Source organism: Candidatus Anstonellales archaeon (assembly GCA_038869735.1).
Taxonomy (GTDB): domain Archaea; phylum Micrarchaeota; class Micrarchaeia; order Anstonellales; family CG1-02-47-40; genus JAWCQO01.
On sequence record JAWCQO010000003.1, the window covers coordinates 1 to 57,671 of the forward strand.

The 57,671-nt window shown below is 39.7% G+C and carries 53 protein-coding genes and 1 tRNA gene (1 of these 54 running past the window's edge); 34 read left to right on the forward strand and 20 right to left on the reverse strand.

The window, feature by feature from the left end; all coding sequences use genetic code 11:
- Positions 1-224: 224 nt before the first annotated feature.
- Positions 225-1,556, reverse strand: coding sequence for a hypothetical protein (locus tag QXF67_01560; protein MEM3060205.1), 1,332 nt, complete (start codon positions 1,554-1,556; stop codon positions 225-227).
- A 225-nt stretch (positions 1,557-1,781) separates the two neighbouring features.
- Here QXF67_01560 and QXF67_01565 point away from each other — a divergent pair, with 225 nt between their 5' ends.
- Both QXF67_01565 and QXF67_01570 read left to right on the forward strand, forming a co-directional pair.
- Positions 1,782-5,855, forward strand: a complete 4,074-nt coding sequence (locus tag QXF67_01565) for a hypothetical protein (GenBank protein ID MEM3060206.1) — start codon at positions 1,782-1,784, stop codon at positions 5,853-5,855.
- 107 nt (positions 5,856-5,962) lie between these two features.
- Positions 5,963-7,594, forward strand: a complete 1,632-nt coding sequence (locus QXF67_01570; GenBank protein MEM3060207.1) for a hypothetical protein — start codon at positions 5,963-5,965, stop codon at positions 7,592-7,594.
- A 513-nt stretch (positions 7,595-8,107) separates the two neighbouring features.
- Here the strand turns inward: QXF67_01570 and QXF67_01575 are convergent.
- The 3 genes from QXF67_01575 to QXF67_01585 all read right to left on the reverse strand — a co-directional run bounded on the left by QXF67_01575 (position 8,108) and on the right by QXF67_01585 (position 10,577).
- Complete coding sequence (locus tag QXF67_01575) at positions 8,108-8,404, reverse strand: hypothetical protein (protein MEM3060208.1); 297 nt, start codon at positions 8,402-8,404, stop codon at positions 8,108-8,110.
- Positions 8,405-8,521: 117 nt separating this feature from the next.
- Complete coding sequence (gene glmS, locus QXF67_01580) at positions 8,522-10,282, reverse strand: glutamine--fructose-6-phosphate transaminase (isomerizing) (protein MEM3060209.1); 1,761 nt, start codon at positions 10,280-10,282, stop codon at positions 8,522-8,524.
- Positions 10,283-10,376: 94 nt separating this feature from the next.
- Entirely contained in the window at positions 10,377-10,577 is a 201-nt protein-coding gene (locus QXF67_01585) for a TRAM domain-containing protein (protein MEM3060210.1), read from the reverse strand.
- Between the two features lie 82 nt (positions 10,578-10,659).
- Between QXF67_01585 and nrdR the strand changes: the two genes are divergently transcribed.
- Entirely contained in the window at positions 10,660-11,121 is a 462-nt protein-coding gene (gene nrdR / locus QXF67_01590) for a transcriptional regulator NrdR (protein ID MEM3060211.1), read from the forward strand.
- Between the two features lie 554 nt (positions 11,122-11,675).
- On the opposite strand, the gene QXF67_01595 is transcribed toward nrdR, so the two are convergent.
- From QXF67_01595 to QXF67_01610, 4 genes are all read right to left on the reverse strand, one after another.
- A complete protein-coding gene (locus QXF67_01595) occupies positions 11,676-12,248 on the reverse strand; it encodes a KEOPS complex kinase/ATPase Bud32 (protein ID MEM3060212.1) in 573 nt (190 codons plus the stop codon).
- Between the two features lie 10 nt (positions 12,249-12,258).
- Complete coding sequence (locus QXF67_01600; GenBank protein MEM3060213.1) at positions 12,259-12,843, reverse strand: site-2 protease family protein; 585 nt, start codon at positions 12,841-12,843, stop codon at positions 12,259-12,261.
- Positions 12,844-12,886: 43 nt separating this feature from the next.
- Positions 12,887-15,091, reverse strand: coding sequence for a CDC48 family AAA ATPase (locus QXF67_01605; protein ID MEM3060214.1), 2,205 nt, complete (start codon positions 15,089-15,091; stop codon positions 12,887-12,889).
- A gap of 199 nt (positions 15,092-15,290) precedes the next feature.
- Positions 15,291-16,379, reverse strand: a complete 1,089-nt coding sequence (locus QXF67_01610) for an AAA family ATPase (GenBank protein MEM3060215.1) — start codon at positions 16,377-16,379, stop codon at positions 15,291-15,293.
- Between the two features lie 55 nt (positions 16,380-16,434).
- Between QXF67_01610 and QXF67_01615 the strand changes: the two genes are divergently transcribed.
- The 17 genes from QXF67_01615 (at position 16,435) to QXF67_01695 (ending at position 30,580) form a co-directional block, all read left to right on the forward strand.
- Entirely contained in the window at positions 16,435-16,695 is a 261-nt protein-coding gene (locus QXF67_01615; protein ID MEM3060216.1) for a hypothetical protein, read from the forward strand.
- Positions 16,696-16,772: 77 nt separating this feature from the next.
- Complete coding sequence (locus tag QXF67_01620; GenBank protein ID MEM3060217.1) at positions 16,773-18,005, forward strand: endonuclease Q family protein; 1,233 nt, start codon at positions 16,773-16,775, stop codon at positions 18,003-18,005.
- A 2-nt stretch (positions 18,006-18,007) separates the two neighbouring features.
- Positions 18,008-18,886, forward strand: a complete 879-nt coding sequence (locus QXF67_01625) for a UbiA family prenyltransferase (GenBank protein ID MEM3060218.1) — start codon at positions 18,008-18,010, stop codon at positions 18,884-18,886.
- A gap of 184 nt (positions 18,887-19,070) precedes the next feature.
- Positions 19,071-19,952: a phosphoribosylaminoimidazolesuccinocarboxamide synthase gene (locus QXF67_01630; protein MEM3060219.1), complete on the forward strand. Its 882-nt coding sequence runs from the start codon at positions 19,071-19,073 to the stop codon at positions 19,950-19,952.
- Positions 19,953-20,402 carry a 5-(carboxyamino)imidazole ribonucleotide mutase gene (gene purE / locus QXF67_01635; protein MEM3060220.1) on the forward strand — a complete coding sequence of 150 codons (450 nt, stop codon included), beginning with the start codon at positions 19,953-19,955 and terminating at the stop codon, positions 20,400-20,402.
- A 94-nt stretch (positions 20,403-20,496) separates the two neighbouring features.
- A complete protein-coding gene (locus QXF67_01640) occupies positions 20,497-21,078 on the forward strand; it encodes a methyltransferase domain-containing protein (GenBank protein ID MEM3060221.1) in 582 nt (193 codons plus the stop codon).
- A gap of 88 nt (positions 21,079-21,166) precedes the next feature.
- Positions 21,167-21,778, forward strand: coding sequence for a superoxide dismutase (locus QXF67_01645; protein ID MEM3060222.1), 612 nt, complete (start codon positions 21,167-21,169; stop codon positions 21,776-21,778).
- Positions 21,779-21,801: 23 nt separating this feature from the next.
- Positions 21,802-22,302: a cupredoxin domain-containing protein gene (locus QXF67_01650; protein MEM3060223.1), complete on the forward strand. Its 501-nt coding sequence runs from the start codon at positions 21,802-21,804 to the stop codon at positions 22,300-22,302.
- Positions 22,303-22,377: 75 nt separating this feature from the next.
- Complete coding sequence (locus QXF67_01655) at positions 22,378-24,369, forward strand: hypothetical protein (protein MEM3060224.1); 1,992 nt, start codon at positions 22,378-22,380, stop codon at positions 24,367-24,369.
- Between the two features lie 9 nt (positions 24,370-24,378).
- A complete protein-coding gene (locus QXF67_01660) occupies positions 24,379-24,786 on the forward strand; it encodes a hypothetical protein (protein MEM3060225.1) in 408 nt (135 codons plus the stop codon).
- Positions 24,776-25,261: a hypothetical protein gene (locus QXF67_01665; protein ID MEM3060226.1), complete on the forward strand. Its 486-nt coding sequence runs from the start codon at positions 24,776-24,778 to the stop codon at positions 25,259-25,261. The genes QXF67_01660 and QXF67_01665 overlap by 11 nt, the downstream gene beginning before the upstream one ends.
- Positions 25,254-25,685 (forward strand): hypothetical protein, encoded by a 432-nt coding sequence (locus QXF67_01670; protein MEM3060227.1) that lies wholly within the window; start codon positions 25,254-25,256, stop codon positions 25,683-25,685. The genes QXF67_01665 and QXF67_01670 overlap by 8 nt, the downstream gene beginning before the upstream one ends.
- A complete protein-coding gene (locus QXF67_01675) occupies positions 25,664-26,494 on the forward strand; it encodes a hypothetical protein (GenBank protein ID MEM3060228.1) in 831 nt (276 codons plus the stop codon). Before QXF67_01670 ends, QXF67_01675 begins: the two co-directional genes overlap by 22 nt.
- Positions 26,484-27,146, forward strand: coding sequence for a CBS domain-containing protein (locus tag QXF67_01680; protein ID MEM3060229.1), 663 nt, complete (start codon positions 26,484-26,486; stop codon positions 27,144-27,146). Before QXF67_01675 ends, QXF67_01680 begins: the two co-directional genes overlap by 11 nt.
- On the forward strand, positions 27,143-28,678 hold the full coding sequence (locus QXF67_01685; protein MEM3060230.1) for an ATPase, T2SS/T4P/T4SS family: 1,536 nt from the start codon (positions 27,143-27,145) through the stop codon (positions 28,676-28,678). The genes QXF67_01680 and QXF67_01685 overlap by 4 nt, the downstream gene beginning before the upstream one ends.
- Before the next feature lie 22 nt (positions 28,679-28,700).
- On the forward strand, positions 28,701-29,624 hold the full coding sequence (locus QXF67_01690) for a type II secretion system F family protein (protein ID MEM3060231.1): 924 nt from the start codon (positions 28,701-28,703) through the stop codon (positions 29,622-29,624).
- Positions 29,621-30,580 (forward strand): type II secretion system F family protein, encoded by a 960-nt coding sequence (locus QXF67_01695; protein MEM3060232.1) that lies wholly within the window; start codon positions 29,621-29,623, stop codon positions 30,578-30,580. The genes QXF67_01690 and QXF67_01695 overlap by 4 nt, the downstream gene beginning before the upstream one ends.
- A 127-nt stretch (positions 30,581-30,707) precedes the next feature.
- Here the strand turns inward: QXF67_01695 and QXF67_01700 are convergent, their stop codons facing one another.
- A complete protein-coding gene (locus tag QXF67_01700) occupies positions 30,708-31,163 on the reverse strand; it encodes a hypothetical protein (protein MEM3060233.1) in 456 nt (151 codons plus the stop codon).
- 93 nt (positions 31,164-31,256) lie between these two features.
- Here QXF67_01700 and QXF67_01705 point away from each other — a divergent pair, with 93 nt between their 5' ends.
- The 3 genes from QXF67_01705 to QXF67_01715 are packed head-to-tail and all read left to right on the forward strand — an operon-like array spanning position 31,257 to position 32,446.
- Complete coding sequence (locus tag QXF67_01705) at positions 31,257-31,571, forward strand: hypothetical protein (GenBank protein MEM3060234.1); 315 nt, start codon at positions 31,257-31,259, stop codon at positions 31,569-31,571.
- Entirely contained in the window at positions 31,572-31,883 is a 312-nt protein-coding gene (locus tag QXF67_01710; protein MEM3060235.1) for a hypothetical protein, read from the forward strand. It begins immediately after the preceding gene.
- A 14-nt stretch (positions 31,884-31,897) separates the two neighbouring features.
- Positions 31,898-32,446 carry a hypothetical protein gene (locus QXF67_01715; protein ID MEM3060236.1) on the forward strand — a complete coding sequence of 183 codons (549 nt, stop codon included), beginning with the start codon at positions 31,898-31,900 and terminating at the stop codon, positions 32,444-32,446.
- A 17-nt stretch (positions 32,447-32,463) separates the two neighbouring features.
- On the opposite strand, the gene QXF67_01720 is transcribed toward QXF67_01715, so the two are convergent.
- Positions 32,464-33,243: an ATPase domain-containing protein gene (locus QXF67_01720; protein MEM3060237.1), complete on the reverse strand. Its 780-nt coding sequence runs from the start codon at positions 33,241-33,243 to the stop codon at positions 32,464-32,466.
- 40 nt (positions 33,244-33,283) lie between these two features.
- Here QXF67_01720 and QXF67_01725 point away from each other — a divergent pair, with 40 nt between their 5' ends.
- Positions 33,284-33,466: a hypothetical protein gene (locus tag QXF67_01725; GenBank protein MEM3060238.1), complete on the forward strand. Its 183-nt coding sequence runs from the start codon at positions 33,284-33,286 to the stop codon at positions 33,464-33,466.
- 13 nt (positions 33,467-33,479) lie between these two features.
- Here QXF67_01725 and QXF67_01730 read toward each other — a convergent pair.
- The 7 genes from QXF67_01730 to QXF67_01760 all read right to left on the reverse strand — a co-directional run bounded on the left by QXF67_01730 (position 33,480) and on the right by QXF67_01760 (position 39,696).
- A tRNA-Leu gene (locus QXF67_01730) sits at positions 33,480-33,597 on the reverse strand.
- Positions 33,598-33,691: 94 nt separating this feature from the next.
- A complete protein-coding gene (locus QXF67_01735; GenBank protein MEM3060239.1) occupies positions 33,692-34,444 on the reverse strand; it encodes a PAC2 family protein in 753 nt (250 codons plus the stop codon).
- Between the two features lie 23 nt (positions 34,445-34,467).
- Entirely contained in the window at positions 34,468-36,177 is a 1,710-nt protein-coding gene (locus QXF67_01740) for a type II secretion system F family protein (GenBank protein ID MEM3060240.1), read from the reverse strand.
- 2 nt (positions 36,178-36,179) lie between these two features.
- The gene (locus tag QXF67_01745) at positions 36,180-37,568 is read right to left on the reverse strand and encodes an ATPase, T2SS/T4P/T4SS family (protein MEM3060241.1); all 1,389 of its coding nucleotides are present in this window, start codon (positions 37,566-37,568) and stop codon (positions 36,180-36,182) included.
- On the reverse strand, positions 37,568-37,912 hold the full coding sequence (locus QXF67_01750; GenBank protein MEM3060242.1) for a DUF192 domain-containing protein: 345 nt from the start codon (positions 37,910-37,912) through the stop codon (positions 37,568-37,570). Before QXF67_01750 ends, QXF67_01745 begins: the two co-directional genes overlap by 1 nt.
- A gap of 17 nt (positions 37,913-37,929) precedes the next feature.
- Positions 37,930-38,607 carry a polyprenyl diphosphate synthase gene (gene uppS, locus QXF67_01755; GenBank protein ID MEM3060243.1) on the reverse strand — a complete coding sequence of 226 codons (678 nt, stop codon included), beginning with the start codon at positions 38,605-38,607 and terminating at the stop codon, positions 37,930-37,932.
- A 9-nt stretch (positions 38,608-38,616) separates the two neighbouring features.
- Positions 38,617-39,696, reverse strand: coding sequence for an NAD(P)/FAD-dependent oxidoreductase (locus QXF67_01760; protein MEM3060244.1), 1,080 nt, complete (start codon positions 39,694-39,696; stop codon positions 38,617-38,619).
- Between the two features lie 63 nt (positions 39,697-39,759).
- Here QXF67_01760 and QXF67_01765 point away from each other — a divergent pair, with 63 nt between their 5' ends.
- Genes QXF67_01765 through asnB form a run of 8 tightly spaced genes read left to right on the forward strand, consistent with a single transcriptional unit; the run spans position 39,760 to position 52,404 of the window.
- Positions 39,760-41,286 carry a glycosyltransferase family 39 protein gene (locus tag QXF67_01765; protein ID MEM3060245.1) on the forward strand — a complete coding sequence of 509 codons (1,527 nt, stop codon included), beginning with the start codon at positions 39,760-39,762 and terminating at the stop codon, positions 41,284-41,286.
- Positions 41,287-41,340: 54 nt separating this feature from the next.
- On the forward strand, positions 41,341-44,430 hold the full coding sequence (locus tag QXF67_01770; protein ID MEM3060246.1) for a hypothetical protein: 3,090 nt from the start codon (positions 41,341-41,343) through the stop codon (positions 44,428-44,430).
- A gap of 36 nt (positions 44,431-44,466) precedes the next feature.
- Positions 44,467-45,717, forward strand: coding sequence for an oligosaccharide flippase family protein (locus tag QXF67_01775; GenBank protein ID MEM3060247.1), 1,251 nt, complete (start codon positions 44,467-44,469; stop codon positions 45,715-45,717).
- Between the two features lie 45 nt (positions 45,718-45,762).
- Positions 45,763-46,758, forward strand: a complete 996-nt coding sequence (locus QXF67_01780) for a Gfo/Idh/MocA family oxidoreductase (protein MEM3060248.1) — start codon at positions 45,763-45,765, stop codon at positions 46,756-46,758.
- Positions 46,759-46,764: 6 nt separating this feature from the next.
- Positions 46,765-48,522 (forward strand): aminotransferase class I/II-fold pyridoxal phosphate-dependent enzyme, encoded by a 1,758-nt coding sequence (locus QXF67_01785; protein MEM3060249.1) that lies wholly within the window; start codon positions 46,765-46,767, stop codon positions 48,520-48,522.
- Positions 48,519-49,460: a glycosyltransferase family 2 protein gene (locus tag QXF67_01790; protein ID MEM3060250.1), complete on the forward strand. Its 942-nt coding sequence runs from the start codon at positions 48,519-48,521 to the stop codon at positions 49,458-49,460. Before QXF67_01785 ends, QXF67_01790 begins: the two co-directional genes overlap by 4 nt.
- Positions 49,461-49,465: 5 nt before the next feature.
- Complete coding sequence (gene wecB / locus QXF67_01795) at positions 49,466-50,518, forward strand: UDP-N-acetylglucosamine 2-epimerase (non-hydrolyzing) (protein ID MEM3060251.1); 1,053 nt, start codon at positions 49,466-49,468, stop codon at positions 50,516-50,518.
- Positions 50,519-50,523: 5 nt separating this feature from the next.
- Positions 50,524-52,404, forward strand: coding sequence for an asparagine synthase (glutamine-hydrolyzing) (gene asnB, locus QXF67_01800; protein MEM3060252.1), 1,881 nt, complete (start codon positions 50,524-50,526; stop codon positions 52,402-52,404).
- Here asnB and galU read toward each other — a convergent pair.
- Positions 52,396-53,274, reverse strand: coding sequence for a UTP--glucose-1-phosphate uridylyltransferase GalU (galU, locus tag QXF67_01805; protein MEM3060253.1), 879 nt, complete (start codon positions 53,272-53,274; stop codon positions 52,396-52,398). The genes asnB and galU overlap by 9 nt on opposite strands.
- A 79-nt stretch (positions 53,275-53,353) precedes the next feature.
- Between galU and QXF67_01810 the strand changes: the two genes are divergently transcribed.
- Positions 53,354-54,613 carry a UDP-glucose/GDP-mannose dehydrogenase family protein gene (locus QXF67_01810; protein ID MEM3060254.1) on the forward strand — a complete coding sequence of 420 codons (1,260 nt, stop codon included), beginning with the start codon at positions 53,354-53,356 and terminating at the stop codon, positions 54,611-54,613.
- Here the strand turns inward: QXF67_01810 and QXF67_01815 are convergent.
- The gene (locus QXF67_01815) at positions 54,592-56,094 is read right to left on the reverse strand and encodes a glycosyltransferase family 39 protein (protein MEM3060255.1); all 1,503 of its coding nucleotides are present in this window, start codon (positions 56,092-56,094) and stop codon (positions 54,592-54,594) included. The two genes, QXF67_01810 and QXF67_01815, sit on opposite strands and share 22 nt — an antisense overlap.
- An 82-nt stretch (positions 56,095-56,176) precedes the next feature.
- Here QXF67_01815 and QXF67_01820 point away from each other — a divergent pair, with 82 nt between their 5' ends.
- Complete coding sequence (locus QXF67_01820; GenBank protein MEM3060256.1) at positions 56,177-56,926, forward strand: glycosyltransferase family 2 protein; 750 nt, start codon at positions 56,177-56,179, stop codon at positions 56,924-56,926.
- On the opposite strand, the gene QXF67_01825 is transcribed toward QXF67_01820, so the two are convergent.
- A protein-coding gene (locus QXF67_01825) for a glycosyltransferase family 39 protein (protein MEM3060257.1) crosses the window boundary here: on the reverse strand, positions 56,913-57,671 show its 3' portion. 711 nt of this gene lie beyond the right edge of the window; the window shows 759 of its 1,470 coding nt (coding positions 712-1,470); the start codon falls outside the window, past its right edge — the gene reads right to left on this strand; it ends in the stop codon at positions 56,913-56,915. The genes QXF67_01820 and QXF67_01825 overlap by 14 nt on opposite strands.

Consider the following 57,671-nt stretch of genomic DNA (forward strand, 5'->3'; position numbering starts at 1 on the left):
AAAAAAAGAGAAGAAAGAATAAAAAAGCAAAAATAAAAAAGCACCGGTCTAGAGGCCTCTCTTTATTCCCCCCATCACTTCTTTTTCGCCGTTCCACTTCGTGTTCTTTCCGCCATTTTTCCATCATACCGCTACAATTGCCCCTAAAAATCACTTCTTTTTCGTCTCTTCACTCTCTTTAACAACAAACCAACCGAATAATCACACAACCAGATAGAACTCCATCACTTCTTTTTCGCCTTTTTATTTTTCATGTCTATAACTTCTCTTATAATTTCCTTCATTAAATCTAGTGTTCTGAGGCCTTCCACCGTCTCCCTCAAGTGGAAGGGGTCCAACCTACCGGCCTTTACAAGCTCATCAACCATTACAAGCGCCATCAGGTTGAGTTCCTCTGGTGTTTTGCCTATCAACATACTTTTGTTTTCCAGGCCCCAAACCCAAAACTTAAGCCGCAACAAATAAGCCTCTTTCATGCTTTCACCAGTTGCAAAAAATATGTTTTTGATATTAGGGTCAAACTCAATAAGACAATCGATGAGTTCTACATCCTTGTTGTTCTTTGTTATCTTACTCTTCTTTACAAGCTGATGATAAGCCCACACGACCTCATAATCATACCACCTATACAAAGCCTCCATCTTATGAAAATCAGTAGGCATACTCTCTATTTCATTTAGCCTTTTTTGCATTATATTGACATCAAGGAGCTCTTCAGGGGACTTAATGCTTAGTTGATAAGTGATGGGCGAATAATACTCGTGTATCTTTGCTTCAAGCTCTTTTTCAAACCACTCTGGTATTGCCTTCTTGCCTTTGTCCTTCTTGCCTTTGTCCCTCTCGCCTTTGCTTTCGATTCTGTGCCTGTTTTCACAAGCCCAGAGACAGACCTTCAACATTGCAGCCCTTTCCCTTCTCCAACTTGGCCAGTCAATCTTAAGGAACATAATCCTCTCAATTTCTTCAGCTGAGTAGAACTCCTTCGTCCGAGCCACATCTGAACAGAATCCTATCCTTTCATCCAGCTTTTGAAGTACAAGGTCAATGACAGGGTCCCTGCGTCTTATTGCAGATTGATATAGAGTGTAACCCCACCCCAAATCATAAAGGTCAAAACAATACAGCGCATAGTGTTCCTTTTTTCTAAAAAAATCACTCATCTCTTCAAAATACCAACTTATGGGCCAGTCCTTTTTCATTACATCTTTTATATAGCTTCCTGCCTTTTCAATTGAATCTGCTTCTGCTTCAAGACGGGCTATTTCTCTTTTAAGGCTATCCGGGCTGGTTAAGAATTTTAGAAGATAATCCTCTATCTTCTTTATTCCCTCCTTTTTGCTTTCATCCAAAAGATTTGAGATTACCTTAGCATCTGCATACTTCTTTGAACAGCCAACACTTCCAAAGATAATTAAAGAAGCAGCAATTCCAGCTACCGCAGTTTTTCCTGCGCTTCTGAGCACTTTTTCAAACTTTCTTTTAAAATAGCTTTTGTTTGATTGAAGGTTGGGATTGAACTGGCTTTTTCCATGTTGGAGATTTTGGAATGCCACCATAGCTCTATATTATAAGGATAACGTATTTTAAATCTTTCTATAACAGGTGATGAGAGCATAATGGAGATTTGGATGGAGTTATGCTTTTTGGGCCTTCAAATATCTTGCTCTTAGATTAAAGATAAAGGCAGAATCGAAATTGGCTTGGAGTGCCAGAAGATTAGAAGATTTATTATGTCCACTGACAGTAGGTTTTTTATTTCTAAATTTAAAAGCCATTATTGTATGAAGATAAAAAACCTTCTCTTTATCTCTCTTTTTCTTGTTTCTCTAATCTTTTCATTAAATCGTTCTGATCCATGTTTTGTGCCTGACGTTCCGACAAAGATAATTCCGATTCTTGATACGGACAACGGCAGGTTAAGCCTGCAAGTGGTAACTGAAAAACGGGATCAGCAGGGAAGGGTTTCTTATGAGTGGTTTTCTCCAAATGACAGCGTGAGGGCAACAATCTTTATCTACCACAACAAAATAAATTCCGCTGACGGAATTACGCAGGACGATTTGATTTGGAGAGTTGAAACTGATTATTATGGATTTGTTTCTCTTCCTCTTGGAGAAAGAATAAATTTTGACAGCTCAAAGGCGTCAACCTACACTTTCGTTTATTGCTATGGCTTTACAGAGCCAAAAAGGCTTGCAAAATGCCTCTATCTTCCAGACCGAAATAAAAACCCTATAGAGGAGATAAATTATGCGGATATAGCAATTATATACGGTTTTGACTCTTCAGGGAATCAGATGACTCAAGGTTCGCCTCCTTCCTGTGACTTGCCAGATTCTTGCGCTGGAAATCTTGATTCTCTTGCCTCTACATATGCAAAATGGAGTTATGAACCTCCGAGAAAGGAATTTAATCTTGGGGTTTGCATGATGGTTTCAATCCTACTCTCGCTTCTTTTAGGAGCTATGTTTATGAGAGGGGAAGACCCCCTTAGGTTCTGGGACATTACTACTACACGATTTTCAAGGGGAAGAGCCTATCAGATGAGATTGAGGTCAAAACTGGACCAGACTCAGGCGATTGTCGGAGCTGCTCTTCAGGTCAGCGGAGCAACCGAAATCGTGAAGGGCCACGCTGTTAAAGGATTGAAAAAGATGGTTGGCTCGTTTGGAGATATTTCTAAAATATCTGAGAAGGCTAGTAGGGTTTCTCAACGCGCACCGGGACAACAAACAAGTGGAGGCTCTGATGGAGGGGGTTCTCAACCCGAAGGGGAGGGACAAACAATAAATGGAGGCTCTAAGATAGGGGGTTCTAAACTCGAACAGCGACAATCAAGACCATTCACTGAATGGATGAGCAAGCCTTATTCAGGCTCAGGACAGTTGATTACTTTCTCTCTTCTTAGAGCCGGAGTTAATTTATTAAGAGGAGATAAGAAGAAGGCAAAAGATATCATTAAGGATGCATTTACCAGTAAAACGCCGACAGCAAAAGAGACACTAACTCTTGTTTTTGATAGATTATGGGGCAGAATTCAACCTGAGCTAAGTGCTTGGATTGCTATGAATACGACTGGAAAAGATAGCGGCATCGGATTTATGCTGAGCAATCTTGCTGCGGAGGTGGGCACAGGAGTCATCGATCGTGAAACTATAACGCTTGCAGCCAATATTGCTTTTCTAAGTGAAGAGAATATAAAAATAATGGAGATAAAGTCCGAAAACGCAAAAAACGAGTTAGAAAAGAAGGGCTTGGTAGGTGCATTTAATAAAGCTAAGGAGATGCTGACGGATCCTGCTAGGTCTTTTGATGTTGATGATGTAATCAATGAACTCGAAAAGGATGGTTTGAGTAAGGAGGATGCGATACTGGTGACGGCAATTGCTTTGGTAGATATCGTTCTAACAGCAATAGGAAATCAGGACGAAGGAATCAGGTATAAGAAAGAGAACCTTGAGAAGGTAGGAATAGCGCTTAAAAAAATTGATGACGAAGCTAAAAAGATTAGAGAAGAGATAAATAAGAGTCTAGATAATGTTAACTTCGATAGCATTTTGAAAAGTACGGAAGACCTCTTAAAGGCGACACGCGAAGTAGTCGGGGACAGGTATTTGGAGGTACTTAAATTAGTTAAGGTGCGCGACCAACAAAGCCTTGAAGTGACTGAAAAGAAAATCAAAAGTGAAGAAGAACAACAAAATGTAAGAGAGGAAAAGAAAGAAGAAGACACTATTCCTTACCTCATAAGGGCAATATCGATACTTAGAGAAAGGAGTGAGTTTATAAGGCAACACCATAAGGAAATAAAAAAGTGGATGGGCATAAATCTTGCAGATGAAGATACGCTAAGAGCTGTTGAGGGCATTGATGAGTATTTGCCGGAAGGAAGACAAGTCTTGCTTGGTAGTCTTCTGCTTGCTGATTATGCTAATCTTAAGGTGAATGAGGGCGATTGGAAAGCTCTTGAAGCGTCTTTTGCCTTGAATAGCGCATTAAAGCATCTTGTTGATGCTAAGAAATACAGGAAACGCAAGGAGTCAGAGGCATTTCAAAAAGAATTGCGTGGTTTACTAACTTCTCTTTTTATTTATTACCATAAGGGGGATAGCCTCGGAAAAGCAACGATAAGAACAGAGGTTCCTGGAGAGAAAATCACGCGGAGGATATATGATTTTCAATCATTATTTTCTACCCTTGATAGGATGCCTCTGATTCCATCAACCAGAAGTGGTTTAGAATCTCTTAAAATGACGCTTGAAAAATATACAACTGGAGCAATTTCTTCAGATGAGCTAAAAAAATCGATGGAAGAAAATAGGGTATTTGGCTCAACCACAAAAGCGCTAAGAAAATTAGGGTATTTGGACCGCCTTGACCTTGCAAATGACGTATATGACCAGTATTACTTTTCGCAATGTTCGCTAATAATAGCACGCTTTGGAGAGCCAATAGGAGAGAGAGTTGTGGAACTTATAACTGAGGAGCGGGACGGAAAGCTACAGATAAATCTATCAAAACTGGAAGCCCCACGCCTTAAACTAGGAAAGATGATGAAAGTTGAGGACTGGGAGGGGAAGCTAAAGGAGCAGGATTATGTCAGTACAAAAGAAATAATGGCTGACTTAAGTAAGTTGTCAAAGCCAAAAGAGATTAGTGAAGAAAAACCAAGTAAAGTAGAAAAGACGGAAAAGCGCGTATCGACTTTAAACCTGATTTCTGTCTATTTATCCTTGTTAAATGCATATAAAAGCCGGCTTGAAACAGAAAAACAAGTGAAAGCGCTGGAGAAAAGAATAATGCGATTGGAAAGGTTAGCGGGAACTGTTAGGCTTGAAAATCAGCCTAGTCTGCAGGAAAAGATATCTTCAGCAAAGAACACTTATAATATTATTAAGAGTGGTTTTGAAAAGGCAGGCGACTATGCTAAAATATTAGAGGTAAAGAAAGGAGAACTTCTTGGTTTCCTACATAGAGAGTTTAGTAGTGAAGAGGAGTACAATAAGAGCCTTGAGGATGTGGTTAAAACAACGCGCAACTCAGAACTTTATTGTTCTATCTATCAACAAATAATCGATATAATTGAGATTGCCAATGTAAGCTATAGAGATGGAAGATGCACAATAGATGGAAAAAACGCTATAAAATTGGTTGAGAATGGGATAATGCCTGCAAATATTGGGATTCTTAACACAAGCGAGGAAATAATTAAAGCCGAATCACTGTTGGGTCATCCCCCAAGACTAACTCTTCTTAGCTTTATTGATGAAGCAATCCTACGGTCCTTTTCTACTAGCCCTCCAACTACAGGAGATATATTTAGGAACATACTTGCATCGATAGAAGGAACAATGCCTGTAGCATGGGCAAAAGTACTACTAACTCGAAGGATGACAAAAGAGGAGGAGATGGAGTTGGGAAGCAGTTATTCGCTCTTTTTTAATGGACTCTTAAATCTAAAGGAGGGAATAGAAGATGGCAAATGGGATTATGAGTTGATGGATAATTACAAAAAAATGAGAAGTAAGATACTTTTTGCCAAGGAGCTTTACAGGGAGGGCATTGAACTTTCAAAAAGGTCTGGAATTAGCCAAGAGGCAATAAGAGATGCGTTTGGAAGTTTTGACAAAATGGCTATGTCTAACATAAATGTGGCAGATGAGGGAGTTAAGGAGGAGTTGAGGAAACTGATTTTGTCTTACAACATATATTACCCAAACCCCCCTGAAACTTTAGAAGGAGCAGAAGAGGAACTAAAGGAAAAGACTATTGAATATTTAAAAACAGGTAAGTCCGAAGAATATGCTAATTACATTAAAAGCTACGAGAACTACGAGAGTCTGTTGCCAAAATGAAGCTACGGCCTAAAAATGGGAGTGCGGAAATAAGCAAATGCCTTTAAGCTCTAATTGATAATTGTTATAGAAAGATTTAAAATACGTTATCCTTATAATATAGAGCTATGGTGGCATTCCAAAATCTCCAACATGGAAAAAGCCAGTTCAATCCCAACCTTCAATCAAACAAAAGCTATTTTAAAAGAAAGTTTAAAAGTCTCCTCTTAACAGCAATTGCTCCTGCGTGTTTGCTGTTGTCTACGCCTTCTTTTTCTCAAAATTCAGGAAAAAGCCAACAAGCCACAAATCAAACATCGGTAGAGAAATCATCAAATAAAGACATAACCAAGGCACACTCATTTGGTGAATCCATGGCCGAGCCTCTTTTGAAGATGTATCTTGAAAAGGCCATGGAATTAAGAAAGAAAATAAGAAAGGAAAAATCGATGAGTAAAGAAGATTATGCTGAATTTTTACAGTCGTTCAAAATGGCAGTTACTGGTTTTGAATTCATTACAGCGATGGGTGATTCTCTTCAAGCAAAGCTCAAAGAACACTTAACTACACCTCCTTCTAATACTGGCATACTCTCCCCCTATGGTTTTAAACTCCCCTATGCATATTCGGTTATCTGGCCAGGCATGCTGACGGGGATCTACCTTAGTCCAGAGGAGTCATGGTACATATTGGCATATACTCGCAACCAACCAAGTTATATAAAAAGAGGGATTCTCTTTTATGATCAATTTACTAACATCCCTCAATTTGTTAAGGCACCAGCAGAATTAGAGCCTTTTTTAAAATTGACAGGCTTGACGCAAATGGACCTGCTTTGGATAATAACAAATGAATCAGCAATAAAACCAGCGTATGAGGATTACATTAAGATGAAGGAGAAGGAAGAAGAAGACAAAAAAGACACGTTGAAGGTACTTTTAATGTCGAAAATTAAAGATTATCTATCCTATCATCCATACAAATTATTTGATGATATTCCGTTGAAGAAGCTAATTGCAAAGTCCAAAGCCTTTATTTGGTTTCTTGAAAATGCGCCTGCAGTTGAGAGCAATAGAAGCACATTCCCTCAGTTTGAAAAAGAGCTTGAAGCAAAGATACGCGAGTATTATTCGCCAATCACTTATCAACCAAGCATTAAGTCAGCCGATGAAGTCCTTGATGTCAATATAATGCGAAAAAGGCTAAATGAAATTGAGAATGATGTACACCTACACCCAGACAATGTAACCGAAGCCCTCTACAGATTCTTTGAATCTGATGCAAAATACGCACTTTACCTTACCAGCACTTCCAACTCTGAAGAGTATAAAAATAAGCATGCTCTCTTGTCCTCGCTATTTAGCATTTTGCCTACCTCGTTTTATCCATTCTACAAGCCATATGCTCCAACGCTGTATGAAATAATAAATAAGATTATATACGACAACCTAAGCTATAACTCAATATTATCTTCAATTGAGTACGAGTCATGGCAGAACATCCCATACAGTATGTCACCATATCACTTCCACTACCGGCCTTTAAAATTGATTGACCTGAAGTTTTGGGTTTGGGGCCTGGAGAACGCAAATCTTCTTAGGGGACTGGATGAGTATCAGCTCAAAAAATTAGCTGCTACAAGATTTGCAGAGATGATACGAAATGGCGAAATTCTCGATTACAAACTTCTAGCTCGCGACAAAAGAAGAATAGAGGAATGTTGGGAGATTCTGATGGATAAGACTATCAAGAAAAAATAGTACTTGGCAAAGCATCTTGAAGGCTTCAGGGAAGCTAGAATATGGGACTATAAAATAAAAATACGCCGGTCCTTTTGCAATATTACTTACAGCGCTCATTAACACGTTAGCAAGAAGCTAGAATTTGAGACTATAAAATAAAAATACACTGGAGCCGTCGAATTCTCTTTTGTTGCTTAATTTGAATAAACTGGTAAATGGCGCCTATCAGAAGGAAAACAAAAAAAGAGAAGAAAGAATAAAAAAGCAAAAATAAAAAAGCACCGGTCTAGAGGCCTCTCTTTATTCCCCCCATCACTTCTTTTTCGCCGTTCCACTTCGTGTTCTTTCCGCCATTTTTCCATCATGCCGCTACAATTGCCCCTAAAAATCACTTCTTTTTCGCCGTTCCACTTCGTGTTCTTTCCGCCATTTTTCCATCATACCGCTACAATTGTTCTCCATTCTGGCACTCCAACCCAATTTCGATTTTGCCTTTATCTTTAAGCTAAGTTTCTTTTGTAAAACAAGGCCCTAGTATCCAAACATCTCATCTAATGCTCGGTTTATGCTGTCACTTGATATTTTATATCCGGAATCCTGCCCGGACTCGTATACATCTTTTTTCTCCTCTTCACTACTTTTTTCAAAGTCGCTTCCTACCTCCTTCCTTTCGCCGCCTTGCATCGAAACTACGCTGATATGCAATACATTCCCACACGACCGACACGTTCCGGAAGCAGTCAACTCGTCTATGTTCATATCAGATGAGAAGTCTAGGCTTATGTAAGCTCCACACGAACACCTGAAGCTCTTTTTTATAGTTGGCATACTGCAGAATACTTTGTTGATATATAAAAACCTACTCCTTACTCTTGGCTTCTCGGTTATAGCCCCAAGTGACACGCTACAGCGGGAATACTTTGTTGATATATAAAAATCTACCCCTTACTCTACGGTTACAGACTTTGCTAGGTTTCTCGGCTTGTCCGGGTCTCTTCCAAGAAGTACCGCCATGTAGTAGGACAGCATCTGGAGAGGAACAGCATAAATTATTGGTGAAAACAACGGCTTTTCTAGCGTCGGCATTCTAAAAAAAACATCGCAGGAGGAAAGAATCCTGGAGGAATCAGAAAACCCCACAACGGTTGCGTTTCTTGCCCTACACTCTTGTATATTTGATAGAATTTTTTGTGTTGTGTCATCCTCCGGAGCAATGGCTATTACACAAACTCCTTTATCAAGGAGAGACATCGGACCGTGTTTTAGCTCTCCTGCCGGATAACCTTCAGCATGAAGATAGGTTATCTCTTTAAGCTTAAGCGCACCTTCCAAAGCTATTGGATAAGATAGTCCCCTTCCTATAAAAAAGAAATCCCTCATCTTCGACAGCATCTTTGCAAGTTTCTTTATCTCTCCTTCCTTTGTAAGGATTGCGCCCAAAACAGCAGAGAGGTCTTTTAGCTGTTCAGCACAATCCTCATTCTTAATAAGCAACCATGCCAACCTATACAAAACAACCAGTTGCGAAGTAAAACTCTTTGTTGCAACAACCGATACCTCAGGTCCAGCACCAATATAAACACAGGCATCAGCTTCTCGTGAAAGAGAACTTCCAACGACATTTGTGATTCCTATTATTTTCGCACCTTTTCTTTTTGCTTCCCTGACAGCAAGGAGCATATCCGCCGTCTCTCCCGATTGGCTTATTGCAATGACAACGTCTTTTTTTCCAAAGAAATCAGCAACGTATTCTGAGCCTATAATCGCTTCACATCCTATACCATGCCGTGCTAATAGCCCCTTAAAAATAAGCGCAGCGTGATAAGAAGTTCCGCAAGCAACCAAGAACAATTGGCGGATTTCATTTTTAGTCAGAATCTCGCCTGCAGCCCTTATATCTGCTGCAATAGCTGCTCGTATGGTGTTTTGCTGTTCTACTATCTCCTTTAGCATGAAATGAGGATATCCATCTTTTTGCGCCATCTGTGGCGTCCACTCAATGTGCACAGGCTTCCTCTTTATCCTCGTTCCGTCAAATCCATAAATTGCGTACGTGCTGTCAGTGATTTCAGCCCATTCATCCTCGGCCAAAAATACAAAATCACGTGTTCTTGAAAGAAATGCCGGCACATCTGATGCAAAAAACATTTCGTTTTTTCCAACTCCAACTACAAGGGGTGAGCTTCTGCGTGCTCCATAAAGCTTCCTTTCTCCCTGATGCATAACAACAAAAGAAAACGAACCCTCAATCCTTCTTATAGCAGAGAGAAATGCATCTTTAAATCCTTTTCCTTCTCTAAGCCCACGCGCTATAAGATGCGCAACAAGCTCCGTATCAGTCTCAGATTTTATCTTGCATCCACTCTTCAAGAGTTCATCCTTTAACTCCAGAAAATTTTCAATAATCCCATTATGAACAAGACAAACCTCCCCTCTTTCATCGGTGTGAGGGTGCGCATTCATGGCGTTTACCCCGCCGTGGGTCGCCCATCTTGTGTGTCCTATCCCTATTGTCCCTTCAAGGCGCGAAAAGTCGTGCTTTTTCTCTATTTCTTCCAGCTTTCCAACGTCCTTTATTATATTTATCTTTGAGCCCATAACAGCTATCCCTGCTGAATCGTATCCTCTATATTCAACATTTTTTAGAGCTTCAAGAATTACCAAAGAAGCTTTACTACTACCAACATAGCCAACAATTCCGCACATATAACCTCTCTCCCAAAAAACCCTCTAATATGCATCTTAGCTTTTCTCAGTCCTTCGATTTCATTAATCCTACATCCACAGCTATCATGCCTCTTCATCTTTTCTCGCTAATCTTCTCTGCAATTGCAAATGTTCTTCTCAGAGCTTTTATTCTTACTCTTACTTTTTCTCCCTTTTTCCCCCCTTCAACAAACACGACAAAGCCTTCAACATGCGCAATTCCATCTCCCTTTGAACCCTGTGCATCTATTGTTACCTCATATTCCTTCCCGAGTTCAACAGGCACAAGAGCCATCAAAACCACGCTAATTTCTAATCAGCAGGCAAAAAAATTTGCCCCTTACCCTTTTTATTCTTTCCAACTCTTAAACCTTCCAGTGATACCTTTGCGCTGTCCATTCTGCTCTTATGAGGAAACTTCTGTTATAGATTCGCGGGATACGGACAATATGCAGACTACAAGAAGAAGGCGTGAATGCCTACGCTGTAAAAGAAGGTTTACTACCTACGAAAAGCCCGAGGCACCGGAGTTGTATATAATAAAAAAAGACGGAAGGCGTGAGCAGTTTGACCCAAACAAGCTTAGAATAGGGATCCTAAAAGCATGCGAGAAGCGCCCAATCCCGATGGAAAAAATATCGCAATTCGTAGTCGACATCGAACGAACACTCAGGCGAAAAGGAAAAAATGAAATAAAAAGCTCTGAAGTTGGAGAGCTTGTTTCAAAGAAACTCTTGCGACTTGACCCAGTAGCTTATATAAGATTCACCTCCGTCTATCGTGATTTTTCAGACGTCACCGAATTCAAGCGTGCAATAAAGGAAATTTCAAAAAAATAAAAAACAAATTTTGCCAGTAGTTTTAAATACTCCTTCAAACCAAATCATCCATCTCTCTTGACCTCAAGGTGTATTTTTTTGGGTTCACGTCCGCGAAAATGGAAGAAGAAAGGAAGAATGCGCTGGAAATGGCTAAAAAAAAGAAGAAAGCGCCTTAAAAGGAGATTAAAGAGGCGTGTTGGGGAACTATAAGCGCAATATTAAGAATAAGCGCAATAATAAGACAAGCCTTAAGTTTCTTTATTTTCTCTATCTCAACCAACCAAGCTTAATCTGAGGTTAACCCCAGAAGCCTTTTAGGCCGTAAGTCTGGCGCCTTAGTTTCTCTATCTCAACCAGCCAAGCTTAAGCCTGACACAATCCTTATGAAAGTTTCAAGAAAACTGGCCAGAAAACAAGAGCCAGAGGCCAAGAGCTAGAGGCCAGCGGCGCAAAGGCGTTTGTTCAAGGGACTCTTAGTTTGCAATCTATAAGCCTATAAACCTAATTTGGCTTGTAAAACATCATTTTATGTTGCATCCACGCCCTGGCAGGTAAATATTACAGGCGCTTTTTCACCTTTCCTGGTACCTTGCCCTTTTTTCTACTTCTCTCATTCTCTCAACTACTTGCATGCTTCCAACCTGCTCGTATTTTTCAACGAACTCCTCCCCTTCTTTCTTGTCAAGAGCCTGTTTCATAGTAAAAACATCCACTGCTTTATCCTCTACCCTGTTGGAAAAATAGCCAAGCCCAAAATCAATGACCCAGATTTGGTTATCTTCTCCAACAATAAGATTTGCAGGAGTGAAGTCTCCATGAATTATGTCTAGCGAATGCAACTTTGCAAGGATAATTGCAATTCGTTCTAACTGCTCTCTGCTCAACTTTTTTTCACTTGCAAGCTTTCCTGGGATGAATGAGAAAATGATTTCGAACTCCCCCTCACCAAAAACTTGAGGACAAAGCACTCCGGCTTCAAAAGCCCTTCTGAGTATCTTTGCTTCCCTCTTTGTCCGAGTCCTTCTCAACTTAACATCAAGAGTGGGATTCCTATACTCTTTTTTTTCACGCACTTTTCGTAAAGCCTTCACTCCTTCAAATGTAGTTTCAACTAAAATGGCTTCTGCCCCTCTGAGATGCGCCATACATCTTCACCTAAAATGCCATAAGTGCTGATATTCCTATGACAAGAAGCCATACTTTCCAATCCCAAGCCAGTACTTTGCTTCCATCCAATGGAAATATCGGAATCATATTAAAGAAAGCAAGAAATGAATTTACATATGCACCAAGAATCGCAATTCGCTGTAGCGTGTTGCTTGGGGCTATAACCGAGAAGCCGACAAAGATTAATGCAAGAATGATATTTGTAACTGGTCCGGCAACTGAAATTATCCCATTCTGTCTTCGTGTTATATGGGGGGAATATATCCAAACCGCACCAGGAGCAAGAAAAAGAAAACCTATCGGAAGAATTGCCATCACAAGCATAAGGACAAGTCCGGTTGGCCATGCCCTAAACTCAGCCCACGCCCCATATCTCATGGCTACAAACTTATGCGCAAGCTCATGCAAAACAAATCCAGTTCCAACAGTTATTGTAAAGACACCCATAAAAAAGATAAATGTTGGCGGCTTTATTCCAAGCCCTCCACCTTCATGAAATGTCAACGCTAATGATATTGCAAGAACAGACACCGCAATATTGACTATCTCCTCAACACTGATTATAGATCTCATCTTTGAGTTTACCTCCGAGGCTCTATCTATATTATCATCTATGTTATCTATACATGCTGTCCTGTCTTGAGAACTTCTTCATGCTGTCGATATGCGCTTTTGTTATTGTAGGCCTAATCAATTTTATTGCGTCTAAGAAATTCTTCATCGAGACGCTTGCAGCTTCCTGATTTGCGCGAAGAGCTTCCATTCCTGCTTCTCTACAGATGTTCTCTATATCAGCTCCTGTGTATCCATCGGTCTTTTTTGCAAGCTCTTCCAAGTTAACATCCTTTGCAAGTGGCATCTTCCTTGTGTGTACTCTGAATATTTCAAGTCGCGTCTTCTCATCCGGGGCAGGAATTTCAATTATTCTATCAAACCGACCTGCTCGCAAAAGGGCAGGGTCCAATATATCCGGTCTGTTTGTAGCAGCCAGCACAACGACGTTTTTTAGGTTTGTAAGGCCGTCCATCTCAGTTAGAAGCGTGTTGACTATCCCCTCAAGCACCCTTTTCCCTCCTCCTTCATCTCCGCCTCTCCACGGAGCAATTGCGTCTATCTCATCTATAAATATGATGGAAGGAGCTGCTGTGCGCGCTTTTCTAAAAAGCTCCCTTACCATTCTTTCACTTTCCCCAACCCATTTGCTTAGCACTTCGGGACCTTTTATTGATATGAAGTTTGCCTCCGTTTCTGTGGCTACAGCCTTTGCAATCATCGTTTTTCCTGTGCCCGGTAGCCCAACAAGAAGAATTCCCTTTATTGGTCTTATTCCAAGGCGCGTGAAAACCTCAGGGTTTTTCAGTGGAAGCTCTATTGCCTCTTTTATCTCTTTCTTTACATTTTCAAGTCCGCCAACATCTGACCAACGCACGTTTGGTTTTTCTATAAACACTTCCCGCAAAGCTGAAGGCTGGATCTCGCGAAGTGCATTGAAAAAGTCCTCTCGCGTTACCCTCAAGTTCTCAAGTACTTCAGGGGGTATCGTCTCCTCTTCAAGGTTTATTTTTGGCAAAATTCTTCTCAAGGTTTTCATTGCAGCTTCCTTTGTAAGAGAAGATAAATCAGCACCCGTATAACCGTGAGTTATGGCTGCAAGCTCATCCAAATTGACTGCATTTTGAGAATGACTCTCTGCTTTCTTTCCCTCACCTTCTCGATTGTCCTTCCCTTCAAGCGGCATATTTCTTGTGTGAATCTGCAAAATCTCCTTTCTCCCCTTCCTATCCGGGACGCCTATCTCTATTTCCCTGTCAAATCTTCCCGGTCGCCTCAGTGCGGGGTCAATCGAGTTAATCCTGTTAGTGGCACCAATTACTATAACCTGTCCTCGGCCTTTCAGTCCGTCCATTAAACTCAAAAGCTGAGAAACCATCCTTCTCTCAACTTCTCCAGTAACTTCTTCTCGCTTAGGCGCAATCGCATCTATTTCATCCATAAATATTATCGAAGGAGCGTTGTCCTCAGCATCTTTGAATATCTGCCTAAGCCTCTCCTCACTTTCTCCTACGAATTTTGAAACTAGCTCCGGCCCTCCAATATGAATAAAATTGGCTTCAGACTCGTTAGCCACAGCCTTTGCAAGAAGCGTCTTTCCCGTTCCAGGAGGCCCGTGGATAAGCACCCCTTTTGGAGCTTCTATGCCAAGCTTCTCAAAAAGTTCCGGATGCCTTAACGGAAGTTCAACCATTTCCCGGATTTTTTGTATCTCATCCTTTAAGCCACCAATGTCTTCATAAGAGACGCTTACTCCGCCTCCAACAACCTTTACAGGTTCGCTTTTGAGAAGGAGCTCTGTCCGATCAGAAACCATGCATATGCCGCTTGGCTGCACTATGGCTGCAACTAATGGAAAAGATGTTCCAAAAACCCCAACAAATATCATATCCCCCCTATTCAAAGCTCTCCCAACAAGCCTCTTTTTTACAAATTGGTCAAAACCAGGCGAATATTTGATTGGCTGAGTTGGAGCGAGGACTACTTTTTTTGCCTCCTTTATATCAGCTTTTTTAACAGTTATTTTATCTCCTAAAGCAACCCCGCTGTTTTGGCGAAGATATCCATCCATGCGTATTATCTCTGCACCCTCATCTTGCGGATGCGCCTGCCAAACTATTGCAGCCGTGCTTCTCTTTCCCTTAAGCTCAACAATATCCCCGGTTGAAACCGAAAGCTCCTCTCGAGCTTTCGAATCGATCCTTACAATGCCTCTACCCACGTCGTTTTGAAGTGCCTCTGCAACCCTCAGCTCAATGGATTTTGACATAGCCTTTCAACCATTCTTATTTCTTACTCTAACTTTTTATAATTGCTTTTTATACTTGCGCACCTTATTTATCCTTTTCTACCAAAAAAGCTCATCACAATTTCATTTAATATACCTCTTCTCATCTTTAGGACGGACTCTGCCTTCTTTTCAACAATCCCCTAAACTTCCAACCAACTCACGCCTTTTAGGTTTTAATCTACGTTGAAGAAGCCCTCATCTTAATAATCCTTTTTTTCTCTGAACCAGACCTTACCATCAGGCTTTCTAAAAATCCAAGTTTTTCTAATTTTGCAAGTCTTTTTCTGACAACTCTTTTTTCATTTTCGTCAACAGCATCCAGGCGTTTATAAAGCTCCTTTGTTTCAATCTGTCCACCTGCATTCTCAACGGCCTCAAAAACCCTTTGCAATTCTTTGTTAAGGCTGAAAATCTTTCTTTTTGATATCCCCATCAAAATCTTTTCTTTTGCCTTTGTTACATGCCGAGGCTCTACCTTTCTATTCCCCTCCATTTCAGCCTCCTTTCCTGCTCCAAGCAACACAGAAAGAGCAATCCGCGCATCCCCTCCATTCTTTGCACCTATTCCAGCGCACATTGGGATTACTTCGTCTGAAAGTACTCCTGGAAAAAACGCTCTTTTGGCGCGATAGCCTAATATTTCCTTCAGCTGTTGAGGAGAATATGGTGAAAACTCAATGCTTCTTGACGAAAGAGAGCTTCTTATTCTCTCGTCGAGGTTAGCGAATATGGACCTGCTGTTTGCAATAAGCACAAGCGAGAAATTGACTCCATGGTCCTCGCCGAAACGTGCAAGCTCATAGAGAATACCTCCTTCTCCAGCTACAATAAGCCTATCTACTTCATCCAGCACCAAAGCAACCCCTACCCGTTCTCTCCTTGCACATTGCAGGATTCTATCTTTGATTTCATCAGGTGCAATCCCACGCCGAGGAAGAATCTCTCCCATCTTGTTTGCGATTTCTCCCAAGACAGCGTAGCTTGAGGAAAACTCCCAGCAGTTTATGTATACTGGGACTACTCGTTTAGTATACTCTCTAAGATGAGCCAATACGTGCTTTGCACAGGTGGTCTTTCCGGTTCCAGGAGGACCGGTCACAATTGCGTTTTCACCTTTTTTTCCTTCGGCAATTCCGCGAAGACAAAACCCAATCTCTCTTATTTCTTTTTCTCGGTGGAATATGTCTGTAGGAACATAGTCAGGTGCAAGTACTCCTTCATCTATAAAAATTCCTCCTTCCTTCTTTATCCTTTCAAAAAGATTCATGTAACTCTAATGAAGAAAAAGATTAATTATTTAACTTTGACTTCAAAATAAAATCATGCCCACTACCATATCCGACCTTCGCAAAATTTTTGATTCTATTGCCAGCATAGGCGGAGATAAGAAAGCTATTGAGGGACCCACGGAACTGATGAAGTTGGCAGTTGAGATTGGAAAATCAGACCTTTCAGCAGACGAAAAAGAGTTCTTTTTTGAATCGCTTCGCTCGGAATGTCTCGCAGATGACGGGAAGGTAACTAAAGATGAGTTCAACACACTTTTGGACAAGATAGAAAAAATGAGAAAAGGGAAGAGCTAGTCGTCCTGTTTGTCTGCAGAACCATCATAGCTTCATGCTCAACCTTTTTATTTTTCGTCTTGTTCATCTTTCACATAATGAGAGTCATAGCTGATCTTCATCTTCATTCTCGCTATTCACGCGCAACAAGCCAAGACATGAATCTTGATGGTCTTTCACGGTGGGCAAAACTAAAGGGTATAAACGTTCTTGGCACGGGGGACTTTACTCACCCAAAATGGATAAGCGAGCTTGAGAAATTAATACCGGCAAACGACGGCATCTATACTTACAATGGTGTATACTTTATATTAAGCGTAGAGGTTTCAAACATTTTTTCCGTCGATAACAAGATTAAAAAAATTCACCAGATAGTGCTTTGTCCTTCACTTGAAATAGCCCGTCAGATAAACTCGGAGCTTGAAAAAAAGGCTGATCTTTCATCAGATGGAAGGCCGACCCTCGGTATGAGCGCAGCAGAGCTTGTTGAGATAATAATGTCAATATCTCCAAAAAATGTGGTTGTGCCAGCCCACATTTGGACTCCATGGTTTTCACTATTTGGCTCAAATTCTGGCTTTGATTCAATAGCCGAGTGTTATGAAGATATGAAAAAGCACATATTTGCTCTTGAAACAGGCTTGTCATCTGACCCGAAGATGAATTGGCGCCTTTCCACTCTTGATGACTATTCCCTTATATCAAACTCAGACGCTCATTCTCCCTCAAAACTCGGAAGAGAAGCCAACGTCTTTGAACTATCAGAGCTTACATACGACAGCCTTATTGGTGCAATAAAGTCAAAGGACAAGCAAAAATTCATCTGTACCTACGAGTTCTTTCCCCAAGAGGGAAAATATCACTACGATGGGCATAGAAGTTGCGGCGTTTCTCTTTCACCAAAACAAAGCAAACGATACGGAAACATCTGCCCTGTTTGCAAAAGTCCTATTACCATAGGCGTTTTACATCGTGTAGAAGAACTCGCTGATAGGGATGAAGGATTCATACCAAAAAATGCCATCCCCTTTGAGTCATTAGTACCTCTTCAAGAACTTATTGCAAAGGCGTTAAAAAAAGGAGAATTCACAAGCGCAGTTATGGAGGAATATAACCGCATTGTACGCTACTTTGGAAGCGAATTTGCTGCTTTACATGCAAAGGAAGAAGAACTAAGCATTGCAACCGACCAGAGAATCTCAAAAGCAATAATTAACATGCAGCAGGGAAAAATTCATATCACACCGGGATACGATGGAGTTTTTGGAAAGATTGAATTTTTTAAAAGCAATGAAGAAAGAGCAATCCAATCCACCCTTGGTGATTTTTAAAGATGAACGCAGGCTTTATTAGAAACTTTATACGCTTGACGAGGATTGAGCATGGTCTAGTCCTAATGCTTGCGGTTGCAACCGCAGAGATAATAGTTAAAAAAGACCTAAACTTTCTCTCAATCCCAATTCTTTTTTCTCTTTTTGTTCCACTACTAAACGAAATAGCTTCATTCTCACTCAACGACCTTCTGGATATTGAGGCAGACAGAATAAACAGAAGGGTTGACAGACCACTTGTCAGCGGAGAGATAAAAAAAACGACATCCGTGTTGATAGCTATTGGTGGTTATGCGTTAAGCATCATTTTAGCAACTTTCATAAATAAAGTGTGCTTTCTAATAGCAACAGTCTTTGCCCTTCTCTCAATCGCATACAATTACCACCTCAAGACTCTTCCACTTGTCGGCAATCTATACATCGCAAGTTCTATGGCTATTCCATTCTTGTTTGGCAATCTGTCAGTTTCACCTTATCCGCATCCCTTAGTCCTTTCCATTTCGCTTCTGGCGTTCATGTCTGGTCTTGCTCGCGAAATAATAAAATCAGCAGAAGATTTAGAGGGCGACATAAAAGCTCGCAAGGCACAGACCTTACCTGCATTAATAGGAGTTAAGTTTTCAGTTTTTCTTTCACTAGTCATTTATATCCTATTTATCCTATCTACCTCCATACCCTTTGCTTTTGGTCTCAAACCAAACCCTCCCCTTCCCATACCATACCTTCCGCTAATGCTGATAATAGTGGCTGATTTTATCATTCTTTACTCCTCTATCCGGCTTATCTTCTCACAGGAAAAAGAGGTTCTCTCATTCTCAAGAAAGCTGTCATTGCTTGCTCTAATTGTCGGAATGCTTGGAATCTTCTTTGGAAGCATCTAATATACAAAAAACCTTAAAGCTAAAAAGGCAAAAATGCAGGAAAGAAGACAAGCCAGCCGTTATGCCAACGAGGAGAAGGAGGCACTGCATCATACTAAAACTTTATTAACTACACGTTACTAACTAAAATAGCTTAATATTAACTACAAGATTAACTACAAGAGCTCAACTTCAAAAAGGGGGGATGGTTCTGCTAGTAATCACAAGTACAAGTCTTCCACTAAAACTATTCAGAAAAGGCAAAGTAAGAGACACTTATGATTACGGTCAAAATCTCCTAATGGTTGCTACCGATCGCCTTTCAGCTTTTGATGTAGTATTCAACGAAGGAATTCCGTTTAAGGGAATAATCCTAACCCAACTCTCCCTCTTTTGGTTTGATAAGTTAAAAGACTTAGTCAAAAACCATCTTATCTCAACAGAGATACCTTCTGTTCTTCCAAAGTACCTCAAGGATAGAAGTATGATAGTAAAAAGAGCCAAACCTCTCCCTGCCGAATTTATAGTTCGCGGATATCTTGCAGGAAGCGGCCTTAAAGACTATCTTGCAACCGGAAAGATTTCCGGAATAGAGCTACCCTCCGGATTAAAAAATTCAAGCAAACTACCACACCCTATACTAACTCCATCTACAAAGGCAGAAAAAGGACACGACCAAAACATCACAGCAGAAGAGCTAAAAGCCCTAATTGGAGAAGAGACATACGCCAAGGCAGAGAGCATGGCCATAAAAATATACAAAAGAGCAGCTGAATTTGCAGAGGAAAAAGGAATTATACTGGCAGATACGAAATTTGAATTTGGAAAGTATGAAGACGACATAATCCTTATAGATGAAGTACTCACCCCTGATTCCTCAAGATACTGGCCAAAGGAGCGATACAAAGAGGGAGAAAATCAAGAATCTTACGACAAGCAGTACGTGCGAGACTATTTAGAAAAAATTGGATGGAACAAGCAGCCTCCTCCACCCTCTCTCCCACAACACATAATAGAGAATACTTCAAAAAAGTACATTGAAATTTATACAAAACTAACTGGAAAACACTGGGATTTTGGTGATTAAATGGCGCGAGTGCATATAATTTTGGGAAGCAAATCCGATGAGGAGATTGCAAAAAAATGCGCAGACGTTCTAAGCGAGTTTGGAGTTGAATACGAAATTGAAGTTGCAAGTGCTCATCGTAATCCTGAAAAGCTGGAGGCCATAGTGCAGTCAAGTGACGCCGATTTATTTATAGCCATAGCTGGTCTTTCAGCAGCCCTGCCTGGAGCAATAGCAGCTAAAACTATAAAGCCAGTTATAGGCGTTCCGCTTAATGTAAAGCTTGAAGGTTTGGATGCTCTCCTCTCTACTATGCAAATGCCTTCAGGAGTGCCGGTAGCCACTGTCGGCATAGACAACTGGAAGAATGCAGCTATTCTTGCAGTAGAGGTACTTGCAGTCGCGAACAAAAATCTTAAAACCAAATTGGAAGACTACAAGGCAAGAATGAAAAGAGAAGGAGGAAAATAAAAAACCTAAAAATTAAAATAAAAAATAAAAAAGCGCGCCCTTCTCCATCCATCATATAAATTCTCTAAAACGATTATGGCTGGCTGTGTTTTAAGTGAGAAAGAACAAATACAACCCGCACTTTCCACCAATTCTTTTGCGATTAAAGAGAGGCCCACAGGTCCTCCTACCAAAAGACATAGGCCTAATTCTGGGGTTTAGTGGTGCAGGCAAAAACAGCAGATGTCTCGATGCAGGTTCTGGAAGTGGCTTTCTTGCAATAGCCCTTGGAAACGTTTGTAAATCAGTTGTCTCCTATGAGTGGCGCGAAGATTTTTTCTTACTCGCACAAGAAAACGTCTCACGATCGGGATTAAAGAATGTAAAAATAGTGAAGAGAAATATATTTGATGGCATAAAGGAAAGAAACCTTGATTTAATCACTCTTGACATGGCCAATTCTGATAGGATAGTCGGAATAGCCTACAAAGCTCTCAAAGTTGGTGGCTTTCTTGTAGGCTATCTCCCCCATGCTGAACAGGTTCAGAAGTTCGCATTCCAATGCAGGCTTGCGGGCTTTTCAGAAGTCTTCACCCTCGAATCCATAGTTAGAGAATATCTCGCGCATGATTCAGGTTTCAGGCCTCAGAACATGGGCCTAACTCACACAGCCTACCTTGTATTTGCAAAAAAATAAAAACTACTCAAAATTTAGTAACTACTCTTTTAATCCTCATTTTAAATCTTTATTGTGGAAGAGAAACGATTAAGGAGGTGGCGACAATATGAAGAAATTTGAACTACCAGATTTGCCATATTCGTATGATGCTCTTGAACCATATATCTCAAAGCAAATAATGGAACTCCACCATAAGAAGCACCATCTAGCGTACGTAAACGGCGCAAACGCTGCTGTTGATAAGCTTGAAAATTCACGCAAGGGAAAAGCTGAGATTGACATTAAAGCAACCCTCAGGGACCTTTCATTCAATCTCTCCGGTCATCTTCTTCATAAAGTTTTTTGGCAAAATATGGCTCCACCTTCAAAAAGCGGAGGCGAAACTCCTGGGGGGGAAGTAGGAGACAGGATAGACGAAAATTTTGGCTCATTTGAAGCTTTCAAAAAAGAATTCTCTTCAGCTGCAAAATCAGTTGAGGGAAGCGGCTGGGCTGCACTAATACTTGAGCCTACCTCCGAGCGCTTATTTGTTATTCAGATTGAAAAGCACAATCTTCTATCCCTTCCGCGCCAAAAGCCAATTTTGGTTCTGGACGTGTGGGAGCATGCATACTATCTTCAATATCTAAATGACAGAGCAAAATATGTTGACAATTTCTGGTCTATAATAAACTGGGACGATGTAAGCAAAAGACTCGAGAAATGCTCCAATAAATAGGAGGGGAGGTTGAAACTTTTAACATGAAAATCACAATTGCTCTATCACTGGTCTTCCTTTCTCTTCTCTCCATGCTTCTTCTTGGCTGCACGCAAGTATCAGAGAGAAGCCAGCCAGCATCTCAACAAACAAACAACCTCGAGAAAGAAAACACAGGTTCAGCTTCTTCTGATAAGACCGCTGGTGAGACCCTCCAGCAACAAAATTCTGAGCCACAAGCACCTGAAACTCATATTGTAAGGATGGAAGATGGGGGATACACTCCTTCTACTCTCACAATTAAGAAAGGAGATACTGTAATCTTTATAAATTATGGAACAAGGCCAAACTGGCCTGCAAGTGCAAACCATCCTACCCATGAGGTATATCCAGAAGGAGGAGGATGCATATCAAGTGCATTTGATGCGTGTAGAGGGCTATTACCAGGAGAAAACTTTACCTTTGTCTTTAACAAGATAGGCGAATGGGGTTATCACAATCACTTACAGCCAACTTCAAGAGGAAAAATAATAGTTCAGCAATAGCGGCTAACTAACTGAGCAACTGCAGATTGCAAAGTTCCACAAGCAATTTTAAATATGCTTTCCTTACACTAATCCGTGAAACAAAAAGGCCAGGCATCTCTTGAATACTTGATAATTACTGCCCTTGGAATATCTCTTATAGCTTCTCTTTTCTATTTTGGAATAAATTATTCTACAGATAACATTCGCTCAACACTCGCTAAAACTACAGTTGAGAAGTTGTCTCGAGAAGTCGATTACATACATTCTCTTGGTCCCGGCTCACGAGAAAGCATAAACATATACATTCCGGAAGGAACAACCAAATTTTCCATATCCGGAAATACAATCCATATGCAAATAGCCCTTTCAAGTGGAATCTCAGATGTATTCTCCAACACGCAGGCACAGCTTATAGGCTCACTCCCAACCAATCCAGGAGCTTACAACATAAATCTGTTTCATACAGATAGCGGAAAGATACTAATCGGAGACTCTTACCTTTCCTGCTATCCTGACTCAATAGTCAAGACTCTTATCCAAGGAGAAAACTCAACAGCTTTGGTCTATCTAACAAACAAAGGAGAAACAAATCTAAGCCAAATACTTGCATCGTTGAGCAGCAACTTGGGGGGCTCTCTAACTATAAGTCGCCAACCAGAAAGTACGCTAGAGCCCGGCAAAAATTCAAGTGTTGAGTTGCTGTTTTCCACTCAAAATCAGCGGGTAGGTGCTTATTCAGGCATGCTAATCGCAAATGCAAGTGGTGGGAGTGAATGCAGCACACTAATAACCCTCTCAGTTACTTCAACTCAGATAGAGGACACACAAGGTCCAGCTGTCACAACACTAAACATATCTCCGCCAAATCCCAATTCAGCGGATAGAATTGTAGTTAGCGCAATGGGAGATGAAACCTCAACAGGCAACAACACAGTATCTTCATGCCTGGCAGATATTGATTATGCAGAAATCTGGAACGCAATGTCTGCCAAAGACGGTTTTTATGATGAAATAAGAGAAGAAGTATTTTATGAGATAGGACTGCTATCTTCTGGACAGCATGTGGTAAGAGTCAAGTGCCTGGACTCACTCTCAAATGCTGGACAAACAGCCACCCATTCCTTTTTTGTTAATGCAAGCATTTCTGACAACATAGGTCCCTCGATTTCTTATCTTAACATCACGCCTACTAATCCAAACGAAAGCAGCCAGATAACAGTTGATGCCATAGCTGACGAGCTACTAAGCGGAGGTTCACGCATATCCTCCTGCGAAATTGGATTGGATTATAATGGAACATGGCAAAATATGACTGCTATAGATGGGGCATACGATGAAGTCGTCGAATCCGTTACCTACAACTTAGGAAATCTAAGCGCAGGGAGCCACACAATACGCATAAAGTGTACTGATTCCCTCTCCAATACGGGTCCCTCAACCATCTTGGGCTTTATTGTAACACAAAGCGAAGAATCAAGAAACAAACTACTCCTGCTTTCTGCTTCATCAATCCCAGGCCAAGATGCCGATGAAAACCGCTGGATTGCATGGTTGCAATACTACTCCTCATCAAACAGACTAAACTGGAGCTTTGATGTTTTTACATATACTGACGTCACCTCAAACAATTTGAATCTTTCAACCTACAAAGTTGCTATTTTAGTTGGAGCTCCCTCTTCTGACGATAATTTCTACAATCTTCTGAGAAGCTACAAGAATTCCGGCCATTTCATAATCTTACTGGGGAAAGCCTTTATCTATGGGGGAATGAATCTAAATCTCACAACAAGTACTTCATCCTCCATATCCAGAGACGCTTTGATAGTGATAACTTCCCATCCTGTAACCTCAGGATATGCAATCAACAATGAATACGCAACAACTACCTCCAATGCCGCAATCTATTACAACACAAGATATAGAGGAACAAATATACTTTCAATTGAAGGATATCCAACAAGAACAGTTACTGCAGAGCACGAGCGCGTAATAAGCTTTGGTGTTAGCCGTCCTGACATTCTTACAGCGGACGGTGAAACGTTTGTCAGTAGAATAATCAACTATTCTATCGCAAACTCACGATGAGGTAGAGATATGAAAAAAAAGAAGGCTCATGCGGGAATTGAGTTTCTTATAATGTTCTTTTTTGTCCTGTCAGCGTTTGCATTTGTAGTTTCTCTTCACTCACTCTATACTGAAGAAGCATCAAAAATAGTAACTTCAGTCAAATCAAACGAGATGTGTCTTGCAATATCCGGCGCGTTTAATGCGCTTTATCCTCTTGGAGAGGGTTCTTCATATCTTCTAAATCTCTCAACTTACCCCCGGGCCCAGAACCACAGTGTCTGGATATCAATCGAGCAGCAGCGTATAGTGGTAGACAAGGTTTCCTGTCCCTTAAGCTTTCCTATGCTTTCAAGTATCACTAATTCATCTTTTTTTCAGATTGAAAGAAATTTGTTTTTAAGAAATTCAGGCGGAGTGATGGTAATTGAGCAATAAAAACCACTATGTCACAGGGCAGCTCATATCCATAGATGCTGTTGTTTCCCTAATCGCGCTTATTTTTATAATCCTCTTATTTTTGTATCATTGGACAGAAGGTATCAAAATCACAAGCAATCTTGTAAGAAGAAATGGAATGGAGCAGTCAGCAATTGTTGCTTCAGATATTCTCTTAAAGTCTTCAGGCTATCCCCATAATTGGAATCAGTCAAATGTACAGGCAATCGGGCTTGCTTCCTCACCCCACGTACTTTCAGTAGATAAGATATTAGCATTCAAGAATATATCATACAACACATCAAAGAAACTCCTTGGCATAGTTGATGAGTTTTATTTTTATATAGACGATATCGAGGGAAATAGGATACACGAAGTTGGAAATTCCACATCAAGCGAGCTCTCTATCTCTGTTGTGAGGTTCGCGCTTCTTGATGGAAAAATGGTAAGAGTAGGGATGCTGATACATGGGTAAAGGATTTATATTTACGCTTGATGCCGTTCTTGCGCTATTTTTAGTATTCTTACTCTTACCAACTATGATATACCTGCTCCGAGGCATACAACCACCAAATTCTCTGCTTCTATTGGAGAAGAAATCAAATGATGCACTCGCAGTCCTTGGAAAAAACGGCGAGTTGGCAACTCTCAATGCATCGTCTCTCAACGCCTCTCTTACCAACCTTCTTAGAGGGCTTTCATGGCATCTTGAGATAAAGTATTACAATTATTCAGGAAGTTTTTTAGAGGCAGGCTCGCTATCTGTTGGAAGTCAGCCACCAATCGATTCTCCAATAATTGTTTCGTCTAGTCGACTTTTTTTGGTTCCAAATCCTGAAAAAGGGGTAAAATACTACGGCATCGCAAGGTTATCTATATGGCAGAAAAAAAAGGAGTAGCCGCAACAGCATCCGTAATTCTTCTTCTTAGTATCCTCCTATATCTTTCTTATTATCTCTCGCTTTACTCTTCTTCGCTTTATTCCTCATCCACTTTACTATCAGAGTTTGAGACAGCAGGCGTAAACTTTGACTCAATTGATCAGGCAGTCAGAGAAACGACAAAAAGAAATGCAATCGATGTTTCACAAAAACAAACTAATTTGTCAATAGCAATCAACTCTTCGCGCCTCCCTACCTACTTTGAGACACTAGGCGCCACTGAAAAATTCCTGCGGCTACAACCAGAACTAAATTCAAACATAATTACAGACAACCACTCCGTAGTGGTAATATTAACTCCTTTGAACATAACCCTTAACTACTCCTCTTCCAGATTCCTTGTTGCTCCGACCAACCAACAACAGGACATACCTAACATCTCATTTTATGAAATCTCATTACTTTTGCAATCACCAACGCCATCTATTAACTGGAGTTACCTATCAGAGCTTGAGGAAAATGACCCTTCCGCACTCCGCGTTAGAATAGCAATACAGGGAACAAACGGAACCACCTATTCACAAAAATATGTTAGTAGGACTTTACCTTCAAGAGCCGACCTTCTCAATTCGCAGGGGATTCCTATAATAAACATTAACGTTAATCCCTCCTCTACTCTAAATATCACGTGGATTCCAGACACATATATAAAGATTAATGCGGGATTGAATAGTGCCGTTGTAGCTGAGCTAAAAAGTGTTGTCATCAACACAAGCATAAATAAATGGGGATATAAGAGTAGGGGCGTGATATTGAGTGAAGATTAAAGATATCATGAGAAAGGAATTTGTGCTTTTGCGTGCAGATGATAGCTTGGAACACGTACTAAAGACCTTTGCAAAGGAAGGGATAACTTCAGCTCCGGTAGTCGATGATGGCATTTTTATTGGCGTAGTAAGCGAGTCAAGTCTTTTAAGATACTTATCCCCCCAAAAGTTTCTTTTTTTCTGGAAGAGAGACAAACCAAAATCCATAGATGAGATAAGAAGAATAACAGCTTCAAATCTTGCAAAAAAGGCAACCCTTACATTAAAACCAGATAATGAGCTTATTCAGGTGATCTGGAAAATAGCTGCAAACCCATATTGTGTCCCAATTTTAGACAAAAACAAGTTAGTCGGCATAATAAGAGGGGAGGATATTCTTCAGCTATTTTTGAAAGAACTTGCAGTTTTGGAATCTGAAGCCACTAATTCTAAAAAAGAATGGTCATATTCTGAGACTCAAATAGATAAAATCTTGGAGATGATAAGAACTAAGGGCTCTGTATCCTGCAATGAGCTTGCGCGGGAACTAAATACCAGCCAGAGAAATATAGAGCGAATCTGCTCTTCTCTTCACAAACATCATCTCATCAAGTTTAGATATTCTTTCTTTAGAGGGGCAATAGCTGAAAGGCTGGAGCATGAAACGAAATGAAAAGCAGAAGATACGAAAGCCAGAATATCATGGATAACTCTGGAAGAATTAAGGAAACAGAACTTGATTCCTATAACCTATGTGACGGAAGCCTCAAGGCCAATGTAGCAATCAAGAAAAGAGAAGGAGAGTGCATAAAGTCCTATTTTTTGGAAGTACCAAAGTGGAAAGAAGGAACAGAGGCATTTGTTGAGGATATAAAAGCAGAAATTCTTAAGAAAGTCAAAATAACTACGCAAGAAGCACTTAACATACGAATCCTTGATGAAGTCAGAGGAAAATTTCTTTCGCTTGCTCGTAGCATGATTCTTGATGCTCTACCGCACATCTCAGAAGAAGAGGCTGACGCTATTTCACGAAAAATCATACAAGATATGCTTGGCTTAGGAGACATAGAGTTCTTTATAAAAGATGATAATATAGAAGAAATCTGTGTCAACGGAGCTTCTCAACCAATCTGGGTTTATCACAGAAAACATGGGTGGCTAAAAACCAACATATCCATTGCTTCAGAAAACCAAATCTGGAACTATGCAAGCGCCATTGCACGAGGCGCCGGCAGACAAATAAACGTTCTTTCACCTTTTCTGGATGCTTATCTTCCAACAGGGGACAGAGTAAATGCAACTCTTTTTCCAATATCTTATTTTGGAAATACAATCACAATAAGAAAATTTGCAAGAAAACCATGGACCATCACAGACTATCTAACTACTAAAACACTCTCTTTGGAAGTAGCTGCAATTCTTTGGCTTGCAGTTCAATACGAAACAAATATCCTCATTTCTGGTGGAACGGGTTCAGGAAAAACTAGCCTACTCAATGTTCTCTCAATGTTTATCCCACCAAATCAAAGAGTTACAAGTATTGAGCAGACAAGAGAACTAACCCTCCCCCCTACCTTTCAGTGGGTACCTCTCGTCGTGAGAGAGCCGACAAGTGAAGGAATGGGTAAAGTGAGCATGCTAGACTTACTAATAAACTCTCTAAGAATGCGGCCTGATAGAATACTTGTCGGAGAGATCAGAAGAGAAGAGGAAGCGCAAGTCCTCTTTGAAGCCATACATACTGGCCACTCCGTATGCGCGACAATGCACGCTGAGACGGTGTCAGAAACCGTCAAGAGGCTTCTCAATCCGCCATTTTCGATACCGCCGGTTATGGTTGAATCTCTCCATCTAATAATACCAATGTACCGTGACAGAAAAAGTAATATACGAAGAATTTTTGAGATAGGTGAGGTTCTCCCAAGCGAGAGAGAAGGCATAAAGGAAAGAATAATCTACAGGTGGAGACCCTATAAAGATGCTATTGTTGCAGTTGAACCAAGCGTCCGCTTTATCGAAGCAATAAAAACCTATACCAACATATCGGACACAGAAATAAAAAGCGACTTAAAAGAAAAGGAGGAAGTCCTCCAGTTCATGGTCGAAAAGAACATAAACTCAGTCGAGGGAGTTGGAAATATAATATCCGACTATTATGACTCCCAGTCCTCGTTGCTTACAAAGATTCGCAAAAAACAAATATAGCCTCTGCAGGTGATGAGCGATAATGATAGATTTTATTCCCTTTCTCCCTTTAAACCCTCGAGGCAGATTAACGAAAAACATAATAAGACATTTCTATCCCCTTTCGTCTCTTTTTGTAAAACTATTTCCTCACCTTAAAGCAGAGCTTGAAGAATCTGAGATTGCATTTGATGCATTAGAATACGTTAGCAGTGCGTTCCTTTCATTTCTTATTTGGCTTATAGCCACCCTCTTAATACTTCTCACTTACATTTATGCAACTGGTATCTACTCATATACACTAAAACAACTTTCCATTGCAGGTGTTTTCTCTTTTCTTCTTCCATTAGCTTTGTTCATATATACTATGCTTTATCCGCGCTGGATTGCAAGCAAAAGAAGATTAGAACTTGAATCTGACTTGCTTTTTGCACTGAGAGGCTTGTTGATACAAACAAGTGCAGGTGTTTCTCTTTACGATGCATTAGCTTTTCTAAGTGAAGGTTACGAAGACAAGAAAACAGGCTATGGGGAAGTAGGAAGGCAATTCCATCTAATTGTGCAGGAAGTGCGTGGAGGCAAAGAATTCACTCAAGCCCTTGAAGAAAATGCAGCAAGACACAGATCCCCTTATTATAGACGTGTGTTATGGCAACTTGCAAACGCAAACAAATCTGGAGCTAATATAAGCAGAGTTCTTCAAGAGATCGTTTATTCACTCTCAGATGAGCAGAGAATCCTAATTCGCAACTATGGTTCAAAGCTAAACCTTCTCGCTCTCCTGTATATGATTTTTTGCATAATTGCTCCTACTATGGCAATCATTTTCCTTTCAATAGCAAGTTCCTTTGTTGAGACATCTTTTTTTAACGAGATAACACTTGGGACCATGCTTCTTGCACTTGTACTCTTTCAGATACTTTTCATGGGGCTTATAAAGACCAGCCGGCCAGTGGTGGCGCTATGAGCTACTTAGAAAAATTGTACGACAACATAACCTCTCTCCTTTATGTCTGTGACATCAAATACACTACTTCAGAATTCATTCTCCGGATGTTTGCCTATGGAATTGTGCTAAGTCTAGTCATTTTTGCGGTGCTATCTGCTTATTCAACATCCCTGTCATTTTTCGGGTCTCTATTTATATTTGCTATCTTTGAGATATCAATTTACTTTTTCCTACTTGTCAGTGCAAATAAAAGAACTGCTCAATTAGAAGAGTCTCTGCCGGACTTTCTTGCTTTTATGGCAAGCAACATACGGTCAGGGATTACATATGACAGGGCTCTTCTGCTGTCTGCAAAGAAGGAGTTCGGTTACCTTTCACGTGAAATAGACTATGCCGCAAAGGAATCTCTTGCTGGCAAGCCATTACAAGAAGTTCTTCTGGGGCTGGGAAGGAGAAGCCGTTCCGTGGCACTTTCCAAGTCAATGCGCCTTATAGTTCAAGGGTTTAATTCGGGGGGGAATCTTGCAAGCCTCTTGGACCAAACGGCCATCGAAATCCGCCGCTTCTCACTAATCAGAAAAGAAGTCCAATCTTCGATTTTAGTCTATAAACTTTTCATCTTTGCTGCAATTGCTCTGGGTGCTCCTCTTCTATATTCGGTTGCGAGTTTTCTAATAGAACTGATCTATGAAAGCAAACAAAGGATTTTCACTGAGGCATTTTTTGAGGGCGTTTCTTATCTTCAACTCACCCCTTCTTACAATCCAATAACTCCCTCTCTAGTATTCTCGTTTTCTCTTCTCGCAATCTTAATAACGTCATTTTTTGGTTCACTTACCTCAGGAATAATCTCAAAAGGAGAAGAATCGGAAGGCATTGCTTATTTTCCACTAGTAATCACAATATCTATCGCCGTTTTCTTTTTAAGCAGATTCTTGTTGGAATCATTTGTTAAAAAGATTTTCCTCTTGTAGTAAAATTAGTTTATCATTAGACCATTAATTTTTTCATCGTCCCCACATCAAAATCGATGTAGCAACTTGTAGAGTGAAACTTGTAGTAGAAATTAGTTTATCATTAGCCTACCAACTGCCTATCACTTCACCCTACTCTCCCAGTAAGAGTTCCGGAATCCACATACACAAATCCACTTACAAGGTCTCGATAAGTAATTTCAACCTTCAAGCTGTAACCCCCTCCCTTTGCAGGCGCTCCTGGCAACGTTCCAACACTTATCGTACTTGATGTTCTCCCAGCAGAGATATTCATTGGAGTGGCATACACCACTGAGTTTCCTCTAAACGTTGCATTTATCTTTACTACTTCTATATCTGACCCAACGGCATTTCTAAGCTGTATGCTCATAGCTCCTCCTTCTTCAATTCTCCACGCCGATACTCCCACTTGAGTAAACCCTATGGCCTTACTTCCTATAAAGTTCTCCATATCAAAAACGCCAAGAGCAAAAAGAGCCCCTACGACAAGTACTATCAAAAGGAGAGCCCATCCATACGTCATCAAAAAATCAAGTCCTGCTTGTGCTCTTAGAATACGCATAAACACACAGCCTACTAATCACAATATGAATTTATAAATATTATTACTGTATTGAAACTCAAACCTACAATCCAAGCGGCAGGTTAGGTGTTTATGATTTGGCACGTCCTCCTATTTATCCTATACTTCTTGACACTTCTCATTTCTCTTCACATAGGCAAAAAAATGCACGGCGGTCCATTCACTTCGGTATTGCCATTCTTTATATCTGCAGTTGGCATTTTGGCTGCAAAGCACTTTTTTGAGCTTATATTCGTGCTTTTTTCTTTTCAAGTAGAAAAAGACTTAGATTCTCTGAGATTTTCAACACAAGCTCTCCAGCTTGTTGCAGGCATAATGCTAATGACTGCCCTCTATCATTTTTACCATATGGGCCATATTTTTAGTGAGTGGAAGAAGGTGCGCTAGATGGGGGAAGAAACATTAATTGGACTTGCAATTGGAGTAAAACTTGCAGTCTTCTTGGCAATTTTCTTTTATTCCCTTCTAATAGCAGAGCTTGGCAGGTTAAGGGAATTCTGGCTTTTTATTGTCTTTGGTGCAGCCTATGCCATTGTAGCCTCCCTTGAATTTATAGCTGTCTTTTCATCATTTTCTCAAGGACTTGTGCTATCCTTGGATAGTATACAGACAGCAATATACATTCTTGAAGGAATCGGCGCTATCTCCCTTTTGGCAATCCTCTACTCGATTGACAAAAATATAAAGAACTACAAATAGGGGATAGAAGGTAGATGTCAAAACATTTCTCTCTCTCTTATCTCAAGCCGAACTCAGTTACTCTTTTTATTGTTCCTGCAAGCAGGTACATAAATATAAACAATAAAATTTTGAAGCACTTCATAAATAAGCTTAAGTTTTTCTGCATTTACGTATCTGTCAGTAGGTCTGCGGTTGAAATAGAAAAAATACTCAAAAAAGCAAGTATCCAGACAAAGAATATCTTTTACATAGACGCAATCTCACGCTCGCCAATAGGAATTCAGCGAATAGGCAATGCCATATTGTTAGAAAACCCTAAAGATTTAACACATATAAGCATAGCACTCTCAAAAGCGGTCTCCTCCTCTCCCGGAAACAAAAGAACACTTATTTTTGTAGACAGCCTCTCAACTCTAGTTATATATAACGGCATCGATACTGTTACTAAATTTATGCATTATCTAATAAATCAATCAAAAAGGTGGGGGGTATCAGGAGCCTTCATATCTGTAGAAGAAGAAGCTAATACTGCGCTTCTCTCAAAACTTGAAAATCTCGTTGATCATTACATTAAGGTCTGACTACTTTTCGAGTTCACTTAAAAAACTTCTGCATCAGGATAAATCTCTATCCCCTTTTCTGTTATCTCCATTGGGATAAGTCTAATCTCGTGTTTGCTTTCAGTCATCTTTCTTACAAATATTGTTCTTACAAATGTTCCGCTTTCCTTCTTTTCGGTGAGGCTAAAGACGATCACTCCATCAGCTACAAACTCTTCAAAGCCTGTTGAAGAAAACCCATGGGCGCCTTCTTTTATATCCGTAATTGCAAGCAAGGTTATCTTAAGCGATTTTATCTGTCGCCTTATATCTGAAAGGGCTTTTCGAATATCATAAACATTTTCAAAGTAAGCTGTAATTAGACTAAAAGGATCGATAACAATCCGTTTTACCCCATAACGCTCAGTATGGTCCTCTATTATCTCTTTTAGCACATCGAATCTATAAACTTCAGGTTTGACAACAACAAGTTTGTTTTCTTGGATGAGTCGAGAGGCAGCCTTGCAAATTCTTTTTGCCTTGTTTATAATTTCTATTGGTTCATCTTCTAACGTGATATATAATCCAGGCTCACCCTTTGTCGCCCCCCAGCAAAGGAACTGCAAGGCAAAGGTCGATTTTCCAGTTCCGCAAGTCCCAGACAAGAGTGTGAGGCTTGAAGCCGGGATTCCGCCACCGACAATTCTATCAAACTCAGGAATGCCAGACTCAATTCTACTTGTATCCTTGACCAATATTCTAAAATTACCTCTCCTATCTATTCTCTTAAGTCTCTTTTCTTTACCACCAATCCTTTTTCTATTCCTCGTTGATGCCATAAACAAATAATTCTTCTGAAAAGCTTATAAAGTAAAAAGAATGGCCATTTTATTGTCTGGACGTGCAGGAGGGAGAAGCAAGGCAAACCAGTTCATCAAATTCGAGGCAGTCGAAGAATTGCTCAAAATCATCCATCTGTTGTGCACTTCAAACCCCTTCCTGCTTTTCTCCTTCCGCGCAAGGGCATTATTTGTGTTCGCGCCAAATTTGGTTAGTGCTTAGTACGTGGGTAAAGTGCAGGAGGAGGGATTTGAACCCACGAAGGCCTAAGCCACGGGATTTCAAATTAAACTGTTTTTGTTACAGCATTAATCTTAAGTCCCGCCCATTTGACCAGGCTCTGGTACTCCTGCAGAAATAATTTTTGTAAAAAGATGTTTATAGATTTTTATATTGGTGTCTTTAGCGCTTTCAAATCAACTTCTCATAACTCAACCATTCGTTAGTCTAACCATACATACTTCCTATGCCGTAATCCTTTCCCTCAGCTTCTTTATATTTATTATGAACTGATTTTGCTTTTTCTATTAATTCCTTCATCTTGTCTTGGATTTCGGTAGCTTCTCTCTCCAATTCCGAGGTATCTACATTTATCCCGACAAGTTTATTTAATGCTTCGATAACCATTGCAGCACCCTTGGGATCCATAAATTCAGCGTGAGCTTCTGCAAGTAGAGAACTTACGGGATATCCAAGGCCAGCTCCGATTGAGAGGAGAACGGCAGCAACGCCTGTAGTCGCACCTTCCTTTATAACAGACACCCCTTTTATCTGCGATAATCTTTTTACAAGTGAAGGTGTGCTTGCAATTGCATAAACAGTATCCTGTTCTCCTTTTATTGTAATTCCACCAAGTGAAATAATCTCCCTTGCCTTCTTCTCTTTTGCGTACTCAAAGATTACCTCTGCTAGGTTTCTTACTTTTATCATAGGAATTACAAATTCCGAGAGTATTACAATAATTCTTTTACTAGGCGAAGCATAGACCCTTGCAGGGTGCATTGGCAAATAATTGTGCACTGCCGCCAAAGGTGGAAATGCGCGGCTTGTTACATACCCTACTTGTTCCATCTTGAGCTTCTCAACAAGATACGATGCGGCAACTGTTCCAACCAAACCTATTCCCGGAAATCCTTCGACTATAATAGAGTTTTTTATAGAATACTTTTTCGTTTCAACTATCTTTACGTCATCTATCATACAATGAATTATCTGAGTAAAAATTAAAAACCTACTTTAAGTGGATTTGCGTCCATGGCAAAAGAGAACAAGAAAAGAGAGGAAGCAGCCATCAGCAAAAAATATGGAAAAAATTTGGATTTGTCCCCTTCAATATGTCCAACCATAAGAGATGAGAAGAGACAGCATATTACTAAATAAATGCGATTTGCCAGAGGAAGAGCATTTTTTATTTCAGCCCCACCCAAACTACTCTCTCTCCCCAAGAAGTTCGTTTTCCCAATATCAAGCGAGTTTGCCATAGACAACACACTTCCAAGAATAAGGGGCACTAAAACTCCTCCCCCAATAATAATAGTGTATTTTTGAACAGCCAGGAGACTGGCTCTTTCTCTTAGCAGAGAGAGAAACAAAAAGACATTCTCTGCACCCTCACGCAAAGCTCTTCGAACTTCACCACCGCTTTTGTACCCGTGTAACATAAGAAAGTTTACTCTTTCAAGAAGCTTGGAGCTGTTTCTTTCAGCCATGTCTGAAAGAGCAGAAGATACGCTCATCCCAGCCCTTATCTGATTGCTTGCTGCAGAAAATTCCTTTGAAAGTTCTCCATAGCCTCCTTGGGCAATAGCCTCAATTATTTTTTCTTCTTTTGCAATATTCTGAAGAGACGCCGCATGAAATAGCGCGTCAGGTATAGCGTTTTCAATTTCCTGGTTTCGCCTGCTTTCGACATATTCAAAAATCCAATAAGCGCAGATTGGAAAAATAATTAAAAGACAACCCAGATAAAGAAGAGGAGCCCAAAAAATTCCACTTATGAGCAGCAAAACACCTATAACGATAGACGCAGCAGCTGCCATAAATGCAACCTGAGGCTCTACTCTCATCCTTTTCAAGTATCCTCTAATATCAAACTTCTTAGTTCCTGTCTTGGCGGGGGGCATCATCTTCCATACTAAAATAAGAACCAAGAGGTTAATCAAAGGAAATACTATCAAAAAACCAATCCATAACTGATAAAGCGAAATATCAAACTGAGGCAAGGAGGAAAAAACAACTAACATTACCTGAAAAAAAGCCGGTAACAAGGCAGATACTGCTATAAAAAAAAGTCCAACGAAAGATAATCTTGAAGAATACTCCCTATTCCTTGTTTTCTGGATATCCACAAGGTCATCTGCAAGCCTACGTAAATTTTCACCCTTCGTCCCATACTCATATGCGGAGACAAGCAAATTTACTGCCCTGAGTACATGGCGAGAGTCTACTCTAGTTGCAATGTTGGATATTGCAGAAATTGCAGATGAACCCCCTCTTATCTCCCCCATGGCACGTCTAAACTCCTCTGATACCGCATACTTCCCTTCTGAAATTTTTTCTAATGCCTTCTCAAACGGCATCCCCAAATCAATAAAAAGTGCAATCTCCCTTAGCACAAACGCAAGCTCAGATTCAATTACCTCCGCCCTTTTTTTTGCAAGCACCGCTGGAAAATGCAGACATCCATAAAGCGCAATTCCAAAGAAAACAAGAACACTTCCAACTACAAAAATAATCTCTCCTGTAATTGTAATCGCAATCAAAAAAACAAAAATCAAAACAAGAATTGAGAACAGAACAGAGAATAAAAGATATCTCCTAACATTTATTCCAATTGCGGACTTTTTAAGAAGTGCGCTAATCCTTGCCTCTGTTTTCTGGGAAAATATCCCGAGTTCAGGCAGAAAGTTACCTACAGTTTCAATCAAACCCAATATTAGTCATCCCCATAAGTGAATTTTTGAATTAGTGCGAAGCTTTCTTCATAAGTTGGTTTTCTTCTTGCAAGTTTTCTGATAAATTCCTCTCTTCTACTAATCTCAGACAAAACTTCGTTCTTACTTATTCCTAAAAATGACGCTATCCTGTTAAATGTAGTAGAATTTAGATACTGTGGAATTAAACAATCCTTCTTTTCATCATATTGAAATAACATCTTAACCCCAATCTCCCCCTCTTTTTTTACTTCTGCAATCTCAGTTATCCTTCTTTTTTCACCGACCCTCTTTGTTTTTGCATCATAAAAAGAAATTCTCCTCTGGCATATAGTAAGGTCAAGGGATCTACAGTCCATATCCGAGACACCCAAATTCTTCATCCTCTGGATGGCTTCCTGGGAACTTTGGGCGTGCATAGTCGCATAACTCCCTTTTGCTTGTCCGGAAAGCATTGTCTCAACTAGTCCGCTCACTTCCTCACGGGTTCTTACTTCTCCAACAATAACCCTATCTGGTCTCATGCGCAAGCTGTCCCAAACCATCTCCTTTATTCCGATTCCAAGTTCCTCGTTTGCAATCATTCTTACAAAATGAGGTTGTAATACCCTAATCTCAGGAGTATCCTCAAATGCAACAACTCTTTCATTTTTTGGTACAAATGAAAAAAGCGCATTTAGAGTAGTAGTTTTTCCGCTGGCGGTATTGCCGCACACAAGCATTCTCAAGTCAAACTGCATTGCACACCAGAGAAATGATAACGCTTCAAAAGTCAGTGTTCCATTGAGCGCAAGCTCCCAGGGAGCAAACGGTGAGCTCGAAAACTTTCGTATTGTAAGCTCCCCTTGAGAAAGGGGCGGGATGCTTGCATGAATTCTCGAGCCTCCTGGAAGAATAGCGTTTAATTTTGGTTTTTGGTACGTTACTCTTCTTCCCATTTCACGACCCATCTTATTTATGACTTCAATCAACAATTCCTCGTCGCTGAAAACTAGATTCGTTCTTTTCCACCCCGAATTTCTAAGATAGATATAAACAGGCTTTCCAAGACCAATAACTGATACCTCCTCAACATCACTGTCAGATATAGGACATTCGAGCCCGCAAAATCCGCTTATATGAGAAAGGCATGCCTCCAGAATATCCCTATACTGGTCTTCTCCAAGCTCTATCTGATTCTCGCGGCAATTTTGTTCTATAATCTCTCCAATAGCCCTCTCAATCTCCTCTTTCTCAATCGTTTCGTGTTCTCGTGAATATTCCGAAAATTTTGTGATTATCTCTTTTGCAAACTCTCTTTCCTCATTAGAAAGTGGAGGTAAGGGAATTTGATACTCTGCCTTTACGGGTAATATCCGCCAGCCAATGTCTGTTGTTTTTTGTTCTCCCACTAAACTACCGATATTTTCTCTCCACATTTTATTTTAAATTTTCTTGCAAAACCCGCAGGCATTTCAAGCAGAAATCGACACTTTCTCCGAGGTCTTATATAAAGAGTAAATGGCTTGACCGACTGAAAAACATCCACCACAACGTAATTAGCATCTAGAAATACTGCGTCAAATGAAAAAAATACAAAAAGCGAATGTATAGCCCAACGCTTATCTTCTTCAAACTCAAACAGGATAGGGGCTGCTTTTTTTCTGAACATCAATCCTAACACTTTACTAATGGAACTTGCAGCGACTTCAGCGTTCTTTGCTATTGTCTGTCTTCCCTTCTTTATTTTAACCATGAGGTACATTCACGTCTTTATTTTCCAAATCTCCTCTTTCTTTTCGAATACTCTAGGAGTGCCTTCTTAAACTCTCGTTTATCAAATTCCGGCCATAATTTTTTTGAAAAATAAAATTCCGAGTATGCTGATTGATATGGCATAAATCCAGAAGTTCTTATCTCTCCAGAAGTTCTTATAATTAAATCGGGGTCAGGTAAGTCATTTGTATAAAGAAGCTTCTGAAAGCTTTTTTCATTTACTCGGATCCCCAATTCAACCGCCTTATTAACCGCATCCACAATCTCTTGTCTGCCCCCATACCCAAAAAATAGATTCAGGAAATATTTTTTGTTTTTTGAAGTCCTCTGCTCTATCTCAGCCATCTTCTTTTGAATACTCTGCGGAAAAATCTCCCTTCTTCCATAGAATCTTACCCTTATTTTGTATTTTGAATAGTCTTTCTCCTTTTCCCCTTCTTTGAGCTTTTCTTCGAATAACCTAAAGAGATAATTCACCTCCTCTTTGCTTCTTGTAATGTTTTCAGTTGAGAATCCCCAAAGAGAGACCATCTTAACTCCCAATTCCCTGCACCACTCGAGGGTTTTTTTCATATTTTCTATTCCCTTTTTGTGACCTTCAAGCGTTGGCAGACCATTTTTTCTTGCCCACCTGCGGTTTCCGTCAGGAATTATTGCAACGTGGTATGGTTTCATAAAAACAACTCAACCGAAAGCAATCATCTTGATATAATCAATTAGCTTTTCTTTTTCAATCATTTTGGTTGGCATATCCATATGCCCATGCTTTTCCAAAAAGCGGTCTGTTTTTAATCCCTTTACAATTCTGAAGCCCATTTCAAGTGCACCATCCCCAATATTGTTGAGAAAGCAACGCACAATATTGTGGATAGCGAGGTCAGCTTCATATCTTTTTCGCCATTCAGCCTCATATAATTTAGGCTTCTCCACACATCTTCCAGCTATTTTTCCACACAGGCAACCAAAAACAATCCCCCCTCCAGTACTTGCCTTTACTTGGCCAGCAGCATCTCCAACTAGCATCACGTTTCTGCCTTCAAATGTACCTGAAGTTTTTTTCCTAACCTCAAGAGGAATGAGCGCTGACGACGTATTCCTCCTCTTCATGTCCTTAACCCCAAGTTTGCTTATGAATCTATCAAAAAATTTCTTGCTGTTATTTGGAAGACCAACTCCAACCCCTATTCTTGAATAGCCGTCACATGCTGGCACGACCCAACCAAAAAATCCTGGAAAGTCCTTTTGAGATAAGTACACATATACTCTGTCTTTTTCGGGTGCGAAATCAACCTCTTGCTGATAAGTGTTCACAAAACGCCTTATTCTCGGAAAACGAAAATAATCTGCCACAAATGAATTCGGCCCATCAGCTCCCACAATCTCTCTTTTTGATGCAATATCACTTTTAGAGACTCTTTTTCCGTAGATAATTTTTACTCCCTCTTTCTCTGCCCTTTCGGCACATAAAACATCAAAATGCGCTCTGTCAATTACATATGCTGCTGTACTTTTACACTTTATTGCAATCTCTTCTTTTCCTGCAAAGATGCGAGCCCCGCTTATCTGAGAGAGAACACACTTTCTGTAATCTATAAACTCTGAAAGCTCGTCCAAACCTGTCTTTGAAACAAGACCGGTGCAATTAACGGGATTTCCTATTTGTCTATGCTCTTCATAAACTACTACATCATGTCCACTCATCGCTGCCGAAATTGCGCAAAAAAGCCCTGCAGGCCCTCCCCCCACGACGTCCAGTTTTGCCATGTCCTAGCTAAGTAGCATTTAAAGTTAAAAAACAATACAATAACAATAAAACCGTTTGATTGTATGCTTCAGAGAGAAAGTGCAAGAAGTGTGATTTTAATACTGCTCTTTTCATTACTTATCCGACTTGCTCTCTTTCTCATTGTTCCTATAACTGGCGACGCTGTCTTTCACTATAATTTTACCAAATTCATTGCTTCAAATCTTTATATCCCTTCATTTGAGATTGAAGTCGGAGCAGGTGCACTCCCTTATTTCCATCCGCCTCTACACCACTTGCTCGGTGTTCCGCTTTACTGGATAGACCCTAAACTACCATTTCTTGCACCCCTCGTCTATGGGGTAATCGGCCTATTCTTTGGCTATAGGTTACTAACATTACTTTTTGGCAAGGAGATTGCGTTCTACTCGCTTATTTCTGCTGCTATCCTCCCACCGCTTCTCTATTACTCAGCCATAAATTATACTGATTCGCTTATGTTTTTGACGATAACAGGAGCTCTTTATTTTTACTTCAAATATTCTAAAGAACACCTAAAAAGACACTTCATCTATTCAATAATATTCTCAGCTTTCTCACTCTTAACCCATTATCATGGCATCGCAGTACCATTAGGTATTGCCTTTCACTCTATTTTTTCAAGGAAAAACAAAACAGACGCAATTCTATCCCTAGTCGTCCCTCTTCTCCTCTCTTCCCCATGGTATGTCCGCAACTATCTTCTCTATGGTAACCCAGTTTTCCCAGTATTTGATTTAGGTTTTTATCCAGGAGCACAATATGATGTTCCAACTTTTTTTGACTCCACAACGCGCCTTATTTCTCCTATCTTTTGGTTAAACATGCTTCTTGAATTTATGATTGGTGCTCCTAATTCTGGAGATTCTTATTCTTATATCTCACAAAACCAATCAGTATCTCCCCTTTTGCCCGCCCCCTTTGTTCCGGCTGCACTTGTTTTTTGGTTACTAGCTTGGGGGTACGTCCTATTAATAATGCTTTATGGCCTCCATTCTCTTCTTTCAAAAGAAAAACATCTAGCAACATTATTTATCTTTCTTTTTTTACTTTCTCTATTTTTTTCTATTCAGACCCCATATCCTCGAATGTTTTTTTCTACTTTTCCATTTCTAATCGCTGGAGCAGGATTCGGAATAAATCATCTTTTGGTCCGCTTTAAGATAAAAGCATTAATCAGTCTTGTAATTGCAGGGCTTTTAATTGTCGCCGTTCCATTTGCCTATGCGGTTACTTACAAGAAACTTTTTGAAAAACACCTCGAGTATTATTCCCTTATCAAAGAAAAAATCCCAAAAGATTCAATTATCCTTTCGACCTCTCCAGAAAGAATAATCTTCTATTCTGGAATACTCTCAAACTATTTTGGTAATGTAAAAGGGCGAATCCCAGCTGACATTCTCTACTCCAAAAACTATCCTGCACTAAAAGAGTACAACATAACTCACATATGCGAGACTACTCTTCTTCACCTAAGTCCAGTTGAAAAGGAATTTTTTGATAGCATAGAACAAGAGCCACTCTTCATATACAAGAGCAATGGATACTTCGGCAAATGCTGGAAAATCTAGCACTGTCATGTTTTTTATACTTAAAGCTCAAAGTATCTCAGGAGGTTTATTCTCATGTTTCAGTTTGACGCAATAAAATTGCTAGCTATAATACTATTGACATCATTTTTTCCAGCTCTCCCTCTTACATTTGCCATCCTTAGAAAAACACACTTCCATATAATTGAAAAGTTGCTCTTTGCCTTTACAATAGGTTTCTGTCTTATACCGCTCCTTTCTTTTTTTGAATTCTTCTTTTTTGGAATCAGTTTCTCAATTTGGCTGATTTACACAAACATCCTACTCACATTCCTAGTTGGGCTGTTAGCATGTTGGAAAATAGGTATTTTTTCAGATATAAAAATCAATCCCTCTCTTATTAAAACATCAAATGAATTCCGTATTCAGAATGTAGCACCACATTTATTTCCGCATCTTGCTCCAGCTTCAATACTCGTTCTTTCATTTATTGCCTTTTGGATACGGTTACAATCATACACTCCAATATACCAGGAACTTGATCCCTATTTTTATATGTATGGCGCACGACAAATTATAACTGATGGAGCAGCTCCCCTTTTTGACGATACTGCCTGGTATCCTTTTGGAAAGCCAAACCACCGTACGGCCCCTCTTACAAGCTATCTCGAGGCTCAGTGGTATTTGCTTTACACAAATTCGTCGGAATATTATAACTACCTTCTATCCGTAGTCTCATCCTTTTATCCACCCATTGTTGCCGGCTTGTTAGTATTTTTTGTCTATCTACTCATATCTCAAGAATATGGAAGGAGGTATGGCCTTGTTGCTGGCGCTTTATCCGCCTTTTTGCCGGCTACTATAATAAAAATGGCTGCAGGTGTAAATGAGATACAACCTTTCAATTTCTTTGCAATCTTTTTCCTATTCTCATCTTATTCCCTTGCAATAAAATACAAAGAAAATTGGGTTTACTACCTCCTTACCGCCTTTGCTGTTGTAGTTCTTCTTTTCGGATCAAATGCAAACCAAATAATGGTTTTGGTAATCCCCTCCTTCACTATTATCTATTCGCTGTTTCTCATTTACAAAAAAGAGAATATATACTACTTTATGATTCTTTCACTCCTTTATTCGTTTATTGCCCTTGTGTCGACATTAATGTTTGACTTATATCAACTTGGTAAGATATCTGATATCCCTTACCAATACCTCTTTTCTCTTGCAATTTCTGTTTTATTTTGTGCAATCCCCTACTATCTCCAAAACTATGTGAAGGACAAGGAGTTTCGTATATATGTGGTTGGAGGTATTGTGTTAGTCGCCCTTGTTGGTGTTGCTTTTACTCCACTCTTCTCAAAATTCCTAGAGGCTGGAAGAGGAGCGGTCTCAACAATATCATTTGAACAGCCACTAACTCGTACAATACAGGAACAAGGTATTGCTGGCGGTTCATTTGAAGGTGAGGCAGGACTTCTAGCAGCCAACCCTAGAAGCGTTAAGATCCCCTACCTCTCCTTTCTTGATAATTTTGTTCAGACACTAGTACTCTTATTTGCTGTTCCGTCGACACAAGCTATCAACACGCTCCTTTCAATTTTGGATTTTGCAGTTGGAGTTGTCTTTGGTTTGCAAACTAAGACCATTCAAAAAGATGTTAGCCTTGGAATGTTCTTTCTTTTTGGTTCTTTCCTTGCAATTCTGTTTGCATTTGTTAGATCAGTTCAGAGGGGATACAATACACATCGATCAGATTTGTTTGCTCTCTACGCCCTTATAATCTTTCCAATATCCTATGTAGGACTAAATAGGACAAAATATACTATCTTCTTTGCATTGATGCTAGTCCTTGCTGCAACTATTTTAATTGCTGAATTTGAAATATTTCTGGGCTATTTAGTAAACCATTTTGCTAAACTAAGGAGTTGGCCAGAGGAGAAAAGAAGCAAGGCTCTTAAAACTATTCTCTTTGGCATGTTTTGTTTTGCGTTTTTATTTGCACTCTACAGTGCTTTTTCACCAACCCCCCTTGCCTCTTCTATATTGCTAGAATCATCAAAGGTCCGATATCAAGACAACCCAATTGCGATTTCATCCAAGTTCCAAGAGATATGTGGTCGGTTAAAACTGGTTGGTCAGTACGATGAAGAAATATGTAAGGCTGGAGCTTTGGATGAAGCATTTCTCTCTGATATAAACAACCAGTTTTCTTCACGCCTATGCTTCCTTTCTTTAGTTTCTGACATTTTTAGGGGGCCAACAGAATCAGAAAGATATGCCGCTTCGTTTCGTTGTACTCGCATTTCTCCTTACTGGATAGAAGTTATGGACTGGATTGAGCATAACGTTTCCGATAGCGATAGAATTACTTCATGGTGGGATTACGGGCACTGGACAAACTTTTTTGGTAACAAAAAAACCGTCCTTAGAAACGAACACACCTCGCCAAAAATGATTGGAATGATAGCAAGCGCATTCATTGCAGAGTCGCCGGAGGATCTAGCTAAAAAGATGCAATTCTTTGATTCGCGATACTTGATGTTAGACCAGGAGATAATAAGTGGAGGGGGCTACTCCTTCGGAGGAAAGTTTGGAGCTCTAAATTATCTTTCGTGCGCAAACCTCAATCAGACCGACGTCTCCCGTTATCCTGGAGAGTCAGACTGTGAATTTGAACATACTTGGGAGTCAGTATACGTCCCTCGAAACCCCTCTTGGCAAGAAAAATGCACCATATCCTTCTCCCAGAACATTAGAGGCACAACTGCGTATGTGCCAATTCGCCAGAAAACATCAACCGGTACTCAGACGATACTTGCTCCCAGGTATTGCATAGGACAAGCTAAGATGGCTGACGGGTCCATCAATCCACTTGCGACATATAAACTTGACACAAAAACCCAAAGTGGAGACCTCGTCCTAAACAAGGCCCTACTTTTTCAACCAGTGGAACAAACTGAAAACTTTTACATTTTTCATTCCTTTTATACAAAGGACAATATCTGGCCTGGCCAAAACGGAACAGCTGCGAGTGGGTGGGAAGACAGAAAAGGAAAATTCTATGACTCAGTCCTTTATCAAGGCTTCTACTTAAAAGAACTACCGGGTTTCGAATTAGTCTATGAGACAAAGGAGGGGGAAGTGAAAATTTACAGATTGATAAACTTTACAAGCCCATTTAAGTGAGTTTATACCTCAAACATATCCGCGCAGGTAGTCGAGGTGAAATTACTACAATATAAAAAACTAAAATTCTTTTTTGATAGTGGGATTACATTTGCTGGGGTAGTAATCCTAACTTTCTTTGCTTATCTATATCATTTTCTTATGGTTAGATTCTTATCTCCAAGAGATTACGGCGAACTCTCAGTTTTAATCGGAACATTCGCTATAATTACATTTCCAGCAACAAGCATACAATCTCTCCTTTCCACTGAAGTCTCCCGTCTTCATTTAAAAAGAGAAGAAGAAAAAATGACGTATTTTATTTTTAAGCATCTTGGACTTTTTGCGTTTATATGTTCAATACCTTTTTTTCTTTCTCTCATTTTTATTTTTCTATTTAAGGATGCAGCAGTTCCTTATGTTCTAATGCTCCTTGGCACTATTATTATCTATCTCATAGCAATTCCCAGTGCTTACTTTCAAGGAACAGAAAACATAGTCATAGCCTCATTTATTCAAGGCTTTATAGCTTTTATAAGATTCATAGTATCTGGAATAATGGTAATTCTCGGGTTAGGCTTATTCGGAGCGATTCTTGCCTTTCCGCTGTCCTCATTATTTGTCCTCTCACTTCTGCTTATACCATTCATTGGCAAAAAAAGAATCGAGAAGTATAGCATAAACTTTAATTATCGCATAGGTTATGTATTTGTAACGGGCATGCTTTTTACTATCTTTATGTATCTTGATTTGTTTGCTACAAAACTTTTTATTGGTGCCGAAGCGGCAGGAATATACAACGCAGCTGCGATAACTGCAAGAATATTATACTTTCTTTCTAGCGGGCTTGTACTAGTTTTCATGCCAACAAGCTCAAAATTATCAAAAAAGGAACCCCCCGGAAAAAGACATCTCATCCTACTTGGAAAGTCTGCTTTCATGTTGTTGTTGCCACTCCTATTCTTTCTTGCCGTTCCTTCTCAGATACTTTCTTTTTTCTACACACCGCAGTTTTCATCTCCTCTTGTCTTTTCCATCCTTTCTATAGGCGCCTTTTTCTTTTCACTATTCTTTCTTTCTATAAACATATTCTGGTCATATGGAGATGAAAAAACGCCCTTCCTTCTATCCCTCCTCGGAGTATTCTTACACTTTCTTATCCTATGTTTTTTGGGGTTTTATTATCCTTCTATTGAGAACTTTTCGCTTGCAACGTTGTTGTCCAGCATAACACTATTCTCTCTTTCTTTTCTCTTTCTCTTTGGATATCCAAAAAGCCTTTTGGGTTATCACACATCAGAATTTTAATTTTATCTAGCAAATTCTTTTCATTTGAAATAAGGCGATTTTTCTATGGAAGTCCTTGTGGTTGGAGCCGGAGAGTGGGGGAGAAATCATATAAGAAACTACCTCAAACTTCCGTCGATTAATGTCACTGTGTGCGAACCAAATTCCCGCAATGCAGAAATTGCAAAGAAAATGTTTGGAGTTGAGATAATTTCAGATTACACTAAAACCTCGCCTGACGCAGTTTCTATCTGCACTCCAGCTTCCACACATTCACAGATAGCTGCTTACTTTCTTTTAAAAGGCATCCCTACTCTAGTTGAAAAGCCGCTTTCTCTGAAATGGATCGAGGCTCAGAAGCTTGTTGATATTGCAAAAAAACAACACGCTGTTCTGATGGTCGGTCACACTTTTCGTTTTGATGGGGGAATAACTTGGTTAGCAAAGAAGGTCAAAGAGAATTATTTCGGGAAAGTCGCCTTTGTTTCTCTCTCAAGAATGGGTTTCAAAAACCCTCGCGAAGATTGCGGTGTGATATTTAATTATGCAGTCCATGATTTTGATATAATGTGTAATCTATTCTCATCCAGGTTTCCAGATGAGGTTTCAACCATTATGACCCATCCGCTCGGAAGGCAAAACTTTGAAGATTTTGCAATAGTTTCTGCCGTTTTTGGAGAATCTTTTGCTTATTCACAAGTTAGCTGGCTGACTCCTATTAAGATGCGGGAAATTATTGTAGTGGGTGAGAAAAGAAGCGCAGTTCTGGATCCCTTAAAATTTGAAGTTGAGGTTTTCGAACAAGGAATCTACCCCGAATACGACAGCTTCGGAAAATATAGATTAATAAAACATGAAGGAAAAAAATTAACTTTTAAAGTAGATGCAAAAGAACCTCTAAGGTTAGAGCTTGAACATTTTCTTGAGTGTGCTAAAACAAACTCTGAGCCAATAACAAACGGTCAACTTGGAGCGGATATAGTGAAAATATGTGAAGCTGCGATTGAAGCCGGAAAGAGAAAAAAATCAATCTTCTTTGATAAAAATGGAGATTGGAGATGAAATAAAATGATTTCAAAAGAAAAGCTTCCAAAAAACGTGAAAGTTGGAAGCGAAGGGTTTATAGATAATAATGTAGTTCTGGGAGTCATGCCTGCAAATACAAAAGATACACTAACTCTTGAGATAGGTAAAAACTGCTACATACGCTCAGGCACAGTTATATATGCTGGCACAAAAATCGGCGACAACTTTCAGACAGGCCACGGTGCAACGATTCGTGAACGTTGTCTTATTGGGAATAACGTAAGTATAGGGACAAACGCCGTCGTTGAACGGGATACTATCATAAAAGATAATGTGAGGATACATTCAGGCGCGTTCATACCCGAGTATGCTTTTTTAGATGAGGGTGCTTGGATAGGTCCTAACGTCGTACTTACAAATGCTCCATATCCTACTTCACCTTATGCAAAAAGCCACATGATGGGACCAAAAATTGGGAAATATGCAAAAGTTGGTGCAAACTCTACAATCCTTCCGTACGTTTTTGTAGGTGAGAATTCAATAGTTGGAGCCGGTTCAGTGGTAGTCTCAGACGTACCTCGAAATTCGGTCGTAGTTGGAAACCCTGCCCGAAAAATAAAAACAGTTCACGATTTAAAAATACCAGGAGGTCTTCATGCTTATCCTGAACTACTATCAGCCAATATCTCCTCACCTCCAAAGTTACAGATACCTCGTTCGTATCCATTTATAGATGGAGAAGAGCGCAGAGCAGTTCTTGAAGTACTTGCAAGTCGTCAGTTTGTAAAAGGCCAGAAAGTAAGACTTTTGGAAGAGGAGTTTGCAAAGTACTGCGGAGTAAAGTATGCTATCGGAGTGAACTCCGGTACTTCTGCTCTTCTTATCTCACTAATGGCAATAGGCATAAAGGGAAAAGAAGTTATTACCCCTTCCAATTCCTTTCTTGCGTCTGCAAATGCAATTGAACTTGCAGGGGGAAAAGCAGTATTTGTCGAGCCTGATCCAAAGACATTCACTATTGACGTAGAAAAAATAAGAGAAAAAATAACAGATAAAACAGCAGCGATAATGCCTGTCCACCTCTATGGCCAACCCGCGGACATGGACAAAATAAACTCGCTTGCCAAAGAATATTCATTAACGGTGATTGAGGATGCATGTCAGGCTCATGGCGCACTCTATAAGAGAAAGAAGACCGGGAGTTTGGGCGAGGTCGGCTGTTTCTCATTCTATCCAACAAAAAATATGATGTGTGCAGGTGATGGAGGGATAATAACTACTAACAATGAGGATATTGCAAAGTGTGCAATCATGCTTCGTGATGCAGGAAGGGAAGGCAATAATCCAGACAATTGTAGTATTTTTGGATTTAACATGCGCCTTGGAGAGATACAGGCAGTCGTTGCCTTAGCCCAGCTAAAAAGGCTTGATTCATGGAATGAGAAGAGAAGAACCTTTGCAAAGATTTATACGGAAGAGCTCTCCTCATTAGTTGATACGCCTTATGAGGCCGATTATGCATATCACATCTATCACCTCTACACCATTAAGACAAAGAAAAGGGACAAATTGAAGAACTTCTTAAAAGAACGCGGTATAGAAACAAGTGTAAGCTACAGTATCCCTCTCCCCTTAACGGATGCATACGCAAAAAAATACGGATATAGAAAAGGAGATTTTCAGGTCACTGAGAAGCTGTGCAGTGAGATTTTGTCTCTTCCAATGTTCCCTCAGCTTTCAGAAGAAGAGGTTAGACTTGTCTGTTCGTCAATCAAAGACTTTTTTAGGGATGAGGTATGAAGAAAAAAGAAATTTCAATAATAATTCCTGCATGCAATGAAGAGTCAAATCTTCCTGTCTTGGTTGAACGCATCGATGAGACATTTAAGAAAAACAACATAAAAGGAGAAGTTATAATAGTCGATGATGGAAGCACCGACAACACATGGCGCACTCTAGAAGCTCTCAAAAAGCGCTATTCGTATCTCTATCCACTTAAGCACCCCCACAAGTTAGGTATAACCGCTGCTCTAAATACTGCAACTTCTGCTTCAAAAAACGATATTTTAATTTTCTTACCCGCAGATCTACAATCAGATCCACGGGAGGATGTACCCAAACTTCTTTCAAAAATGAATGAGGGTAATTATGACATAGTTGTTGGAAGACGAGACGCCTGGAATCGCCCTCTTACAAAGATTATAGAATCAAAAATCTACAGCTTAATCCTTCGCTTCTTATTTCGTGTCCCCATCAATGACTTTAATTGGGTTCGCGTCTTTAAGCGAGAAACAGCCAAACACCTTCACCTAAGAAAAGACTGGCACAGGTATTTTGTTGTGATTGCTTCAAAAATGGGTTTTAAAGTGGGTGAAGTAGGCGTGAACGAATATCCGCGAATCTCTGGAAAATCAAAATTTAATTTTTTGAGAGTTATCACCGGCTTCTTAGATCTTCTTGTAATATGGTTCTACTTACACTTTACCAAGAAACCAATGTTATTTTTCGGAACAATAGGCATTCTCAGTTTTGCAATAGGTTCTGTTCTTGGCCTTCTACTAATCTATCTCTATCTAATTGGAAGCCAAGAAGTTACAACGCGACCTATCCTATTCCTACTAACAATACTCATACTTGGCGGTATCCAGTCCTTCATTTTTGGTTTTCTTGCAGAATTGCATGCAACTACCCAAGACGAGATACACTCACTCTTTGAGCAACTTCGAAAAAAGGGCTGATTTTCTTGAAGGTTGCAACTTTTATAGGCACCAGACCAAACATAAGCAAAGAATTTGCAATGCATCGAGCATTTTCAAAATTAGGAATAGAGGAAGTTTTAGTCCACACAGGTCAGCATTACGATTACGAAATGTCGGGCATCTTTTTTAAGGAGTTTGAGCTTCCAACGCCTTCATATCACTTAGGGGTTCGAAAGGGTAGCGAATGCGAACAGATGTCAAAAATAATAAAAACATCAGAAAAGGTTTTAACCAAAGAAAAACCCGACATGGCGGTAGTTTATGGAGATGTAACCTCAACATCAGCGCCGGCAATATCTGCCGTAAAGTGCAGGATACCAGTAGCTCACATAGAAGCAGGCATCAGAGACAGAAACTTATATAATTCTGAAGAATCAAATCGACGCATTGCAGACACGCTATCCGACCTTCTTTTTCCTCCTACAAAGGAAGCATATCAAAACCTTGTAAATGAAGGCTTTTCAGAAGAGCGAATTAAAAATTGCGGTGACGTTATGCTCGACTGCATGAATCTCATTCTAAAAAAAATGAATATTAAACCAAAAAGAGGAGATTATATCCTCTCAACTATCCATAGACAAGAAAATGCAGACAATATGCAACGCCTTTCTGAAATTTTTGAAGCTTTCTCTGAATGCGGACAAAAAGTAATAATACCACTTCATCCAAGAACACGAAAAAATCTAAAGCGCTTTGGGCTTTTGAATCATATCCAAAACTCTGAAAATATAGAAGTACTCCCTCCTCTTGGTTATTTTGAATTTGTTTCACTTCTCGCAGGGGCAGATAAAGTTGTAACTGATTCGGGGGGTGTAAGAAGAGAAGCTTATTTTCTCCACAAACCAGTCATTGTGCCTATCAACATAGTCTGGTTTCCTGAGCTAGTAGAAGCTGGCTGGATGAAAGTAGCAATTACTAAAAAAGAAATTTTAGATGCACTAACTTCGTTTGAGCTCCCATCTGCTCACCCAGAACTTTTTGGTGATGGTCACGCTGCCGAAAAAATTGCAAATGAAATTTTAAATTTCGAAGGTTGATATCAATGTGCGGAATAGCTGGTTTTTATCTTCCAAAAAATCTAAGAGCTCAACCTTCCATACTCAAAAAGATGGCAGATGCCCTTGTCCATCGTGGGCCTGATGCCGAAGGCTTCTTTCTAGAAGGTCCAGTAGGACTTGCAAGCAGACGTCTATCCATTATAGATATAAAAGGCGGAAATCAGCCAATTTATTCCGCTGATAAGAACTATGTTATTATTTATAACGGCGAGGTGTATAACTTTCGTGAAATACGCAAAGAACTCGAGAGGGATGGAGTAGCTTTTGCTACTAACTCGGATACAGAAGTGATTCTTCAGTCTCACGCATTTTGGGGGGATGACGCCGTAAAAAAATTTAATGGAATGTTTGCTTATGCCCTTTACGAACGCATGTCTTCAAGACTCCTTCTTGCTCGAGATAGACTCGGTATAAAACCTCTCCATTATTCTCACCAAGAAAACGGCATTTTCTTTGCTTCTGAAATAAAATCACTTCTTGCAAGTGGCGCAGTGGAACCTAAACCCAACTATCAAGCTATTCTTGAATATCTCGCTTTTCAAAACATTTTTTCAGACAAGACCTTTTTTGATGGAGTAAAAAATCTCCCTCCAGGCCATATAGCTATCATTGAACACGGAAAGATTCAACTAAAGAAATATTTTGAACCCTCGTTTTTTTATGCAAACAGGACCGTTGAAGAGGACGCATCCCTTTTTTTAAAGACTGCAAGAGAAGCTGTAAAACGCCATATGATTGCAGATGTCCCCGTAGGTTGCTACCTATCAGGTGGATTTGATTCTACAACTGTAACTGCACTTGCATGCGAAGTTGGAAAAAGCAGAATAAACTCGTTTACAGGCTATTTTGGAGATAAGCGATACGATGAAATTGACTGTGCTGAGGCAGTTGCAAAAAAATCAGGAGCAAAAATGCACAAAATAAAAATCACTCCGAAAGATTTTGTGGAGGATATCGAGAAAATCGTTTATTATATGGATGAACCAATTGCAGCAATGACTGCATTTTCCCACTATGAAGTAGCAAAAGCAGTGTCAAAACACGTAAAAGTTATTCTAACTGGACATGGAGGAGATGAGTTTTTTGCTGGCTATCCAATTTACAAATTATGTCTATACAACACTCTTGTAAAAAAATCCCCACTTTCGCTAATTACGGCGCTAGTAGAGGGCTTTGATTTAAGAGAAATACCAAGACTTTTTTATTTTCTTTTTTTTCCTCTTCTCTCTCCTGAGGCCTCAACAGGTCTATTCGTTCTTTTTGATGAAAACGAGCGGCGTCTCCTCTTAACAAATGACTTTTATGAAAAAACTAAGAATTTTTCCCCAAAAAAAGAGCTTGAAAAAGAGGTTGGAAAAGCAGACTTATACGACCCCGAATATCTAACCAGACTTTATATAAAATGTTATTTACCTTCCCTGTTTTTCGTTGAAGACAGAGTAGGAATGGCTCACTCTATAGAATCTAGAACCCCTCTCTGTGACAATGAATTAGTGGCCCTCTCCTGTAGTATTCCAATTGAAAGAAAACTTCACAAAAACCGGCTCAAATACATAGTAAAAGAGGCAATGAAAGGAATTCTACCGGAAATTCTTTACAGGCAATCTAAAAAGGGATTCCCAACTCCACTTGCTGATTGGTTCAGGCGCAGTCCTATCAAGGATTATGTCTATTCAATCTTTACAAGCGATAAATTTAAGTCACGAGGTATCTTTAACCCAGATTATTGTCTACATCTTCTCAATTCTCACTGCAAATCAAAACCACTTTTTCTGGATTCAGAACTTGTAACTGCCAATAAGCTTTGGTCAATTCTTATGGTGGAGTTGTGGTTTAGAACCTTTATAGATAAACCTTCAACCTAACTCCTCACTAATACTTCTGATAGTTGCTATCACTTTTTCCCTTAGTTCAGGTCTTTTTAGTGCAAGTCGAAGGGTTGCATTAATATAATCCGCTTTATCCCCCAAATCATATCTTTTTCCAGAAAACTCATAAGCATAAATCTCTTTTTTATCTGAAATCATCATGCTTAATGCATCAGCCAGCTGAATCTCACCATCTAATCCCGGTTTAGTTCTTTTTAGATAATCAAAGATATCAGGTGTAAATATGTACCTCCCGATTACTGCTAAATTTGAAGGAGCTTCGTTGTGCTTCGGTTTTTCAATAAGATTTTTTATACGCTTCACCCTCCCTTCTCCTTCTACAGTCACTATTCCGTACTTTGAAACGTCTGAAAAGGGCACAGCCGTTACTGCAATTATGGGCTTATTCATCCTTTCAAACTCCTTTGCTAATTGGAGTATGCAGGGCATTTCTGAGTCAACTACTATATCATCTCCAAGGAGTACAGCAAATGGTTCATTCCCGACGAATTTTTTGGCGCAACTTATTGCATGACCAAGTCCTCTTGGAAAACTTTGCTTCGCATACCTTATATCCGCAATTTTATTTAAGCCGTTAAGATCATTAATTACTTCGGCTTTTCCTCTCTTTTCAAGTAACCTTATAACCCTTTTATTAGCAGTCCTAAAATGTTCCCTTATAGCCCGTTTCCCTTCACCAGTTATTATGAGTACTTTTCTTATCCCCGAACATGCAGCTTCCTCTACTACATACTGAATAGCCGGTTTGTCTATTACTGGAAGCATTTCTTTTGGCATTGCCTTTGTTGCTGGGAGAAATCGCGTTCCAAGACCCGCGGCAGGAATGACTGCTTTCTTAATCCTCACAACTATCACCCAACTTTAAAAAACTTATAATCAGCTATTATCAACTTTCCTTAAAAATAATACCTAATATAATAATCACATGAAAATTGCAATATTCGGGGCGGGATATGTTGGCCTAGTAACAGGTGCATGTCTTGCAGATATGGGCAATAAAGTTCAATTTATAGACGTATCTAAAGAAAAAGTAGCCCAGATAAATTCATACTGCTCTCCTGTCTATGAACCAAAACTTCCAGAACTTCTCAAAAAGAATAAAGCAAGGATATCCGCAACTACAGATCCACAAAAAGCGTTATCTGACTCGGAGATTATTTTTATTTGCGTTGGAACTCCATCCTTATCAAATGGGACAACTGATATGAGCTATCTTATCTCCGTTTGCAGAGAGGTCGGAAAGGCAATATCAAATATCAATCACGTACCATTAATAATTCTTAAAAGCACTACCCCCCCACAGCAAATAGATTTTCTTATATCCATCATTGAAAAAGAAAGTGGAAAAAGCGAGGGAGAAGGCTTCTATTTCTGCACAAATCCAGAATTCCTTCGCGAAGGAAGTGCAGTGACGGACTTTATGAATCCTGACAGAATAGTTGTTGGATGTAAAAAAACAAAACCGAAAACTATTTTTAGTTCTCTCTACAAGTCCATCAAGGCACCCCTCCTCTTTTTTGACCCAAAAACTGCAATGATGATAAAATACGCTTCAAACGCCTTTCTTGCAACTAAAATTTCTTTTGCAAACGAAATTGGAAACATCTGCAAGAAACTTGGAATAGATTCTTACGAAGTTGCAGAAGGCATGGGCTATGATAAACGCATAGGACGCCAATTCTTAAATTCAGGATGTGGATTTGGAGGAAGCTGCTTCTCAAAAGATATCCTTTCACTTATTTCGCAAGCTAAACAGTTAAATATAAATCCGAGAATCCTTATTTCAACGCTCGAAGTCAATCGCTATCAGCCAGCCGTCTTAATATCAATTCTGCAAGAGCGTATAGGTTCACTAAAGGGAAAAAGAATAGGGCTTCTCGGGCTATCATTTAAACCAAACACGGATGACATCAGAGAAAGTCCGGCTATAGCTGTCTCAAAAATGCTCCTGTCATCAGGTGCGAACGTTATTGCTTATGACCCAGCTGCGAGTGAGAACTTCAAAAAAGCAGTGCCGGAGGTCAAATGCTCCAAATCAAAGGAGGAAGTTATCCAAAACTCAGACGCTATCCTTATATTGTCTGATTGGAAGGAATTCGAAGACATAGACACTGACAAATATGTGCTTGAGGGAAAACGCATATTAAAGAAAAAAAAGAATAATTACGAAGGCATTTGCTGGTAGCTATTCAATTGATTATGCGCCTTAAGCAAAATCAGAACTGCCCCGCTAAACACAAAAAATCCGCTCAAGAGCGTATTGAGTGTTTTTATCAAATAGCTGTGTATTGTCTCAACACCAAAACTTGCATCAGGAACAAGAATGGAAATCAGAGGTTTTAGTACGTATAAGGGACTTGCGTCATTTACTGCAAAAAGAGAACAACCCAAAACAAATATGGATATCCCAGACGCAAAACCAGTTTTTCTAAAAACGCTATAAGTCCCAACAACAGCTAAGACTACAAACATGGCAAATAAACTTCCCTCAATGAGATTTTGCGGAGCCCGCTCCCTATAAAACAACGAAAAAATAATTATTGCCATCATTATGATGCCAAAATACGCAATTTCTGACCTTCTATACTCAAATTCCTCCAAATCTTTTTTTAACGAAGCAATTAGAATAGTCAACGCCGGTATAGCGTATAAAAATAATAAGTCAGTCAAAACTTTCGATGAGAGAAGAGAAAAAAATATCAAGAAAACTATGTTTCTAAAAAGTTCAATCTCCGGATTCTTCATCTTAAATAGATAGGCATAAATTACAAAAGCCAAAAAAGACAAATAAAATAGAGGTTTAGATAAAAAAACAAAAAAATCGTTTACAGGAGTCTTATTAGTAGTTTTTAGTGGGTTTTTTTCAAAGGGGATAAATTCTCCGTTTTCTAAATAAAATAAGACGTTCTCCATCCCCCCCGCAACAATCCTTCCGAGGTTTATTGGAGCAATCCCTCCAGCACCAAAATACTCAAAATTTACTGTTAACGTGTAAGGTACAAGTGCACGTTCGCCAGATTCAAGATAAAATGGAACTAATATTATCAAAAATGTTAGAGCCGAAATAATTCCAAACTTTACTGCATCCGAAATCCCCCTCTTCCTATAAACATAATACATAATAAGCGGAGCCATAGCTATTGGAACAGGTTTAAAGCCAGAAGCCAGTCCTACAAGGACCCCACTGAGAGCAATTCTATGTTCAATAGCCATAAAAATCCCGCATAATAGAAAAAACATAAATATATGGTCGTCATTTCCCAATGCTCCTGAGGAAATGAGAACAAGATAAAATGATGCGTAAAAGAAAGAAGCGTACTCAGCCTTTAGCCTTCCAATAATATTTTTTGCGATGAAATAAATCACCACTATTGCAGCCAAATCAAACACTATTGGCATAATCTTTAGAGACAAAAAGTCACTTCCAGCAATTTTGCTCCAACCCCAGTAAAACACAAGAGTTGCAGGACCATAAACTACGGGAAGCTTATTACTTTGGATTTTGTCATAAGGCTTCCCTTCGTCAAAAAATTTTGCATATTCAACGTAGTACCCCATATCGTGAGGTATAGTTGGTTCTTCAATGAAAAGAAAAGCAGCTAACAATCTTACAATTAGGGAAATCACAAGAAGCGGTGCCAAAAACAAAACGTCATTTCTGTCCATCAAAAAGCACCCGTTAGCCTAAATTAAGAAGCTTACGTTTTAAACCATTAAAAACTTAATAGACGGTAAAACTGCGCTAGGGGTGTTTTGTATAAAAAAAACAGTTTCAATAATCCTCCCAACAAAAAACGAATCAGAGACTCTCGAACAGATTTTATTATCTATACTTTTCGAATTCTCAAACTCCAACTATACTCCACAAATAATTATAGCCGATGACAACAGCACAGATGGAACAAAAGAGATTATGGAAAAGTTTGCAACACGATATCCTAACAAGATAATCCCTCTTCACCGTTCTCCACCATACGGATTTGGCTTATCTGTTGCCGAAGCTATCAACAAAGCTTCAGGCTTTGCAACTATCATCATGATGGCCGATTTCTCAGACAGGCCTTCTGATGCAATTAAAATGGCAGAAAAAATAGAGGAAGGATTTGATATAGTATTCTCCACGAGATTCTCAAAAGGGGGCAAAGCACACAAGTATCCTCTCTTAAAATACCTTGCAAATCGATCTTTTAACAATGTACTTCGCATTCTATTCCTTATCCCCTACTCTGATACGTCCAATGCCTTTAAAGCGTATAAAACAGAACTCATAAAATCACTTACCCCCACATCTAAGGGTTTTGAGATTACAATTGAGTTACCACTTCTTGCGATTATGAACGGAGCTAAGGCATGTGAGATTCCGGTTTTTTGGTCAAACAGGGACAGAGGTGTACCCAAATGGAATATTCTGAATGCATTTATCAGATATTCAACAAAACTCACAGAACTTTTTTTTCTGCGATTCGTCTCTTCAAAGACAAAAATTAGTCGATCCTAAAAATATACCATCTGCTATCGCCAAAAACTACTCTATCTTGCTCTTTCAGTAGTTTATTCTCTTCAGCCTTCTGCACCATATATTTAATCCCATATTTTTTTGCAGTTTCCATAACTTTTTGGTTATTTTCATGTGGAGTTATAAAGCAAGTTCTACCCGTATAAAAGGAAATTTCAAGGCAGTCTTTTGACATTATCCTCTCTTCCATCCCAACATTTTTTTCAATCCACGCAACTATACCTGGTTTTTCAGTAGGCCTGCCCAAAAATACCACAAACTGCAATAAGAGACAAATCAATACTATCATAATCAAAATAATCCTCCTTCTTTTATCCTCCTCCAAAATTCTTCTCGTTCCAAGAATAATAATAAGAAATGAGACTCCAAATAGAAAGGAGTAAGTGTAAGCTGCTGGAAAGTGCGCAGCTAGTGTAGCAACTATTAATCCTCCAGCAGAGAGACAGCAAAACAATTTTTCTCCTTCCTCAAGTTTCTTTTTCCACCTTGCCCGAATCCATAGTAAGGCCAGAACCAGTAGTACGATAGTCGTTACTGAAGAAAGAGAATTGTAATTTAAATTAGGATTATTAATAAAGTCAAAATTTAATCTAACCAAACCATCTTCTCCTCTGGAAAGGGGCAGTGGCAACACGCTTCTAACTATATTCTGAACCGTATTGCTTACAGCAGATTTAAAGTCAAACTCAAATAGGTTTGGAGGTTCAAGTTTTTCCATCTGTTCCCA

Bases quoted from the DNA above. Each gene is read 5' to 3' on its own strand.
- QXF67_01570 (MEM3060207.1), top strand. From the start codon at position 5,963: ATGGTGGCATTCCAAAATCTCCAACATGGAAAAAGCCAGTTCAATCCC.
- QXF67_01750 (MEM3060242.1), bottom strand. From the start codon at position 37,912: ATGGTTAAAATAAAGAAGGGAAGACAGACAATAGCAAAGAACGCTGAA.
- QXF67_01785 (MEM3060249.1), top strand. From the start codon at position 46,765: ATGATTTCAAAAGAAAAGCTTCCAAAAAACGTGAAAGTTGGAAGCGAA.
- QXF67_01625 (MEM3060218.1), top strand. From the start codon at position 18,008: ATGAACGCAGGCTTTATTAGAAACTTTATACGCTTGACGAGGATTGAG.
- QXF67_01575 (MEM3060208.1), bottom strand. From the start codon at position 8,404: ATGCCAACTATAAAAAAGAGCTTCAGGTGTTCGTGTGGAGCTTACATA.
- QXF67_01560 (MEM3060205.1), bottom strand. From the start codon at position 1,556: ATGGTGGCATTCCAAAATCTCCAACATGGAAAAAGCCAGTTCAATCCC.
- QXF67_01815 (MEM3060255.1), bottom strand. From the start codon at position 56,094: ATGGACAGAAATGACGTTTTGTTTTTGGCACCGCTTCTTGTGATTTCC.
- QXF67_01780 (MEM3060248.1), top strand. From the start codon at position 45,763: ATGGAAGTCCTTGTGGTTGGAGCCGGAGAGTGGGGGAGAAATCATATA.
- uppS (MEM3060243.1), bottom strand. From the start codon at position 38,607: ATGAAACCATACCACGTTGCAATAATTCCTGACGGAAACCGCAGGTGG.
- QXF67_01720 (MEM3060237.1), bottom strand. From the start codon at position 33,243: ATGGCATCAACGAGGAATAGAAAAAGGATTGGTGGTAAAGAAAAGAGA.
- QXF67_01710 (MEM3060235.1), top strand. From the start codon at position 31,572: ATGGGGGAAGAAACATTAATTGGACTTGCAATTGGAGTAAAACTTGCA.
- glmS (MEM3060209.1), bottom strand. From the start codon at position 10,282: ATGTGCGGAATTGTTGGCTATGTTGGTAGTAGTAAAGCTTCTTTGGTA.
- QXF67_01630 (MEM3060219.1), top strand. From the start codon at position 19,071: ATGGTTCTGCTAGTAATCACAAGTACAAGTCTTCCACTAAAACTATTC.
- QXF67_01600 (MEM3060213.1), bottom strand. From the start codon at position 12,843: ATGAGATCTATAATCAGTGTTGAGGAGATAGTCAATATTGCGGTGTCT.
- QXF67_01585 (MEM3060210.1), bottom strand. From the start codon at position 10,577: ATGGCTCTTGTGCCTGTTGAACTCGGGAAGGAATATGAGGTAACAATA.
- QXF67_01765 (MEM3060245.1), top strand. From the start codon at position 39,760: ATGCTTCAGAGAGAAAGTGCAAGAAGTGTGATTTTAATACTGCTCTTT.
- QXF67_01695 (MEM3060232.1), top strand. From the start codon at position 29,621: ATGAGCTACTTAGAAAAATTGTACGACAACATAACCTCTCTCCTTTAT.
- QXF67_01760 (MEM3060244.1), bottom strand. From the start codon at position 39,696: ATGGCAAAACTGGACGTCGTGGGGGGAGGGCCTGCAGGGCTTTTTTGC.
- QXF67_01675 (MEM3060228.1), top strand. From the start codon at position 25,664: ATGGCAGAAAAAAAAGGAGTAGCCGCAACAGCATCCGTAATTCTTCTT.
- QXF67_01700 (MEM3060233.1), bottom strand. From the start codon at position 31,163: ATGCGTATTCTAAGAGCACAAGCAGGACTTGATTTTTTGATGACGTAT.
- QXF67_01610 (MEM3060215.1), bottom strand. From the start codon at position 16,379: ATGAATCTTTTTGAAAGGATAAAGAAGGAAGGAGGAATTTTTATAGAT.
- QXF67_01595 (MEM3060212.1), bottom strand. From the start codon at position 12,248: ATGGCGCATCTCAGAGGGGCAGAAGCCATTTTAGTTGAAACTACATTT.
- QXF67_01645 (MEM3060222.1), top strand. From the start codon at position 21,167: ATGAAGAAATTTGAACTACCAGATTTGCCATATTCGTATGATGCTCTT.
- QXF67_01660 (MEM3060225.1), top strand. From the start codon at position 24,379: ATGAAAAAAAAGAAGGCTCATGCGGGAATTGAGTTTCTTATAATGTTC.
- asnB (MEM3060252.1), top strand. From the start codon at position 50,524: ATGTGCGGAATAGCTGGTTTTTATCTTCCAAAAAATCTAAGAGCTCAA.
- QXF67_01670 (MEM3060227.1), top strand. From the start codon at position 25,254: ATGGGTAAAGGATTTATATTTACGCTTGATGCCGTTCTTGCGCTATTT.
- QXF67_01615 (MEM3060216.1), top strand. From the start codon at position 16,435: ATGCCCACTACCATATCCGACCTTCGCAAAATTTTTGATTCTATTGCC.
- QXF67_01690 (MEM3060231.1), top strand. From the start codon at position 28,701: ATGATAGATTTTATTCCCTTTCTCCCTTTAAACCCTCGAGGCAGATTA.
- QXF67_01725 (MEM3060238.1), top strand. From the start codon at position 33,284: ATGGCCATTTTATTGTCTGGACGTGCAGGAGGGAGAAGCAAGGCAAAC.
- QXF67_01735 (MEM3060239.1), bottom strand. From the start codon at position 34,444: ATGATAGATGACGTAAAGATAGTTGAAACGAAAAAGTATTCTATAAAA.
- QXF67_01620 (MEM3060217.1), top strand. From the start codon at position 16,773: ATGAGAGTCATAGCTGATCTTCATCTTCATTCTCGCTATTCACGCGCA.
- QXF67_01650 (MEM3060223.1), top strand. From the start codon at position 21,802: ATGAAAATCACAATTGCTCTATCACTGGTCTTCCTTTCTCTTCTCTCC.
- QXF67_01790 (MEM3060250.1), top strand. From the start codon at position 48,519: ATGAAGAAAAAAGAAATTTCAATAATAATTCCTGCATGCAATGAAGAG.
- QXF67_01565 (MEM3060206.1), top strand. From the start codon at position 1,782: ATGAAGATAAAAAACCTTCTCTTTATCTCTCTTTTTCTTGTTTCTCTA.
- QXF67_01810 (MEM3060254.1), top strand. From the start codon at position 53,354: ATGAAAATTGCAATATTCGGGGCGGGATATGTTGGCCTAGTAACAGGT.
- QXF67_01685 (MEM3060230.1), top strand. From the start codon at position 27,143: ATGAAAAGCAGAAGATACGAAAGCCAGAATATCATGGATAACTCTGGA.
- QXF67_01770 (MEM3060246.1), top strand. From the start codon at position 41,341: ATGTTTCAGTTTGACGCAATAAAATTGCTAGCTATAATACTATTGACA.
- QXF67_01605 (MEM3060214.1), bottom strand. From the start codon at position 15,091: ATGTCAAAATCCATTGAGCTGAGGGTTGCAGAGGCACTTCAAAACGAC.
- purE (MEM3060220.1), top strand. From the start codon at position 19,953: ATGGCGCGAGTGCATATAATTTTGGGAAGCAAATCCGATGAGGAGATT.
- QXF67_01715 (MEM3060236.1), top strand. From the start codon at position 31,898: ATGTCAAAACATTTCTCTCTCTCTTATCTCAAGCCGAACTCAGTTACT.
- QXF67_01705 (MEM3060234.1), top strand. From the start codon at position 31,257: ATGATTTGGCACGTCCTCCTATTTATCCTATACTTCTTGACACTTCTC.